This is a genomic window from Vibrio sp. ZF 223, assembly GCF_003050585.1.
GTDB lineage: Bacteria > Pseudomonadota > Gammaproteobacteria > Enterobacterales > Vibrionaceae > Vibrio > Vibrio crassostreae.
Genome location: NZ_PIGB01000009.1, coordinates 1 through 57,671 on the forward strand (window position 1 = coordinate 1; position 57,671 = coordinate 57,671).

At 44.0% G+C, this 57,671-nt stretch carries 52 protein-coding genes and 1 pseudogene (1 of these 53 running past the window's edge); 23 read left to right on the top strand and 30 right to left on the bottom strand.

The genetic code is table 11. The features are described from left to right. Positions 1–645: IS3 family transposase (locus CWO13_RS16600; protein ID WP_108083255.1), on the top strand; the 645-nt coding region annotated here is incomplete at its 5' end. 72 nt (positions 646–717) lie between these two features. Here CWO13_RS16600 and CWO13_RS16605 read toward each other — a convergent pair. Beyond that, entirely contained in the window at positions 718–1,068 is a 351-nt protein-coding gene (locus CWO13_RS16605; RefSeq protein ID WP_061038423.1) for a VOC family protein, read from the bottom strand. Between the two features lie 87 nt (positions 1,069–1,155). Then, complete coding sequence (helD, locus tag CWO13_RS16610) at positions 1,156–3,231, bottom strand: DNA helicase IV (protein ID WP_102431512.1); 2,076 nt, start codon at positions 3,229–3,231, stop codon at positions 1,156–1,158. Between the two features lie 177 nt (positions 3,232–3,408). Between helD and yccS the strand changes: the two genes are divergently transcribed. From yccS to CWO13_RS16630, 5 genes are all read left to right on the top strand, one after another. Continuing rightward, a complete protein-coding gene (gene yccS / locus CWO13_RS16615) occupies positions 3,409–5,592 on the top strand; it encodes a YccS family putative transporter (protein WP_048660380.1) in 2,184 nt (727 codons plus the stop codon). Positions 5,593–5,948: 356 nt separating this feature from the next. After that, positions 5,949–6,110 (top strand): hypothetical protein, encoded by a 162-nt coding sequence (locus CWO13_RS23495; protein ID WP_165690294.1) that lies wholly within the window; start codon positions 5,949–5,951, stop codon positions 6,108–6,110. A gap of 121 nt (positions 6,111–6,231) precedes the next feature. After that, on the top strand, positions 6,232–6,552 hold the full coding sequence (locus CWO13_RS16620; protein WP_048660381.1) for a hypothetical protein: 321 nt from the start codon (positions 6,232–6,234) through the stop codon (positions 6,550–6,552). Positions 6,553–6,713: 161 nt separating this feature from the next. Then, positions 6,714–7,976, top strand: a complete 1,263-nt coding sequence (locus CWO13_RS16625) for a hydroxymethylglutaryl-CoA reductase (protein WP_108020120.1) — start codon at positions 6,714–6,716, stop codon at positions 7,974–7,976. 75 nt (positions 7,977–8,051) lie between these two features. Continuing rightward, on the top strand, positions 8,052–8,963 hold the full coding sequence (locus CWO13_RS16630) for a LysR family transcriptional regulator (protein WP_102431511.1): 912 nt from the start codon (positions 8,052–8,054) through the stop codon (positions 8,961–8,963). A gap of 58 nt (positions 8,964–9,021) precedes the next feature. On the opposite strand, the gene CWO13_RS16635 is transcribed toward CWO13_RS16630, so the two are convergent. The 3 genes from CWO13_RS16635 to CWO13_RS16645 form a co-directional block, all read right to left on the bottom strand. After that, complete coding sequence (locus tag CWO13_RS16635; RefSeq protein ID WP_102431510.1) at positions 9,022–9,936, bottom strand: YjjW family glycine radical enzyme activase; 915 nt, start codon at positions 9,934–9,936, stop codon at positions 9,022–9,024. A 41-nt stretch (positions 9,937–9,977) separates the two neighbouring features. Continuing rightward, positions 9,978–11,543 carry a YjjI family glycine radical enzyme gene (locus tag CWO13_RS16640; protein ID WP_102431509.1) on the bottom strand — a complete coding sequence of 522 codons (1,566 nt, stop codon included), beginning with the start codon at positions 11,541–11,543 and terminating at the stop codon, positions 9,978–9,980. 283 nt (positions 11,544–11,826) lie between these two features. After that, on the bottom strand, positions 11,827–12,426 hold the full coding sequence (locus CWO13_RS16645; protein WP_102431508.1) for a class I SAM-dependent DNA methyltransferase: 600 nt from the start codon (positions 12,424–12,426) through the stop codon (positions 11,827–11,829). A gap of 163 nt (positions 12,427–12,589) precedes the next feature. On the opposite strand from CWO13_RS16645, the gene CWO13_RS16650 reads away from it, so the two are divergent. Then, positions 12,590–13,468 (top strand): LysR family transcriptional regulator, encoded by an 879-nt coding sequence (locus CWO13_RS16650; RefSeq protein ID WP_019825766.1) that lies wholly within the window; start codon positions 12,590–12,592, stop codon positions 13,466–13,468. A gap of 125 nt (positions 13,469–13,593) precedes the next feature. Here the strand turns inward: CWO13_RS16650 and CWO13_RS16655 are convergent, their stop codons facing one another. After that, positions 13,594–13,944: a hypothetical protein gene (locus CWO13_RS16655; protein WP_102431507.1), complete on the bottom strand. Its 351-nt coding sequence runs from the start codon at positions 13,942–13,944 to the stop codon at positions 13,594–13,596. A gap of 288 nt (positions 13,945–14,232) precedes the next feature. On the opposite strand from CWO13_RS16655, the gene CWO13_RS16660 reads away from it, so the two are divergent. Continuing rightward, the gene (locus tag CWO13_RS16660) at positions 14,233–15,129 is read left to right on the top strand and encodes a cation diffusion facilitator family transporter (RefSeq protein ID WP_055319427.1); all 897 of its coding nucleotides are present in this window, start codon (positions 14,233–14,235) and stop codon (positions 15,127–15,129) included. A 47-nt stretch (positions 15,130–15,176) separates the two neighbouring features. Here the strand turns inward: CWO13_RS16660 and yddG are convergent, their stop codons facing one another. Both yddG and yjjG read right to left on the bottom strand, forming a co-directional pair. Beyond that, a complete protein-coding gene (gene yddG / locus CWO13_RS16665; RefSeq protein WP_102431506.1) occupies positions 15,177–16,109 on the bottom strand; it encodes an aromatic amino acid DMT transporter YddG in 933 nt (310 codons plus the stop codon). A 166-nt stretch (positions 16,110–16,275) separates the two neighbouring features. Then, complete coding sequence (gene yjjG, locus CWO13_RS16670; RefSeq protein WP_102431505.1) at positions 16,276–16,950, bottom strand: pyrimidine 5'-nucleotidase; 675 nt, start codon at positions 16,948–16,950, stop codon at positions 16,276–16,278. Between the two features lie 235 nt (positions 16,951–17,185). Between yjjG and CWO13_RS23500 the strand changes: the two genes are divergently transcribed. The 3 genes from CWO13_RS23500 to CWO13_RS16680 all read left to right on the top strand — a co-directional run bounded on the left by CWO13_RS23500 (position 17,186) and on the right by CWO13_RS16680 (position 19,866). Then, positions 17,186–17,362 carry a hypothetical protein gene (locus CWO13_RS23500; protein WP_170960783.1) on the top strand — a complete coding sequence of 59 codons (177 nt, stop codon included), beginning with the start codon at positions 17,186–17,188 and terminating at the stop codon, positions 17,360–17,362. 237 nt (positions 17,363–17,599) lie between these two features. Next, complete coding sequence (yiaY, locus tag CWO13_RS16675; protein ID WP_048660391.1) at positions 17,600–18,748, top strand: L-threonine dehydrogenase; 1,149 nt, start codon at positions 17,600–17,602, stop codon at positions 18,746–18,748. 194 nt (positions 18,749–18,942) lie between these two features. Then, on the top strand, positions 18,943–19,866 hold the full coding sequence (locus tag CWO13_RS16680) for a hypothetical protein (protein WP_108083256.1): 924 nt from the start codon (positions 18,943–18,945) through the stop codon (positions 19,864–19,866). A gap of 119 nt (positions 19,867–19,985) precedes the next feature. Here the strand turns inward: CWO13_RS16680 and CWO13_RS16685 are convergent, their stop codons facing one another. Beyond that, positions 19,986–20,420, bottom strand: coding sequence for a YccF domain-containing protein (locus CWO13_RS16685; protein ID WP_017111843.1), 435 nt, complete (start codon positions 20,418–20,420; stop codon positions 19,986–19,988). A gap of 247 nt (positions 20,421–20,667) precedes the next feature. Here CWO13_RS16685 and CWO13_RS23720 point away from each other — a divergent pair, with 247 nt between their 5' ends. After that, positions 20,668–20,793 (top strand): hypothetical protein, encoded by a 126-nt coding sequence (locus tag CWO13_RS23720; protein WP_017060906.1) that lies wholly within the window; start codon positions 20,668–20,670, stop codon positions 20,791–20,793. 20 nt (positions 20,794–20,813) lie between these two features. Here the strand turns inward: CWO13_RS23720 and CWO13_RS16690 are convergent, their stop codons facing one another. Next, on the bottom strand, positions 20,814–21,890 hold the full coding sequence (locus tag CWO13_RS16690; RefSeq protein ID WP_108083257.1) for a threonine aldolase family protein: 1,077 nt from the start codon (positions 21,888–21,890) through the stop codon (positions 20,814–20,816). A gap of 303 nt (positions 21,891–22,193) precedes the next feature. On the opposite strand from CWO13_RS16690, the gene CWO13_RS16695 reads away from it, so the two are divergent. From CWO13_RS16695 to CWO13_RS16705, 3 genes are all read left to right on the top strand, one after another. Then, positions 22,194–22,814, top strand: a complete 621-nt coding sequence (locus CWO13_RS16695; RefSeq protein WP_102431502.1) for an NAD(P)H-dependent oxidoreductase — start codon at positions 22,194–22,196, stop codon at positions 22,812–22,814. Then, positions 22,811–24,736 carry a monovalent cation:proton antiporter-2 (CPA2) family protein gene (locus tag CWO13_RS16700; protein WP_108083258.1) on the top strand — a complete coding sequence of 642 codons (1,926 nt, stop codon included), beginning with the start codon at positions 22,811–22,813 and terminating at the stop codon, positions 24,734–24,736. Before CWO13_RS16695 ends, CWO13_RS16700 begins: the two co-directional genes overlap by 4 nt. 541 nt (positions 24,737–25,277) lie before the next feature. Then, the gene (locus CWO13_RS16705; protein ID WP_017105084.1) at positions 25,278–26,501 is read left to right on the top strand and encodes a DUF819 family protein; all 1,224 of its coding nucleotides are present in this window, start codon (positions 25,278–25,280) and stop codon (positions 26,499–26,501) included. A gap of 81 nt (positions 26,502–26,582) precedes the next feature. On the opposite strand, the gene CWO13_RS16710 is transcribed toward CWO13_RS16705, so the two are convergent. After that, entirely contained in the window at positions 26,583–27,428 is an 846-nt protein-coding gene (locus CWO13_RS16710) for a hypothetical protein (RefSeq protein WP_108083259.1), read from the bottom strand. Positions 27,429–27,858: 430 nt separating this feature from the next. On the opposite strand from CWO13_RS16710, the gene CWO13_RS16715 reads away from it, so the two are divergent. Continuing rightward, positions 27,859–29,316: a DUF4041 domain-containing protein gene (locus CWO13_RS16715; protein ID WP_258186393.1), complete on the top strand. Its 1,458-nt coding sequence runs from the start codon at positions 27,859–27,861 to the stop codon at positions 29,314–29,316. Between the two features lie 122 nt (positions 29,317–29,438). On the opposite strand, the gene tdh is transcribed toward CWO13_RS16715, so the two are convergent. Both tdh and CWO13_RS16725 read right to left on the bottom strand, forming a co-directional pair. Then, positions 29,439–30,470, bottom strand: coding sequence for an L-threonine 3-dehydrogenase (gene tdh / locus CWO13_RS16720; protein WP_017058545.1), 1,032 nt, complete (start codon positions 30,468–30,470; stop codon positions 29,439–29,441). Positions 30,471–30,580: 110 nt separating this feature from the next. Further along, complete coding sequence (locus tag CWO13_RS16725) at positions 30,581–31,774, bottom strand: glycine C-acetyltransferase (protein ID WP_055319414.1); 1,194 nt, start codon at positions 31,772–31,774, stop codon at positions 30,581–30,583. Positions 31,775–32,126: 352 nt separating this feature from the next. Between CWO13_RS16725 and CWO13_RS23775 the strand changes: the two are divergent. After that, positions 32,127–32,416, top strand: a pseudogene (locus CWO13_RS23775) (EAL domain-containing protein); the annotation flags it as partial. Positions 32,417–32,612: 196 nt separating this feature from the next. On the opposite strand, the gene CWO13_RS16735 reads toward CWO13_RS23775, so the two are convergent. From CWO13_RS16735 to CWO13_RS16760, 6 genes are all read right to left on the bottom strand, one after another. Further along, positions 32,613–33,311, bottom strand: coding sequence for an ABC transporter ATP-binding protein (locus CWO13_RS16735; RefSeq protein ID WP_102431527.1), 699 nt, complete (start codon positions 33,309–33,311; stop codon positions 32,613–32,615). A 25-nt stretch (positions 33,312–33,336) separates the two neighbouring features. Next, complete coding sequence (locus CWO13_RS16740; protein WP_108020064.1) at positions 33,337–34,620, bottom strand: ABC transporter permease; 1,284 nt, start codon at positions 34,618–34,620, stop codon at positions 33,337–33,339. Positions 34,621–34,622: 2 nt separating this feature from the next. After that, complete coding sequence (locus CWO13_RS16745; protein WP_108083261.1) at positions 34,623–35,837, bottom strand: ABC transporter permease; 1,215 nt, start codon at positions 35,835–35,837, stop codon at positions 34,623–34,625. Next, entirely contained in the window at positions 35,830–37,158 is a 1,329-nt protein-coding gene (locus CWO13_RS16750) for a TolC family protein (protein ID WP_108083262.1), read from the bottom strand. The genes CWO13_RS16745 and CWO13_RS16750 overlap by 8 nt, the downstream gene beginning before the upstream one ends. Next, complete coding sequence (locus CWO13_RS16755) at positions 37,151–38,284, bottom strand: efflux RND transporter periplasmic adaptor subunit (RefSeq protein ID WP_055319410.1); 1,134 nt, start codon at positions 38,282–38,284, stop codon at positions 37,151–37,153. Before CWO13_RS16755 ends, CWO13_RS16750 begins: the two co-directional genes overlap by 8 nt. 185 nt (positions 38,285–38,469) lie before the next feature. Continuing rightward, complete coding sequence (locus tag CWO13_RS16760) at positions 38,470–39,063, bottom strand: cysteine dioxygenase (RefSeq protein WP_102431495.1); 594 nt, start codon at positions 39,061–39,063, stop codon at positions 38,470–38,472. A 373-nt stretch (positions 39,064–39,436) separates the two neighbouring features. Here CWO13_RS16760 and CWO13_RS16765 point away from each other — a divergent pair, with 373 nt between their 5' ends. Together CWO13_RS16765 and gloA2 are read left to right on the top strand one after the other, a co-directional pair. Beyond that, on the top strand, positions 39,437–40,369 hold the full coding sequence (locus tag CWO13_RS16765; RefSeq protein WP_102431494.1) for a LysR family transcriptional regulator: 933 nt from the start codon (positions 39,437–39,439) through the stop codon (positions 40,367–40,369). Beyond that, complete coding sequence (gene gloA2 / locus CWO13_RS16770; protein ID WP_048608779.1) at positions 40,369–40,752, top strand: SMU1112c/YaeR family gloxylase I-like metalloprotein; 384 nt, start codon at positions 40,369–40,371, stop codon at positions 40,750–40,752. The genes CWO13_RS16765 and gloA2 overlap by 1 nt, the downstream gene beginning before the upstream one ends. A gap of 74 nt (positions 40,753–40,826) precedes the next feature. Here gloA2 and CWO13_RS16775 read toward each other — a convergent pair whose 3' ends face one another. The 5 genes from CWO13_RS16775 to CWO13_RS16795 form a co-directional block, all read right to left on the bottom strand. Next, positions 40,827–42,362 carry a PepSY-associated TM helix domain-containing protein gene (locus CWO13_RS16775; RefSeq protein ID WP_102478897.1) on the bottom strand — a complete coding sequence of 512 codons (1,536 nt, stop codon included), beginning with the start codon at positions 42,360–42,362 and terminating at the stop codon, positions 40,827–40,829. A gap of 111 nt (positions 42,363–42,473) precedes the next feature. Beyond that, the gene (locus CWO13_RS16780; RefSeq protein WP_048663368.1) at positions 42,474–42,824 is read right to left on the bottom strand and encodes a hypothetical protein; all 351 of its coding nucleotides are present in this window, start codon (positions 42,822–42,824) and stop codon (positions 42,474–42,476) included. A 351-nt stretch (positions 42,825–43,175) separates the two neighbouring features. Continuing rightward, positions 43,176–43,571 carry a cytochrome b562 gene (locus CWO13_RS16785; RefSeq protein WP_017100642.1) on the bottom strand — a complete coding sequence of 132 codons (396 nt, stop codon included), beginning with the start codon at positions 43,569–43,571 and terminating at the stop codon, positions 43,176–43,178. A gap of 144 nt (positions 43,572–43,715) precedes the next feature. Continuing rightward, positions 43,716–44,462, bottom strand: coding sequence for a phosphatase (locus CWO13_RS16790; protein WP_055319406.1), 747 nt, complete (start codon positions 44,460–44,462; stop codon positions 43,716–43,718). A 156-nt stretch (positions 44,463–44,618) separates the two neighbouring features. Continuing rightward, positions 44,619–45,941 carry a GGDEF domain-containing protein gene (locus CWO13_RS16795; protein WP_055319405.1) on the bottom strand — a complete coding sequence of 441 codons (1,323 nt, stop codon included), beginning with the start codon at positions 45,939–45,941 and terminating at the stop codon, positions 44,619–44,621. A gap of 355 nt (positions 45,942–46,296) precedes the next feature. On the opposite strand from CWO13_RS16795, the gene CWO13_RS16800 reads away from it, so the two are divergent. Further along, a complete protein-coding gene (locus CWO13_RS16800) occupies positions 46,297–49,311 on the top strand; it encodes an HD domain-containing phosphohydrolase (protein ID WP_108083263.1) in 3,015 nt (1,004 codons plus the stop codon). Between the two features lie 17 nt (positions 49,312–49,328). Here CWO13_RS16800 and CWO13_RS16805 read toward each other — a convergent pair whose 3' ends face one another. Next, a complete protein-coding gene (locus CWO13_RS16805; protein ID WP_108083264.1) occupies positions 49,329–50,345 on the bottom strand; it encodes a DMT family transporter in 1,017 nt (338 codons plus the stop codon). A 91-nt stretch (positions 50,346–50,436) separates the two neighbouring features. On the opposite strand from CWO13_RS16805, the gene CWO13_RS16810 reads away from it, so the two are divergent. Beyond that, positions 50,437–51,363 (top strand): LysR substrate-binding domain-containing protein, encoded by a 927-nt coding sequence (locus tag CWO13_RS16810; RefSeq protein ID WP_102479184.1) that lies wholly within the window; start codon positions 50,437–50,439, stop codon positions 51,361–51,363. Between the two features lie 71 nt (positions 51,364–51,434). Then, positions 51,435–51,755: a heavy metal-binding domain-containing protein gene (locus CWO13_RS16815; RefSeq protein ID WP_004730185.1), complete on the top strand. Its 321-nt coding sequence runs from the start codon at positions 51,435–51,437 to the stop codon at positions 51,753–51,755. 108 nt (positions 51,756–51,863) lie between these two features. On the opposite strand, the gene CWO13_RS16820 is transcribed toward CWO13_RS16815, so the two are convergent. Next, positions 51,864–53,120, bottom strand: coding sequence for a peptidoglycan DD-metalloendopeptidase family protein (locus CWO13_RS16820; RefSeq protein ID WP_107899098.1), 1,257 nt, complete (start codon positions 53,118–53,120; stop codon positions 51,864–51,866). Between the two features lie 161 nt (positions 53,121–53,281). Beyond that, a complete protein-coding gene (locus CWO13_RS16825) occupies positions 53,282–54,121 on the bottom strand; it encodes a tetratricopeptide repeat protein (RefSeq protein WP_102431489.1) in 840 nt (279 codons plus the stop codon). A gap of 276 nt (positions 54,122–54,397) precedes the next feature. On the opposite strand from CWO13_RS16825, the gene CWO13_RS16830 reads away from it, so the two are divergent. Beyond that, complete coding sequence (locus CWO13_RS16830; RefSeq protein ID WP_080967654.1) at positions 54,398–54,913, top strand: cytochrome b; 516 nt, start codon at positions 54,398–54,400, stop codon at positions 54,911–54,913. 77 nt (positions 54,914–54,990) lie between these two features. Here CWO13_RS16830 and CWO13_RS16835 read toward each other — a convergent pair whose 3' ends face one another. The 3 genes from CWO13_RS16835 to CWO13_RS16845 all read right to left on the bottom strand — a co-directional run. Next, positions 54,991–55,425, bottom strand: a complete 435-nt coding sequence (locus tag CWO13_RS16835; protein ID WP_048659122.1) for a hypothetical protein — start codon at positions 55,423–55,425, stop codon at positions 54,991–54,993. A gap of 47 nt (positions 55,426–55,472) precedes the next feature. Next, entirely contained in the window at positions 55,473–55,739 is a 267-nt protein-coding gene (locus CWO13_RS16840) for a hypothetical protein (protein ID WP_107899097.1), read from the bottom strand. Between the two features lie 233 nt (positions 55,740–55,972). Next, positions 55,973–57,671, bottom strand: the 3' portion of a protein-coding gene (locus CWO13_RS16845; protein ID WP_107899096.1) for an ABC transporter ATP-binding protein. 86 nt of this gene lie beyond the right edge of the window; only the last 1,699 of its 1,785 coding nucleotides appear in the window; the start codon falls outside the window, past its right edge; the stop codon is at positions 55,973–55,975.

Sequence of the window (57,671 nt, forward strand, 5' to 3'; positions counted from 1 at the left end):
AATCAGGGGTTCGTGCTTAATCACAAAACGGTTCAAAGGCTTATGGCTCAGCTCAACCTTAAATCGACGGTCAGGATTAAAAAGTATCGTTCATATCGAGGAGAGTCTGGAACAGCTGCTCCTAACGTGCTTGAAAGAGATTTTAGTGCGACTCAACCCGATGAAAAATGGGTAACTGATGTGACGGAGTTCAAAGTCAAAGAGCAGAAAGTATACTTGTCTCCTGTTGTCGACTTGTTTACTCAGGAAGTGGTTGCCTATAGAGTGGCCAAAAATGCCTGCTTGCCGCTTGTTACGGATATGCTGACGGAAGCTATATCTACGCTTAAACCCAACTCAAAGCCAATTATACATAGCGATCAAGGTTGGCAATATCGCCATCGACAGTATCAGAAAAAGGTAGCGGAAAGTGGGTTAACGCAAAGCATGTCGAGAAAAGGTAACTGCTTGGATAATGCTGTTGCTGAAAACTTTTTTGCTTTACTCAAAACCGAGATGTATCACAACCAAAGCTTTGAAGATGCAGATGCTCTGATAGAGCAAATCAAAGAGTATATCGAGTACTACAATACCAAACGTATAAAAGTGAAACTAAAAGGCCTGACTCCGATAGAATATCGAACTCAGGCCTTGAAAGCCGCTTAACAGAAATGTCCAACTTTACGGGGTCACTTCACAATCGCAGGCTTTTTGTTCGTCTGAATATAGGAATATGGACTACTTGTCACTCCACACTGCCATTTCGTTGCCACTTGGCTCTCTAAAATGGAAGCGCCTACCACCAGGGAAACTGAATATCTCACGGTTTACCTGTCCACCAGCATCCATCACGTCACGTTCAGTTTGCTCAAGATCTTGGCTATAGAAAACCATCAGCGCTGCGCCGTTATCCGTATTCGATGCAAGATTCGCCAAATAGAAGCCGCCCATTAAGCCTTTACCTTCAAAAGCAGAATACTCAGGGCCATAGTCTTCGAAGCGCCAACCAAACACTTGGCTGAAAAACGCCTTAGTTGCTGCGATGTCTTTCGCAGCAAATTCAATGTAGTTAATAGAGCCGTGTTCCATAGCAAACTCCTTATGCTTTATGCGTCTGCCTTGTGATATTAAGGCAGGGCTTGAAGATCTAATATTAGACAATTACGTCAAGTAACATCACTTTTTACGAACAACGGGGTAATCAGAACCATGCAGCTCTTGCACAAAGCCAGAACCGTCACCGCTGTGCGTAATCCATACTTTCTCTTTTGCCCGCGTCATTGCTACATAGAACAAACGACGCTCTTCCGCATAAGGGAACGCGTCTGATGATTCAGTCAATGCGCCATCAATATGCAGCTGTTTCTTCTTGGTCGGGAACTGTCCTTCGTCAACACAAAGAATAATGACAAAGTCCGCCTCTTTACCTTTACTGCCGTGGCAAGTCATGAACTTGATATCAATGGAGGTGAAGATCTTCTTCCAGTCTTCCAACAACTCTGGCTTGTGGTAATGATTACGTCCAAGTAGCAGCACCGATTTATTGGTTTTGCCTTTAGATTGGCGGTTCAATTGGTCGAGGATCTTCTCAACTTCTTTGCTTGGCGCACTGTACACCGCCTTCTGCTTCTGTTGTTTGAAGCTGTTCAATTCTTTCGGCAATTGAATCGGGTTTTCTTGTACAAAGCGATTGGCAACCGCACCTAACTGATTGTTAAAGCGATAAGTGGTATCGAGGTGATGAATCGTCGAGCTCTCAAAGCGGTCTTTAAAGCCGGTCGTGAGATCCACATCGGCGCCTGCAAATTGGTAGATTGACTGCCAGTCATCACCTACAGCAAAAATAGAGGCTTGGTGCTCGGCTTTAGACTGATTGCAAAGCGCCTCAACCAAGGCAAGACGATCTGGCGAGATATCTTGATACTCATCGATCATGATGAACTTCCAAGGCGAGATAAACTTGCCCTTTTCAATATACTGAGTCGCTCGGCTGATCATGGTTGAGAAGTCGATATGATTCTGTTCTTTCAATTCTTTTTGCCACGCTGTCACACATGGCCAACACAGTGAAAGCTCACTGTTAAGACGTGTATAGTCTCGGTGATCAATCAGCTGTTGCTGTACTTCTTTTTTGGTTAAGCCCGACGCATTCAACTGTTCAAGCTGCTTTTCAAGCCAACCAATCAACTTGAGGTTTGAAACGTGGCTACCAAGCTCATCGTCACCGGTTAAATAAGCGATTGGCCATTTAGACAAATGTTTTTGCCAACGTTTAAAGTTGGTCGGTGTCATCCAGTGCTTTTTCAACCAATCAATGCACCATGCTTGGCGTTGATTATCATCGAGCGCGAGTGGAGAAATAACCACGCGTTCGGGTTCAACTTGATTGAGTATCTTTAAACCCAACTGGTGGAAAGTGCTGACTTGCACCTTCTCTGCTGATAAACCAATTTTACTGTCGAGGCGCTGTTTCATCTCTTCCGCCGCTTCACGACCAAAGGCGAGCAATAACAACTCTTCAGCTTGAGCTTGATGGCTTTGCAGTAAATACGCGACGCGAGCCGTTAGAACACTGGTTTTACCTGAGCCTGCACCCGCTAAAATAAGGTTGTGATCATCATTCATCAACACCGCATATTGTTGCGATAAGTTCAGTGGTGACGATTCACATTGAGCGAACAATACTTCCCAGTTTTTTCGCTCGGTCTCTAGCCATTGCTGATTTCTTTCAGCTTGCTTGATTTCCGTTTCAGACAACCATGGCTGCATGCGAGCAATGCGATTTGGCATGCGCTGCGCCGCTTCCTCAAGGGTCATGGTCATGTTTTCTAGACCTGAGTTGACCATATCGACCCAAGTCTTAACTTTAGAATGCGGTAGAAAGGCTGGTAGCTGCTCAAGACGCGTTAATTCGGTTTCCCATTGAGGAACGTGCTCAGCTAGTTGTTCACATTGTGTGTCATGCCACTTCTGATAAGCAGCAACCGATGCGCGTGCAAATTGACGGCATTGATCCCAAGGTAGGCCTTGTACTAACCAACTGCGCTGTGTTCCGTCTTGTTGATTGGCAAAAAATTGTAGCGAGCCCCAAAACAATCCGCGTTTGATCGCGATCTTGCCACTCCAAATAGTAAACGGGATACGCTCTTCACTGCCTACTGAAGATAACAGCAAGCGTGGACCATCAAGTTCAACCTGATGATATTCATTTTGAATAAAAAACTGTGCAGTCTTGTTAGCGCTTAGCTGCATTGGAGTGTGCTCTTAATTGGGAATATTGAATTTATATCATGATGCAATGAGAATTAATAATATCTCATATCTTATCGACGCTTTCATGACCACCTACGGGCAATTATGGATAAGTATCAAATTCTTGTGCTTGATTTCTGTTAGGATTATGGTTTTTAGTGTGTCAAGTGAGCGACTGTGGACTTTTCAGCCAAATTACGCCTCTATTGGGCGAATAAAACCATAAATTACAGCGTATTAATTCTCATCACTCTGCTCGGTGTGGTGGTGCCTGCTTGGTATTATGGACAAAACACACTGATCACGCCTTTGATCTTAGGCGTCATTGCAGCGGCTCTTGCGGAAAGCGATGACAGCTTTACCGGACGCTTAAAAGCACTTACGCTGACCTTTATCTGTTTCGCGGTTGCGGCTTTCTCTATTGAGCTTCTCTTCAATACGCCTTGGCTGTTTGCGATAGGGCTTTTTGTTTCAACTTTCTCCTTTATCATTCTCGGGGCAATTGGCCCTAAATACGCGAGTATCGCGTTTGGTTCTCTCTTAGTTGCCATCTATACCATGCTCGGTGCCCATGAGAGCACCAACCTTTGGTTTCAACCGCTTCTACTGTTAACTGGTGCCGCTTGGTACTACTTCATGTCGATGATTTGGCAGATAGTGTGGCCAATGCAACCTGTGCAGCAAAACTTAGCCACGGTATTCGATCAAATCGGTAATTACATCGATTCAAAAGCGGAACTCTTCTACCCCGTTTCAGACTTGATTCCTCAACCACACCGCATCATTGAAGCCAAGCTCAACGCGAGTACCGTTAATGCACTCAACATGTGTAAAGCGACACTACTTAATCGCTCTAAACGCGGACACATTGATGGACCAAGTGACCGATTTCTTAATACCTACTTCATCGCACAAGATATTCATGAACGCGTAAGTTCAAGCCATTATCGTTATCAAGAACTGGCAAAGCACTTTGAACGTTCTGACGTGTTGTTCCGATTTAAGTATCTACTGGAAGCCCAAGCCACAGCTTGTAAAGAAGTGGCGAGCTCATTGAAAGTGGGCGCTGAATACCAGCATGGTGACAAATCTGTACTGGCACTTGATGAGCTGATGTCTTCACTTAACCATCTACACCAACAGAACAAGCCCGAGTGGAAATCGCTGTTAAACCAATTGGATTACTTATTCAATAACCTGGCAACGGTTGAAAAACAGCTATCGAATATCAGTAACCCAGACGCAGAGAAGATTGAAGAAGGTGTATTAGACGACACCAACCCACACACGTTGACGGCAATGTGGCACAAAATCAAAGCCAATCTGCATACCGACTCTATGCTGTTTCGTCATGCGATTCGTATGGCGATCACGCTGACACTCGGCTACGGAATCATCCAAGGGTTTAATATTGAGCGTGGTTACTGGATCCTGCTAACAACACTGTTTGTTTGCCAGCCAAACTACAGCGCAACCCGCCAGAAGCTGACCGCCCGTGTTATTGGTACTGTGGCAGGCCTATTGGTTGGCGTACCGCTACTGACTTTCTTTCCTTCCCAAGAAAGCCAATTGGTGTTCATTGTGATCAGTGGCGTGATGTTCTTTGCTTTCCGAATCAATAACTACGGCTTCGCGACCGGTTTTATCACACTGCTTGTGCTCTTCTGCTTTAACCAATTAGGAGAAGGCTACGCGGTGGTGTTACCAAGACTAGCGGATACCTTTATTGGTTGTGCCCTCGCCGTACTTGCGGTCATTTACGTATTACCGGATTGGCAATCGAAGCGACTGCACAAAGTGATGGCGGATGCGCTCGATTCCAATAAGAATTATCTCGCTCAGATCATTGGTCAATACCGTGTCGGTAAGAAAGACAGCCTCAATTATCGTATCGCTCGTCGTAGTGCCCATAATAATGATGCAAACCTAACTGCCGCTATCAGTAGCATGCTGGTTGAACCCGGTAAGTACCGTACTTCTGAAGATGAGAGCTTCCGATTCCTAACACTCAACCACGCTCTACTCAGCTATATTTCGGCTCTGGGGGCTCACAGAACACGTATTGATGATGAGGCGACACACAAACTGGTGTTAGATGCGCACAGAGTAATCCACGAGCATCTAGACGCTCTAAATGATCAACTCTATTCTCATCAAGAACAGTGTGAAGTGAAAAACGCTTATGACCCTGAACTGGATAAACGTCTGAGTGAGTGGCGAGAAGAAGATGAGAGTTCTGTCAGAATGGTTCTACAGCAGCTCCATTTGATTTATCGAATGCTTCCAGAACTGCATACCTTAGCGACCAAGTTTGCAGTCAAGGTTAAGATCGATAAACCGTTTGAAACAGAAGCTTCATGAGTAACAAACAAAATACTGTAAAAACAAAAAGATAACGCCAATCGCTCACCTTTTGATCACCAGCCGTATTTATACATTGCTTTACCCATACCCCAAACTGGGTAGAGCAATTACTTGCCTACCCTTATGCCACAAGGGTTACAGGAGTTTTTACATTGTAGGAATTCTCTGACTTTGATTGACCAAGCCTTAACTTTGCCTAACATTTCTCGGACAAAAAACGACCACAGGAATTTATAGTTGTCTTAGTTTCAGGAAATTTCAAACACCATTTAATATTCGATTAATCTTGTTTGATTTCCTGTATCAGTAGGCTATGCTCTATAGAGCATATGGATTTGAACTAAGGTCACATTATGAATACACAGCAATTTGAAGCATTTAAGCAGCAAATACAGCTTCTTAGTCCACAGCAATTAAAAGCACTTCAAGGTGAAATCGACGGCAACCTTGAAACGGAGAAGCCTTGTTTGCTTACTGAAGAAGAGTTAAACGCGCTAAATGACCTGTTCAGTTAATAGACAGACATCACTATTTTAGCTTAAGTTCACATTTTCACCGTAAATTTCATCTGTTCACCATTGCGCTCAAAATATCGTCCGCCTAGACTCATTTCATACGTCAATAAAAGGTTCTGCTATGTCGATATCTGGTATTCAATCTGGTTACGCGATTATTCAGCAGTCAACTAACATGGCTGAAGAAGCTGCAATCGAGCTCAACCAAGCCTCCAAACACTCTTTAGAATCCGACGACACTTTCCAAGTTAGCGATCTCAGCTTTAATCAAATAGAGCCTGAACAATCCATTTCCTTTAAAGATAAAGAACCTGAACCCGCTTCATCCTCAACCGATTCCTTGATTAAACTGACACAAAGTGCAAGTTACAACCGCGTTGGTGCGAGTGTGGTTGATCGTCAAAACGAAGCCATCGGTAGCCTTCTCGACATTCATATCTAAATTACACTCAAATACAGCCTATATTTTGCGAAACTTTGCTGCTTTTTGCTTCAACAACCACACAAACTGTAACTCATTATATCAGGCGCTTGTTTCTGGTTTATTACTCGGTAGAATCAGCGCAAACCAATTTTCTGCACAAACTTTACTTCATACTATTTATGCCAAAACTAAATCTGCATCGCCGTGACTATGTTTCTATTTTAGGAGGCGACATCTCCGCAGACGAATTAGAAAAAAAGCTTCAACCTCATTTTGAAAAGCCAGTAAATAAACTGACACCTAGCCCCTACCTGACAGAAAAGAATCTCACACGCCGTTGGACTGCTCTCGATAACTCAGAATCACAAAAAGAGCTACTCGACTCCCATACCGAAAGTCAGATTCAAGCTTATGAAAAAAACATCGAACACTTCATTGGCACGGTTAAAGTGCCTGTCGGTGTCTCTGGCCCATTAAGAGTCAATGGCTTATTTGCTAAGGGCGATTACCTCGTACCACTCGCAACCACAGAGGCAGCGCTTGTCGCCTCTTACAATCGTGGTTCCAAACTGATTACGGCTTGTGGTGGCGCAAGTGCTATGTTGCTCAATGAAGGTGTAACGCGTACTCCTGGTTTCGCATTCCAAGGATTAGTTGAAGCTGGGCAGTTTGTGGCTTGGGCTGTGACTCAATATGACCAATTCAAGATCTTGGCAGAATCAACAACCTCACACGGCAAGCTTACCGACATCAACATCAACATCGAAGGCAACCATGTCTACTTGGTGTTTGAATTTCTAACTGGAGACGCTTCTGGTCAGAACATGGTAACCATCGCAACTAATGCTGTGTTTGAATACATCATTGAAAATACACCAGTTAAGCCTGACCATGCTTTTCTTGATGGCAACTTATCGGGCGACAAAAAAGCCAATACCCAAACCTTACGCAGCGTTCGTGGCAAAAAGGTAACAGCCGAAGTAAACATTCCTGCTGAGCTTGTTGCTAAGTACCTTCACACCACACCAGAGAAGATGGTTCAGTTTGGCCAGATGACCACTGTTGGCGGCGCTCTGAGCGGTACGATTGGTATCAATGCCCACTACGCGAATGCACTAGCAGCGCTCTACATTGCTTGTGGCCAAGACGCAGCGTGTGTTGCTGAGTCTGCGATTGGTATGACTCGTATGGAACTGAACAAAGAAGGCGGTTTATACGCGAGCGTGACCCTACCTAACCTGATGTTAGGGACTGTCGGCGGCGGTACTGGATTACCAAGCCAAAAAGCATGTCTCGATTTGTTAGGACTACACGGTAATGGTAAATCACAAGCCTTAGCCGAAGTGTGTGCTGCGCTGTGTTTGGCTGGCGAGTTATCGATTGTCGGTGCATTCTGTGCAGGCCACTTTTCACGAGCTCACCATAAGCTGGCTCGCAAATAACCTTAATCCGATTTGGCTTGTTCGTTTTTGTCATTCATGCAAAATCACAAGCCAACCTGAATACGTGAGTCACACATGGATTACTTACACTTATCGAGAGTGAGCCTTAAGCACCTCACTGCGCTGCATATTATGCTGAACACCCACAGTGTTACTCAAACGTCTGAGCAGCTTTGTGTCAGCCCTTCGAGTGTGAGTAAAACTCTGTCTCAGCTACGTGGCATCCTAAATGACGAACTGTTCTACCGAGATGGGACCAAGCTCATCCCGACTCCCTTTGCGCTTCAAGTCGCACCAACGGTTCACGCGATTCTTTCTAGCATGAATGGATTGCTCCATCAGAAGAGTTTTAGCCCTCAAGAGTACCAAGGCAGTTTTTCTCTTTCGATGCGCGAAAGTACCTTCGAAGTCTTTGCCTCAAAGATAAGTCGAATCACCACTGAACTCGCACCAAACGCCAAACTCAACATCTATTCGAAACAACAGCTCGGCTTCGATGCTTTGCTTAGCGGCAAGGTGAACTTGATCCTGTTGCCCCATGATATATCTCAGCCGCCGACCGACAACAAAGAGCTGGTTTGGGAAACAATTCTTCCTGACGAGATGGTTTGTTTAATGGGCGCACACCACCCTCTTGCTCAGCAAGAACTGACGGTGGAAGGCTACCTAGATTACAAGCACATTGGGATTTTAGATAACGAACTGTCTCAACCTTACTTTGAGCAAAGCTTGGTACAACGTCACAAACCTAGAGAAATGGCCATATCGGTCGCGGACTTTGGGGCTGCGGCTGTACTTTGTCATCATACTCCCTTCCTGTTCACTTGTTCGAAGCAGTGGGTTAAGCATGCAAAGCAAGCTCAGGGCTTAGTGAGCAAACCCTTGCCTTTTGATTACGGTAAGGTGGCGTACAGCTTAGTGTGGAACAAGCCAAATATGAATGATCAGGCCATCAAATGGTTGCGCGACTTGTTCTTAGAAGCTTAATCCTTTTAATGATTTAACGTTGTTTTAAGCCTGGCTGAGCGTCTAAACAATTTAAAAGCTAGGTATAGACCTCAGGCGTTTGCATAGGTCTTTGAACTATCGTGTAGAGCTTATCGTGAAAGCTCTGCATCTGCTGTTCGGTGCATTTCGGCCAATCTAACGCTTCGCCAATCACACCATGATGTTGAAACGCATTCAGTCGAATTCGAACATCACTTGGTAGAATCTTCAAGTAGCGTCCCACCTGTTCAATTTCATCTTCAAGGTCGCTTTTATTCGGAATATGCAGCAACCTAACTTCGTGCAGTTTTCCTTTATCTGCTAAGTAGTTAATGGTTTCAAATACCCTATGGTTGCCTCTGCCCACTAACCATTGATGTGTTTCCGATTGCCATGATTTTAGGTCAATCATCGCACCATCAAGATAAGGCAATACTCGCTCCCACCCTTGCAGTGACAGCGAACCATTACTATCAATAAAGCACGTGAGATGCGCTAACTGTGGATCACTTTTAATTGCTTCAAACAGTTCGATGATAAACGGCAGTTGCATGGTCGCTTCACCGCCAGAAACGGTGATGCCACTTAAGAAAAACTGATTATGCCTAACGAGTTCAAGTACTTCCGAGACCGTCATTGTGGTAATTTTCGGGCTCGACTTGTGATCGCAGATATCAATGCACTGATCGCAGTTGGTGCAGGCTGCTGGGTCCCACTTCACTTGGCCATCAACCATGTTTAGAGCATCGCTTGGACACCCGCTGATGCAGTCTCCACAGTGGTTGCAGTGATTAATGGTGTGTGGGTTGTGACAGGTTATACAATCGAAATTACACCCCTGTAGGAACAGTACTAAACGATTTCCCGGGCCATCAACACAAGAAAAGGTCAGCACACGGCTGACCTTCGCTTGTTTTTCTGTCTTATTATTTTTAACCCTAGCCATTCGAGTTGTTAGATCAGAAACTTTCATAATTTGTATTGTTTGGTTATGGGTATAGTTATATTAAGGCGCTATTCGTACGTTGGCGACATCTCTAAGCTCGCGACGCGCGGTTTACGTTCTAAAATGCCCGTATTCTTCGCTGCTTCAGCTCCCAAGAAAGTCGTGTTAGTACGCGAACCTTGCTCGTCGTATTTAGCAATGTCTGACAGTTTAATCATGTAGCCCGTCACACGAACTAAGTCGTTCGATGCAACGTTAGCGGTAAACTCACGGTAACCAGCTTGGATTGCGCCTTTGCACAAGTTAAACATCGCTTCTGGGTTAGATTTCACTGTTTCATCGATGGTCAGAATGTCGCTGATACCTGAGGTATAGAACTTGTGGTGACCCGCAGTAGCACGCACGTAAGAGACAGGATCAGGTTCTGTTCCATAAGGGATACGCACACCAGGAGTCACATCTTCATCTAGGCTAATACCGCCTTGAGCATGTAGTAAAGCCTTGCCTTCTAGCCCATATTTCACTTCTGAGTTCTCAACGACCTCAGCCAGTTTTTCAGAGATGCGATGCCCAAGTTGGTTAGCTTGTTCATCATGACCATAACGCCCTGCTTTACCCTCTTTTTCCATCAAGATGTTGACGGCTTCAGCCATGCCGTAAATACCAAACATTGGCGCAAAGCGATCCTCTTCGATCAAACCTTCTTTGGTTAAGAAGCCTTCGAAGAAGTTAGACTCTTCATGTAAGAAGCGGCTACGAGCGTTCATCAACTCAACCATGATGCTACTGTAGTTCGGCAATACTTGTTGTAAGAAATCGACACTTTCCTCAGACTTTAACGCCACTTGTTTCAGGTTCATACGTACTAGCGTATTTGAACCACCCGCCAAAGGTAGAGAGTTGTAACAGCTCACAATACCAAAGCGCTTATCACCGTATGCCGCAGCGTGTGCTGGGTAGTTGGCGATATGTGGCTTGCTGCATTCACAAATGTTGCTTGCTGCATGACGCAACAGATCATCAGGCGTCACTGCAGGGTCGTACATAAAGGTTAAGTTAGGTGCGATCTGCTTGAGCTCAGCATCGACACGTAAAATCATTCGACAGATGATGTTGTCTGTAGGGCCGATATTCACATGCATGAAGGCATCTGGCAGCGTGCGATCCAACATAATCCAGAACAGCTTAAGCTTTTGATAAACCTGCTCTTCCGTTAAGTCGCCAACGAAAGGCATCAACACATCGTCCAGTTGACCTAAGTAAACCGGAATGGAAGTCACTGACGGAACGTGATGATAAAGGATGGTCAGCATGTTCAATGCTTCGTCGAAATTAGTTGCCGCGCTAAGCTCTAAATACTTTGAGCCTTGATGTAAGTATTTAGAATAATCGGGAAGCACATAGCGCGGCTTAAATGGGGCGTGACCTTCAAACATGTCACATAGCACACCTTGTTGTAAGGCTTGCTCTACTTCATTGCTTACCGGCATATACGGTAGGCTAGCTTCAGCTTCTAAGGCAAGATAACTCGATTTCTGTTTTGGAGACAGATTGGCATCTGAAATGATATTGCTAAAGCGTTGTTGTTGCTCTGAAAGTGGTGAAGAAGTAGATGACGCAGATTGGTGGCTCATGATTAAACCCTTAAAATTGTTATGGGCTTATTCTATATCTCACCGTTACATTTCCACTAATGAAATGTATGCAAGACTGCTTTTCCAAAATGGAAATTAGATACTTGAAGTTAGCCGGCATTAAGACACTAGGAATAGGAATAGTCCGTTTAAAACACGAAGCCGTAAAAATAGAAAAACCCACATAACTGGCTTTAAGGCCGTTAATGTGGGTTTCGTTATTTAGGTTAGCGCTGTCAGAGTTAGCTAAAGGCAATACTCTTAATTACACATGATGCAGTAATTACAGGTGAGGAAGTACTTGTTTACGTCCAACACCCATCAGCACTTTTAACTCACCTTGTGGTGTATCAACCGAGAATGGTGTAGAGACTTCAACCACTGCAAAGCCCGCTGCACTCAAGACATTCTCTGAGCGCTGTTGGCTTACGCCATAGTCTTCACTGCCGTTTTCTAAGTACCAATCCCAGTGTACAAACGTGCCGTCATTTTCAAGCAGCGTGTAAATCAGACTGACTGTGTCTTGTAGGTTAGGGATAAAACCACACACCGAAGAAGCGACCACTAGGTCAAACTGGTTTCTGAATGCTGGATGCTGCGCTGCTAGTCCGCGCGATAAAATATCAACAACCGGTTCAACGTTAGGTAGCTCTTTCTTATCTAACTCTTCAATCATCCCTTCGGAGATGTCGAGTGCGATGATCTCTTTTGCTAAAGGAGATATTTTCTGGCTGAGTAGTCCTGTACCACAACCAAAATCAAGGACACGGGTTCCGTTTAAATCAACGAGCTGTGTCAACTGGTCAAATACGGACTGTGCGAATACTGCGGTCGCGGGATCTTTATCCCAATCAACGGCGTACTCGTCCCATTGTTTCGCCATCATGGCCTCCATCTTTACTTCTTGTAGGTTCGGAACCCCCCCAGAGTAAACCAAATTAGTCAATTCGTCATAGAGTTATCATGCAAAGATGGACTATTTCTAAGATAGTCAGCACAATATTCAGATAATATGCACCAGCCCCCCCGCTTAATATGGAAATGAAATGAACCTTTCTCAAGTCCAAGCCTTTTGTTCCGTTGCTGATTTAGGATCAGTGTCTGAAGCTGCACGCCAGTTAGAATGCAACCGAACCAAACTTAGCATGTCGATTAAAGCCTTGGAAAAAGAGTTAGATGTCGAGTTGTTTGTACGTAGCGGAAACCACGTTGAACTTTCTGAAGCTGGCAAAGCGATTTATAAGGATTGCGAAGGCCTGTTGGTGACAGCGGCACGCATTAAACAAACCTGCTTGCATGTGTCTGGCGAGTTCAACGCCGAGATTTGGATTGCACGAGATGACTCATTACCCGATGAGATGTGGCAGGATTTATCGCACGCTCTCAATAACAAGTACCCTTCGACCTCATTCAACTTCGTTCTCGCGTCGAGCGGCGATTTAGCTAACCTAGTTGAAACTCAACAAGTCGACTTCGCATTTGGCGTCGATTACGAACGTGTCGATGACCCAAGAATTATCTACAACCCACTTGGTAAGATTCGAATGATGTCTGTTTGTAAGAAAGGGCATGATTTGAGCGCGATGCGACGAGTGTCTGATGAAGTACTGAGAAATTCGATGCAAGCGACCATGGTTTACCTTAATGAAAAGGATAACCCTGAACTTGAGCCCTTCTCGCGCCGTTACATCGGCTTCTCTAGCTTCGACTTTATGTTGGATACGATTTTACGTGAAGAGGCCTGGGGCGTAATGCCAGAACCATTGATTCGTCACTTGCTACGTGAACAAGAGTTAGCGGTGATCAAACACACATATGGCCTGACTCAAGAAGACTACTGTATGTTTACTGCGGCTGGCATGGCCGAACATCCAGGAATGAATTGGTTGGCTGATCAGCTGAGTGATTACTTGTTTGATTTCTAGTTTTAACTTCCCAATATCTAATTTTATCTTCCCAATATAAGATCGGCGCGAGCTATTGCCTGCGCCGCCTTTTGCGGTCTAAGACGGATGCAGCCTAATTCTGATATAACCAAAGACTAAACCGTTTAGAAAACCATTACGTGATCCACTAAGTAGCGTCCATCCTCTTCAACCAATACCATTTCGGCGACAAACTCGCCTTTTGCGATGGTGTAAGCTTGCTTCCAGACAAAGGCGATGGAATCAGAGCGTCTGAATATCGCCACTGGCTCACGCTCAGCAAAAAAGCCATTACTGTGCTGATAATGGTGACACACCTTTTCTAAATATTCTGGCGTAACAATGTCTTTCATTCTTTGAGTAAAGTCTCGACAGTGCTGTTCATGATCAACCTTGGTTGAACCATCCATCAGGTTATCCATGATCGGGTTAGCAATCGCCCACAACTCGTTATCATTGATATCGTCAAACTTCATATCGATTCATTCCTTGTCCATCGCAGTCGCAGCCAAATCTAGAGGACTAATAAGACCTTAGCGACTAATGTGTTTTATTAATCATAAACGATCCTATTTCAGTTGCACATCATCCCCAAAAAACACTCAACGTCAGTTTTATTGACACCCGACTTTCAACTTAAACCACTGAATTTAATGGATTTATATGTATTGGTTAAATAAGACATATAAACATCATCAGATAAAGTTTGTAAAGTTAGCTCAATATTAGAACAATGAAGTTATCAAAAACATCTGGAAAATATTATGTGTGACAGGAAAAGCCAAAACGAAAATCGAGTACTATTGTTCTCAGCCCTTTTAGCATCAGGCTTCGCTATTGGCGGATTGGTGTTGGGTCTTATCGTTGGCTCTCTGGTCATAGTATTTGACGGTGTTTATTCTCTTATCAGCTTACTGTTAACTTTATTGTCACTAGCGGCCTCGAAATACATCAATCGCCCTTCGGACACTGAGTTCCCGTTTGGTCGAGCAATTATCGAACCGATTGTTATTGCCATTAAAGCCGTTGTAATTCTGCTTGTGGTTGGTTATTCACTTTACTCTGCGATTGGTGCCTTGATGACAGGCGGTCGTGAGGTGGATGCTTCTATCGCAACTTTGTTTGGTATTTTCAATGTGTTGGGTTGTGGTTACGCTTGGTGGTACATCGCTAACAAGAGCAAACGTATCTCTTCAGGGCTGGTTCAGGCCGAGTCTAAACAATGGCAGATGGATACACTATTGAGTGTAGCGGTAACCGCTGGTTTCTTAGTAGCATGGTCAATGACGTTTTCACCTCTTGCGGCTTACGCAGTGTATGCCGACCCTATGATGATGTTACTAATGTCTTTCTACTTCATCAAAGTACCTTTCGACATGTTACGTGAAGCAATGCGCGAACTACTTATGATGTCGGCGACCAAAGATATTTGTGATGCAGTGGATAAGAACGTTGTCGCGGTAGACAAAGAAGCGGATCAAGATTTGGAGCTGATGGGTGTGACTAAGGTTGGTCCTGAGCTAAGAATCAACGTTGATATTCATACCAACGACCAACAAGCCATTGCAGTCGATGATATTGAACGAACGCGCCGCCAACTTAAGCGACGCTTATCGAAGATGCCTTATGAACTTCAATTGAATCTCAATATCGCGAGTTAAAAGTCGAAAGTTAAGAACCAAGACTTAACCAATCAATTTCTCGCGAACTAAGACTCTGATTGAACCTTTTTAGAAGCCGACGCCGTAACCGTCGGCTTTTTTTCTCTTGTTACCCACCAGCAAGCCAGTGACCCCACAGTGACCATACACACGCCCTGCCAAAACGTCATGCTCAGTGACAAACCTAAAATCATGGAAGACAGTAAGGTCGCAAAAATAGGCGTGAAATAAGACATAGTCGCTAGGAAGACCATATTGCCGCCAAGTATCGCTGTATTCCAAAGCGCGTAACCTGCGCCCATACACACACCGGCCAGCACTAAGTCAATTGCAGCATTGGTTGTCATCACCATGCCGGTTTCGTTACTCAATGCGTATTTGATCCATAAGGTGATTGCAGTCGCGATAAAGAACAACACAATCGCATTCTGCCCTTTCGCCACTTTCTGAGTGTAATTACAGTAAACCGCCCAAATAATCGCGCCGAAAAACGCCATTGAATAGGTTTTAGGGTTAGTTGCAATATTGGCTGCGATTTGATCAACAGAAAGCCCCTGATCGCCGCTGATACTCCAAGCCACACCAAAGAAGGCTAAGAAGATACTTGGGTAAACCAACCAGTTAATCTTTTTATCGCTAAGCAGCACAGCGAACAACACCGTCAATGCAGGCCAAAGGTAGTTGATAACCGCCATTTCCAAGGCTTGATGTCGGTTGTTTGCCATCCCTAAAGCCAGAGCCAAGAAGATCTCATAACAAACGAATAGAGCACCACCAATCAGCAGATACGACTTAGAGAAGCGTGACAGCTTAGGTAAACCCATAACACAGACCAACAAAATTGAGCTCACCGTATAAAGACTGGCAGCGCCACCGATTGGGCCTAGTTGTTCTGATACGCTACGAGAAAGCGCAATTAAGCAGCTCCAAAGTAAAATGGCAGCAATGCCGTAGCAGCTATGGCGATGAGATTTCAGCACGCCTCTTCCTTTTCTTTATTGTAATGGTCTAATTAAAGCGAGCTTAAAGCAAAGATAGGCTTAAGCACCACTATCGATAACTTGCAGTAGGTAAAAATAAGTAGCCGAGCACATAACTGCACTCGGCTATCAATCATTCACTCAAAAATCTAAAAGCAATTAGCAATTATGCCAATAGAAGTGCTTGCAGGTCAGCTAAAGACTTAACTTGATAATGAGGGTTAATACCCGCTGGCGTTGCCTTTTCTTGACTGTTTAACCAACAAGTTTCAATGCCAAAATCTAGTCCGCCTAGAATATCTGAATGTGGGTTATCTCCGACCATCAATACGCGTTGTTTTGCTGGTAAGCCAACAAGCTTGTGTGCATGTTCAAAGATTTCAGCATCTGGTTTAGCAACACCCACTTCTTCAGAGATGATCACGTGGTCAAAATAGTCTGTCATTCCAGTGCGTTCTAAACGGATAGATTGCAGCTCGGTGAAACCATTGGTAATGATGCCCATGTTCACTTTGCCTTTTAAAGACTCCATCAACTCTTTTGCACCAGGAAGCAGCGAACAGATGTCTGCCATTGCGGTCAAAAATGCACTGTTTAGTTCTGCTGTTGTTGTCTCTAGCTTTGTTGCCCAGCTTTCAAAACGCGCGTGCTTCAGTTGAGCTGCCGTAATGCGCCCATCTTGGTAATCTACCCAAAGTGGTAAATTAACCTCTTGGTAAACCGAATAATCCTGTTCACTAAAGTCCACACCAAAACGGGAGAACATCAGCTTCATTCCTTGAAAAGCATCAAAGTGGAACAAGGTTTCATCCGCATCAAAGAATATCCAATCGTACTTCATTTTCTGTCCTGTTATTCGCGCTGTTGAGCAATGCTGTGTCTGTTTTTATCGTAGTTTTGCTTAATTTTTCTTTTCGCCTTGTAGGCTGGCAATCGCTTTACTCGTAAATCTGTGAGCCTGTATATAAATCTAATAATTTATAGAAAACAAGCCACAAGTCATGATGTATCGCAAATTTTGCCACATATTAAACCAATACCATACAAGAAATACACATTAGGTACCGGGAGGTATTATGAAGCACTTTTTACCGTCATCTGTCATGCTCACCCCTTTTCTTGTCAAATACTATGATGAGGAACCAGAAGACACCCCTAACACTGAAGAGTCACAAGCTCCTCAAATTGAATGCAGTGATAACTCAGAGAAAAGCTCAACCCTGGCTGAAATTGAACCGACTTTCAGTGAATAAGCTTATTTTTCATTGTTATAGAGCGCAATTCTGTTTCTGATCGAGTCAATTTATCACTATCCACTACTGACAAAGAACACACCAGAAAACCATAAAAACGATTGCTATATGAGCCCTATCACAACGACTAACCAGAAAGTGTTAGTTCGAAATCAAAGTTGTTCCAGATCAATGGTCGACCACTTGAATGCCGACAACATGTAGGAAATTAAAAATCATAATTAACGGAGTTTTCCAATGTCTACTGCATTTTACATCCCTACAATCAACTTCATGGGCACTGGCTGTTTGAAAGATGCTGCTGATAGCATCCAGTCTCAAGGCTTTAAAAAAGGTCTGATCGTTACAGATAAGATCCTGAATCAAATTGGCGTAGTTAAGCAGGTACAAGACCTTCTTAGCCAGCGCGGCGTAGACGCAGTTGTATTCGACGGCACTCAACCAAACCCAACCATCACTAACGTGAACGATGGTCTAGAATTGCTGACTGACAACGATTGTGATTTTGTTGTTTCTCTAGGTGGTGGTTCTCCACACGACTGTGCAAAAGGTATCGCATTAGTTGCTTCTAACGGCGGTAAGATTGCTGATTACGAAGGCGTAGACCAGTCTGAAAAACCTATGATGCCTCTTATTGCTATCAACACAACAGCAGGTACAGCATCTGAAATGACACGTTTCTGCATCATCACCGATGAAGAGCGTCACATTAAGATGGCGATCGTTGATAAGCACACAACACCGCTTATCTCAGTAAACGACCCCGAGTTGATGCTTGCTAAACCTGCATCACTGACTGCAGCTACGGGTATGGACGCGCTAACACACGCAATCGAAGCTTACGTTTCTATCGCCGCAACGCCAATTACAGACGCGGTAGCAATTAAAGCAATCGAGCTTGTTCAAGCACACCTAAGAACAGCAGTAGCACACGGCGAAGACATTGAAGCGCGTGAGCAAATGGCTTACGCACAATTCATGGCTGGCATGGCTTTCAACAACGCTTCTCTTGGCTATGTTCACGCAATGGCGCACCAACTGGGTGGTTTCTACGACCTTCCACACGGTGTATGTAACGCTATCCTACTGCCACACGTTCAACGCTACAACGCACAAGTGTGCCCAGAACGTCTACGTGATGTTGCAAAAGCAATGGGCGTGAATGTTGAAGGTATGACAGCAGAACAAGGCGCAGAAGCGGCTATCAACGCGATTGTTCAACTAGCAAACGACGTGAACATCCCAACCGGTATCGCGCAACTTGGTGCTAAGCTTGAAGACATTCCTACATTGTCAGACAACGCACTGAAAGACGCATGCGGTTTTACTAACCCTAAACAAGCGACTCACGAAGAAATCTCAGCGATCTTCGAAGCGGCAATGTAATCTAGATACAAGTCACTTCTTATAGCTAAAACAAACGGGCTCACCTTCTGAGCCCGTTTTCAATTGTCCGTCCAATCCCTTTCAAACCTTTACCTTCAACACTAGCTACCAGATATTAGCCATAAAAAGTCGCATTACCTAAATTGCTTGGTTATAGTTAAACCATTGATAAATAGAATAACCAATAGGTTCCATTGAGTCGTAGGATAGTTAGCACCTCATTATTGACGTCATTCCTTGCATACTCCGCTCAAGCAGAGGAAAAAAATGAGTGTCACAGTCAGCCGTTAGAAGACGCCCCTGTCGAAAAGGCTTACCATTTCCTGAACAGTAAATTTTGCCAACCTGCGTTGTGGTTTGACAGCTTCTTTGTGGATGACCGAATAACTGAAGATGCTCGTGCGGGCACCTCTGTGCGTTGGTACAACGACTTCATTTACTCGGAAGGCGGCGATGTCGACTACTCAACAAAACTCAAAGCGCGTTTACACCTTCCCTTTGTGAGCAAGCGGCTGAAATTAATCTACGAGTCTGTCAGCGATGAAGAGTTCTTGGATTTTTTTCCGAATGATTCAGATGAATTAGAAAGTGCGTTAGGTCTGCGTTACGACGCGTACGCCAAAGGCTATAGCAGCTTCAATATTAAGGCGACATTACGACCACGCATCGAAGCTCGTTACCGCTTTACCTACCCTCTTACAACCGATGTGGTATTTAGGTTAACTCAGCGTATTTATCAGGAAAAACAAGAAACTGGCGAGATCACTGATATTGATTTTGACCTATCGCTCAGTGATAAGTTCCTGGCCCGATGGTCAAGTTTTGCTGGGTATAACGACGATCTTAAAGGTTGGACCTATGGTACGGGATTAAGCTTGTATCATTACCTTTCTCAAGACCAAGCACTCCAATATAGCGCCACGATTAATGCAACGGATGAGCCTTATAATCACTACGAATACGCTCAGGTTTCGATTACTTACCGGCAGAACGTATGGAAAGAATGGCTGTTCTACGAACTCATTCCTCGTTATCAATGGGAACGAGAGCCCTATGAGAAACATACCGAAGAAGCCAACATCACCCTTAGACTTGAAGTCTTGTTCAACAATGTCTAGTGGAACAGTATCTAGTGAGTGTTTGTGAGATACGGGCATCGTGAGATAAAAACATGGGCACAAAAAAGCACATCAAGTGATGTGCTTTTTTAGCTTTATATAAGGCTTAAACTGTAGTCTTAACCCTTGTAGTTTCTTACTCGTGCCGCTTCTGCTTCACGCTTGTCGACAACGGTTTTACCGATTGGCGCCAATGAGATAACCGCAAGCTTAAGGTGCTGAATCGCAAACGGAATACCGATGATAGTAATGAAACACGCTACTGCTGACATGATGTGACCAATCGCCAACCAGATTCCCGCAAATAAGAACCAAATGATGTTACCAATCAGACCTAGTGGGCTGGTACCGATGTCAGTTTCATTGGTCAATTCATCACGTGAAATCGCTTCTTGACCAAATGGGAAGAATGAGAAGTTACCCATTACAAAACACGCTCTACCCCATGGAATACCAACGATGGTTAGGAATGCGAGCAGTCCGAAGAACCACCATGCCAATCCCATAAATACGCCACCAAACAGAAACCAAATGATGTTTCCTATTGTTCTCATGTTGTCTTCTCCAAATCTTTGAATGCTGTTTATTTCATATGCCGAATAAGGCAATACTTGTTGTAATAGGTTCATTATTGTTGAACCTTTATGAACCGCTTATGAATCGCCTACACTTTCTGTGATTGATACACACCACGAAACGCCAAATCCGCATAGGGATCATCGATTTTATTTGATACCATGCTCGTAGATTTTTAGTATCACAAAGCTAAACAGCTACAACAACTAATTTAAGGCCGAATTTATGAACAACACTGAGCAACCTAAAAAGAAAATGAAGAACTGGGTGCCAATCGTCTTCTTCGGACTTCTCAGCACAGTGCCTGTATTCATGTTTTTAGTCGACGTGTACATCAACCAATACATGTAATCAATTCAACTCTTCGTTAATCAAATCAGCTCTTCGTTAATAAAATCAAGAATGTCGATCAGATCATGATCAGGCAGATTCAGTAAGTTATCACCAACATACCATTCAATCTTACATTGGTTTGGCAACTCGCTGATTGCTGGGTTTCCTATCCAAATCTTGTATTTCTTCGCTATGTTGTCTCTCACAATAATACCGTCTTCATAGCTCACTGGTAAATAGAGGTGAAGCATGTTTACTTGGGGTTCCTGCGGGTTCACTTTGAACTGCGGGTAATCTTGTAAGATTTGATAGATTTGCTTAGTACGCTCATACAATGCTGGCATCAACTCAATCCGTTGATCAAACTGCATTGCTGCCGAAACCACGTAAGGCGTGCGATGATAAACATTTCCGCCCTGACGCTTCATCCATGCCGACGCTTTTGCTACGAAAGCCTTGTCACCTAATAAGAGTGAACCTCCAAGACCGTTTAACCCTTTGTACAGCGAAACATAAGCCGTATCGAACCCCTTAGCAATCTCGCTGTATGGCTTTTGATAATACGCGCCGCACTCCCACAAACGCGCACCATCCATATGCAGATGAATCGATTGTTCTTTGCAGTACTGCTTTATCGCTTCAAGCTCTTCCCACTCAGGCAGCTGACCACCAATCTCTCGCATCGGTAGTTCATACAATGCCGCGGCAATCTCATCAGGCCAAGCCTTTAAGTCGTCGACATTCCAAGTGCGAAATACGTTGCCGACCGGAAGTACGTTGAATCGATTTTGGAGCTGATACCCTTGGCGTTCATGACGCATGATATGACTCGACTCATGCATCGCTACTACTGGGTTTCTTTTCTCTTGGCACGCAATTTCTAACGCTGTGGGTTGGTTCATAGTGCCGGTAATCACAAACACGGCGGCTTCATAACCAAGCAGTTCTGCGACCTTGTTTTCAAAGCTCTCGATAAACTCGCCATCACCGTAGCTATCATGGCTCACATTATGTGTTTCACACCATTCAGCCATCTGAGCGAATGTTTGTGCAGGTGTCGGTTCTAGATGACCGGAAAGCAACAAATCACATTGTTGACGCAAGTCCATGCTCATACCTTTTCCTTTATTCATTGTCGTACTATGTAGGGTGATTGAATTATTTACGTTAGCCTTCAACAGTGACATAAAGTGCACCTCTTCGCTTTTATTATTAGCGAATAATTAGTTTTACGCAGTCATCGGCTGCGTGGGCCGGAAATATTCAAATTGACGGGTGTTTTATATAATTAAGTCCCTAAAAACACGCGCATCTAACTAGATAAGTATGGGCTAATTCGTTGTTGTTCAACCATTCTTCTATTATTGTATATCTATAATTCCAATAAATATTATTCGTTAATGGACAAAGAGGGCTATATGTCGAAAAATCGAGTTTTGGTGCTATTCGCCCACCCTTCTCAACACCGTTCTGAAGCAAACAAACCCTTATTTGAACAAGCCAAGCGCATTGATGGGGTTACCTGCGTCGATCTCTACGCTGAATACCCAACATTTAAAATCAACATCGACCGAGAACAGAAACGCCTGTTAGACCATGACATCATCATTTTTCAGTTCCCACTATATTGGTACTCAACACCGGCAATTCTTAAAGAGTGGCAAGATCTCGTTCTAGAATACGGCTTCGCTTACGGCACCGATGGCAACGAACTACAAGGCAAGAACTTGTTATGTAGCATTACTGCAGGTGGCAAAAAAGACGCCTACCAAACTGATGGTTACAACCATTTCACGATTCGAGAACTGCTTCACCCAATCGAACAAACCGCTTCTCTGTGTGGGATGAACTACCTCGCGCCCTTTGCGTTATTTGGTTCGCGTACCGCGTTGGAAGAGAACCGCATTCAAGAGCATGTCGATAGCTATAAAGTACTGTTAGAGGCGTTGGTTGCTGGCGAGATCAATATCAAAAAAGCCAGTAAGGCAGAAAAGCTAAACCACTACGTAGAAGAACTAATGGCAGAGGTTAAATCATGACGGGATATTTTCTACAAGCGTTTATCTACTTAGTCGCAGCAGTTATTGCCGTGCCTATTGCCAAAAGACTTGGCCTTGGTTCTGTATTGGGTTACCTCATTGCTGGTGTTGTGATTGGCCCAATTATTGGTCTGGTAGGTGAAGAGACCACAACTATCCAACACTTTGCCGAGTTCGGTGTGGTTATGATGCTGTTCTTAGTCGGTCTTGAGCTTGAACCTAAGATGCTTTGGGCAATGAGGAACCGACTTATGGGGCTGGGTGGCCTGCAAGTTGGTGGCACGACCGCAATTGTAATGGGTATCGCCCTTTTCTTAGGACAGCCTTGGACCATTGCGCTGACTATCGGTTTGATCTTCGCACTGTCATCTACCGCGATTGTTCTCCAAACCTTTAACGAAAAAGGGCTATCCAAAACAGAAGGCGGCAAGAACGCTTTCTCAGTCCTACTGTTCCAAGATATAGCCGTCATCCCTATGTTGGCGTTTATCCCTCTATTGGCGTTGCCAGAATTAATCGAAGCTGCACAAAGCGCGGTCGCTTCGGCTTCTGATCATCATGAAGAGTTAAGTCTCGTTGCTGGCCTACCCGGTTGGGCTTATGGCCTAGTGATCACAGCATCTATTGCGATTGTGGTGGTCGGCGGACACTTCTTAAGTCGTCCACTGTTCCGCTTTGTAGCAAGCTCAGGCCTGCGTGAAATCTTTACTGCAACCGCACTGATGTTGGTGATTGGTATTGCTGCACTGATGAGCCTAGTCGGCCTGTCACCCGCTTTAGGTACCTTCCTTGCGGGTGTGGTATTGGCGAACAGTGAATTCCGCCACGAACTTGAGTCTAATATCGACCCGTTTAAGGGACTGTTACTTGGCTTGTTCTTTATTACCGTCGGTGCGGGCATCAACTTTGATGTTCTATTCAACGACTTTGGTTTGATCATTGGCCTCACCCTTGGCGTTATGCTTCTTAAAGCCTTGGTGCTATTTACGTTGGCATTGATCTTCAAAATCAAAAACAGTGACCGTTGGCTGTTTACATTGAGCTTGGCTCAAGCCGGTGAGTTTGGTTTTGTACTACTAAGCTTCTCAGCTCAAAACCACGTATTACCTGCGGACATCGTCCAAACATTGTCTCTGGTTGTGGCACTTTCAATGTTCCTAACACCAGGGTTATTCATTCTATTTGATAAAGTGATTCTGCCTCGTTACCAACAAAAATCTAACGACCGCGAAGAAGATACTATTGAAGAGAAAGGCACCGTTATCATTGCAGGCATTGGTCGATTCGGTCAAATCGTTAACCGCTTGTTGGTGTCGAACGATGTCAATACGGTGGTTCTGGATCACCAAGCGAACCAAGTAGACTTACTGCGCTCTATCAATATCAAATCTTACTTTGGTGATGCGACTCGTCACGACTTGTTGCATACCGCCGGAATCGAAGAAGCGGCAATGCTAGTAGTAGCAATCGATAACCAAGACTCAAGCGTTGAGTTAGTGAAGTACGTTAAACACACCTACCCTAAAGTGAAAATCTTAGCCCGCGCATTCGACCGTGGTCATAGTTATCGCTTACGAGAAGCAGGTGCAGACTTTGTGGAATCAGAGACCTACCATTCTGCTCTTGAAATGGGCGCACAAGCCTTGCGCTCTTTGGGTCATCATCCATTCTTCGTCGAACAGCAAAAATCGACGTATCAACGCGTAGAGAGCCGTAAGTCTGAAAAGCTTTACCAAGCTTGGTCTGAGGCTGAAGAGAATCCACGCTACGACAACAACTACCGACAAATCTTCATTCACCTTGAAGATGCGATGAAAGAAGACATGAAGAAAGACCGTTCAGACAAACACTCTCGATCTGAACGTGGTTGGACACCACCACCAAAAGGTTATGCAGATGGCTTTGAGGAAGAAGAGTCTTAAGCAGAAGTCTAAGCTACAGCTCTAGATGAACATGCAATGCAACCATCAAAAGCGGCTATTTAAGCCGCTTTTTCTTTCATTTACCCCCTACAAAACGTCAAATGAACATAAGTATCAGGTGCCGAAACTCATAATCCGAGATATTTGTGTGATCTAGCTAAAATTTTTAATTTCTGACCACATAGCAAAAGTGGATTCAATTTTTACATTATTGAAACATTCCAACCCTGCATAAACCACACCATAAACACGGCTATATATGCACTCATTCCTGCCATTCAAACATCCACCCAAATCATAGCGACCACTCTCTAAGGCTTGAGTTACATTGCATATATCTAAATCCGCCGCAAAAGCCCCAACAAACCCATTCACCAATCAAATAAATAACGCACGACATTCACAAATTCAAACCATCAAAATTAACATAAACATTTCAAAGTATGTCTATCGTTACAATTTGTAACGAATGGCAGTTGTCGGTATAGTCCTGCAATTCAAAAAGTGAGACCTTTGCGCTCACCTTAAAGGAGATATAATAATGATTACTAATGATGCTGTAATAATGGGCATGTTAGCTGTTATTCTTGGCGGTGTTTTTATCACGGAAAGTAGCCAAAATAGCGCACTGAAAAAATTCTACTCGTTCGTTCCGGGTCTATTGCTCTGTTACTTTGTTCCTTCTCTATTGAACAGTTTCGGCATCATCGACGCATCAAACTCAAAGCTGTACTTTGTTGCAAGTCGTTACCTATTACCAAGCGCACTCGTTCTACTGATCATCTCAGCTGACCTACGCAAAATCTTCGGCCTTGGCTCAAAAGCCGTCATCATGTTCCTAACGGGTACTGTCGGCATCATCATTGGTGGCCCTTTGGCGATTTTAATTATCGACCAAGTTAACCCTGACCTCGTATCTGGCGATGTATGGCGTGGCCTTACAACTGTTGCTGGTTCTTGGATCGGCGGCGGTGCAAACCAAGCAGCAATGAAAGAAGTATTTGAAGTTGATGACCAACTGTTCTCAGCAATGATTACGGTAGACGTTATCTGTGCAAACATTTGGATGGCTGTGTTGCTTATCATGGCAGGTCGTCAGAAGAAGATTGATGCATGGCTAAAAGCTGACACATCATCTATCGAAGAGCTAAAAGAGACGGTTTCTAAATACCAAGAAGAGAACGCTCGTCCAACAACCACAACCGATCTCATGAAGATCACGGCCATTGCCTTCGGATTAACAGGTCTCGCTCACTTATTCAGTGACATGATTGCACCGTGGATCTCAACCAACGCGCCAGAGCTTGCAAAATACAGCCTAACATCCGGCTTCTTCTGGCTGATCGTAATGGTAACAACGTTCGCGCTGATCGCTTCATGCTTCAAATCTACACGCAGCCTTGAGCACAGCGGCGCGTCTAAAGTTGGTTCAGCGTTCATCTACATCCTAGTTGCAACTATCGGTATGCAAATGGATGTGACAGCTATCTTAGACAACCCAGGTTACTTCTTCATTGGTATTACATGGTTAACTATCCATGCCCTTCTGATGATTGTGATGGCGAAGCTAATTCGTGCACCATTGTTCTTTATGGCTGTAGGTAGCCAAGCTAACGTAGGCGGCGCTGCATCGGCACCTATCGTCGCGGCTGCATTCCACCCAGCATTAGCACCAGTAGGTATCCTAATGGCGGTATTGGGTTACGCACTCGGCACATACGGCGCTTACATCTGTGGTCTCATCATGCAGGTTGCTGCTGGTTAATAGAAGCGCTTCAATGAAGTAACACAAAAGGCTGAACGATCATCGTTCAGCCTTTTTCATTTCTACTCTTCCACTCTTAGATTAATCAAACAAAGACGCCAGCTTATTTTCTACTACAGGACTGATATTAAAACTCAACATAAAATCCGGACGTGTCTTTTCATCTTTCTCAATATAATAGTTCGCTTCAATGCCGAACTTCCAAGGACGTCCATTCAACACCGTTGTTTTAGTGACACTTATATTTAGTGGAACTTCTGCCTGATCCTTATTCCAGTCATATGAGAATGTCGGCGCAGAGCCAATCGTCCAACCTCCTCCTAAGATCTCAACCCAAAAAACTTGTGTCGATGTCTTGTTGATTCGAGTATCAGAATGGTCAGCCCCGTCTCCAGAAACACCATACAAGTGATTTGGGAACACACCGACAACTCGTTCACCACTCGCCTTCCCGACCATAAACTCTGGCCCAACAGCAAATTGATCCGCCGTTAAGTCACTACTGCCCGTTGGCAAAGAAGCAAAGAGACCGAAAGCGACGATAGTCCCACCTTCCATTTTGGGCGCATAAGCTAGATCGAAGGAAATGTCGCTCACTCCTGACTGATCCATATGTTGGGAACTTGTCGGTGTATTCACATTGAAATCATTCTGAACATAAGAGATAGCAGGACGGAAGATGATTTTGTCGCCATTATCCATAGGGAAAGGAAGAGTCGGTTGTAACACTGTAGCGAAGCTGTCTCCTCCTCCGTCATAACCACCGGAGTATTGGAGCTCTAAGTTAAGGCTCGCGTAAGCCGTGTTGGGGTTTGCAAGTTCCTTTGCTGCCTGCTCTGCTGTTTGATTACTTTCTTCATTAGCAATCGCGACAGTAGACGTTAATAATAATCCACTCATTATTACAGCAATTGATTTACAAGCCATTAAGCCCTCTCTTCAATAGTAAAACAATAAGATGTAACTGCTTGTTGAGTATTTTAGAGATTACTGGGCTGTAAAATGGCCATTAAGTGACAGGAAGGAATTCCATCTAAACAGTTTCCCCAATAACGGTCACAATTACACAACCGCCAACTCACAAAAACAAACATATTAACCACATTTATTCTGTTTCACTTTTTATATCGAATATTTTTCCTTTTATTACATGAACTTATAAAAATATATATCGTCAACCCTCCAATACAGGAGTATTCTGAAAAGGACGTTTAATTGGAAGAAATGACTCTCTCAAGCCATTAAAGACGTAACTCAATAACAACTAAACTTAGCTAGGTAAAAATCCATGGACACAAGTGCAATAGTCACTCTCACTATATTTTTCTTACCATTAGTTCTTCTGGTGATTTCGCATGTGAGAGGTAAAAAAAAACGTAAAGCGTTTGAAGAAAAGCTCTCGTTAGCTAGCCAACAAATTAGTAATGTCACAAATGAAAGAGACGCACTACTAAGTAAATATGCCCCGGTAATTGAAATGGAATCACACGTTAACCAATTAATTAATGAAGCGACTCAAGAAGCCGCAACAATAAAACACCAAGCCGAAAGCGTTTTGTCAGATGTCGAATCCCTACGCAACAAAACACGACAAAAGTTAATCGAAGCCAAAGAAAAAGCAGAGATTATAAAGAACGAAGCTCGTGAAGAATCGACAAAAGTAATTAACTTCGCAGAGACTCAGGCTAAAGAAATCGCTGGTGATGCATACGAGGCTAAAGCTAAAGCGGATTCCTACGAGAAAGCTATTCGTGTGATGCGCAATACCATTGATGGCTATAAAGATGACTACATAATTCCTAACCAGTCGGTACTTGATGACCTAGCTGAAGAGTTCAGTTACAGAGAGGCAGGTGAAGAACTCAAAGCCGCTCGCAAACGCATAAAAGATATGGTCAAAGAAGGCCAAGCCGGCGCATGTGACTATGTTGAAGCGCACCGTAGAACTTACGCTATTCACTTTGCTGTTGATGCTTTCAATGGAAAAGTAGATAGCGCTCTATCCAAAACAAAGCACGACAATTTCGGGAAAATCCAACAAGAAATTATTGATGCTTTTGCCTTAGTAAATCACAACGGTGCTCCATTCAGGAACGCTCGTATCAACCAAGAATACCTAGACGCGCGTCTAACCGAGCTCAAATGGGCAGTTGCTGCATTTGAACTAAGAAAGATAGAAAAAGAAGAACAAGCCGAAATTAAGGCTCAGATTCGCGAAGAAGAACGAGCTATCCGTGAAATGGAAAAAGCACGTAAAGAAGCTGAAAAAGAAGAAAAGATGCTGCAAAAAGCGCTAGAAAAAGCGCGAGCTGAATTAGGTCAAGCAAGTGAAGAACAGAGAGCTGAATTTGAAGCACAACTTGCAGAATTAGAAAGCAAGCTACAAGAAGCTGAAGAAAAAGGTCAACGTGCGCTATCAATGGCACAACAAACTCGCCGAGGGCATGTTTACGTAATCAGCAATGTTGGTAGTTTTGGTGAAGAGGTGTTTAAGATTGGTATGACTCGTCGCCTAGAACCAATGGACAGAGTAAAAGAACTTGGCGATGCTTCTGTACCATTCTCATTTGATGTTCATGCAATGATTTATAGTGACGACGCTCCTTCGCTTGAGAAAGAACTCCACAAGAAGTTCAACGAACAGTCAGTAAACAAAATTAACCCTCGAAAGGAGTTCTTCAAGACTACAATAGCAGAGGTTAAACAAGCTGTTGAACAACAAGGATTACACGAAGTTCATTGGACTCTTAAAGCTGAAGCCACTGAATTCCGTGAAAGTTTAGCTCTTGCGAAAGAGCACCAAGCAGTTGCGTAAAGGTAGCATTTATGAACGGGTAAACGATCACCTACTTTTGCTACGTTAAAACACAAAAAAGGCGACAGTAAAAACTGTCGCCTTTCTATTTAGCTTTCGTAAGTTAGTTTACTAACTCAAGTTTATTCCCAATCAAGAATAACTTTACCTGACATACCAGAGCGCATCATGTCGAAGCCTTTCTGGAAGTCGTCCACTTTGTAGTGGTGAGTGATGATTGGTGTTAGATCTAGGCCAGACTGGATTAGTGAAGCCATCTTGTACCACGTTTCGAACATCTCACGACCGTAGATACCTTTGATTACCAAGCCTTTAAAGATGACTTGGTTCCAGTCTACCGCCATATCTGATGGTGGAATACCTAGTAGAGAGATCTTACCGCCGTGGTTCATGTTAGTTAGCATGCTGTTGAATGCAGATGGGTTACCAGACATTTCTAGGCCAACATCGAAGCCTTCAGTCATGCCTAGATCTGCCATTACATCTTCAAGCTTCTCTTCCATCACGTTTACTGCGCGAGTCACACCCATTTTCTTAGCAAGATCTAGGCGGTATTCGTTTACGTCAGTAATTACAACGTGACGAGCACCAACGTGCTTAGCAACAGCAGCAGCCATGATACCGATTGGGCCAGCACCCGTGATTAGCACGTCTTCGCCTACTAGGTCGAAAGAAAGCGCTGTGTGTACTGCGTTACCAAACGGGTCAAAGATTGATGCTAGATCGTCAGAGATTTCTGCAGGGATCTTAAATGCGTTGAACGCAGGGATCACAAGGAACTCAGAGAACGCACCAGTGCGGTTTACACCAACACCTGTTGTGTTACGACAAAGGTGAGTACGGCCGCCACGACAGTTACGACAGTGACCACATGTGATGTGACCTTCGCCAGATACACGGTCGCCGATTTCAAAACCACGAACTTCTTGGCCGATGCCAACAACTTCACCCACGTATTCGTGACCTACTACCATAGGTACTGGAATTGTGTTTTGTGACCATTCATCCCAGTTGTAGATATGTACGTCAGTACCACAAATTGCAGTTTTCTTAATACGGATAAGAAGATCATTATGACCCATTTCAGGTTTTTCAACCTCGGTCATCCAGATGCCTTCTTCAGGCTTAAGCTTAGAAAGTGCTTTAATTTTCATAATGTTATCCAGTTCATCTCGCCTAACTGTAAGGCGAGAATCAAAAATCTATATGTTCTATTGGGTGTTGTTCTATCTAATCAAAGGACGCAAAAGGCATCCCTTTAAAATTAGATGATAGCCATGTCTTTACCAACTTGGATGAACGCATCGATTGCGCGATCCAGTTGCTCACGAGAGTGTGCAGCAGACATTTGCGTACGGATACGAGCTTGGCCTTTTGGTACTACTGGGAAAGAGAAACCTACAACGTAGATGCCTTTCTCTAGTGCGCGCTCTGCGAACTCAGCCGCTACTTTTGCATCACCCAGCATGATTGGGATGATTGCGTGGTCAGCACCACCCATAGTGAAACCAGCTTCTTCCATGCGAGTACGGAAGTGAGCAGAGTTTTCCCATAGTTGAGTACGTAGGTCGCCAGATTCCGCTAGAAGATCTAGAACGCGGATAGACGCAGATACTATTGCAGGTGCAACAGAGTTAGAGAATAGGTATGGACGAGAACGCTGACGTAGCCAGTCGATCACTTCTTTCTTACCAGAAGTGTAACCGCCTGAAGCGCCACCCATTGCTTTACCAAGAGTACCAGTGATGATATCGATACGATCTACAACGTTGTGGAACTCGTGAGTACCTGCGCCGTTTTCGCCCATGAAGCCCACTGCGTGAGAGTCATCAACCATTACTAGTGCATCGTACTTGTCTGCAAGGTCACAGATAGCAGGAAGGTTAGCCACTACGCCGTCCATTGAGAACACACCGTCAGTTACGATTAGTGTGTGACGAGCGCCAGCTTCTTTAGCAGCAATAAGTTGCTGCTCTAGCTCTTCCATGTTGTTGTTCGAGTAACGGAAGCGCATTGCTTTACAAAGACGAACGCCATCGATGATAGATGCGTGGTTTAGTGCGTCAGAGATGATTGCGTCTTCTTTACCTAGAATCGTTTCGAATAAACCAGCGTTAGCATCAAAACAAGATGTGTAAAGGATAGTGTCTTCTTTACCTAGGAACGTAGACAGCTTTTGCTCTAGTTCTTTGTGAGAATCTTGAGTACCACAGATGAAACGTACTGAAGCCATACCAAAACCGTGCTGATCCATGCCATCTTTAGCCGCTTCGATAAGAGCTGGGTGGTTAGCAAGACCTAAGTAGTTGTTTGCACAGAAGTTTAGTACTTCTTCACCAGTCGAGATAGAAACCGCTGCTTTTTGTGCAGAAGTAATAATGCGCTCAGACTTGTAAAGACCTTCTTCTTTAACTTCTTCGATTTGAGTTTGAATCTGTTGGTAAAATGCAGAAGACATTGTCTATTCCTTCCTAATTATTATTCAGCAGCATCGCGCGCCGCATTATGTAGGGGATGTAAACGATTTCAATTCGATCATTTACACTGTAAAACTTATACCCCTATTCTAGTTGAACATCCCCTTCTCGATTATCCCTTTAGTTGGAAAAACATTAATGAATCACAGGCACTAATAATGGTTCATCCCAGTGACACAGGGCACATAAACGTGTCTTACTTGTTCTTTTTAACGACAAATCACCCTCCATTCCGGTCTAATTTCGCTTTCATATCAAATATCAATTTTTCATCTCAGAACGATATAGTGATGAATTTAGGTTTCTCTCAGAATGTTCGACCGTTACGCCGCTATGCAAATGAGAGACAAACACATGAACCTATCAGACCACATAATACAAGAAGCCTTTGAAAACGACTGGCACACCTGCTTTTATCAGCCAAAAGTAGAATCGAGTGTAGAGAAAGTGACTGGGGGGTTGAAGCTCTGTTTCGCCTAGATATCCCAGAGGAAGACATTTTTTCTCCAGGTGTGTTTATCGATCGTGCGTTTGCATTAGGTTATGAAGAAGAGATCTTCTTTAGCGTGCTTGAGCAATCTCTCACTGAAGTGAAGTCACTGTCTATTCACCTCAACTTGGCAGAATAGAGAGTGATTCACGAAGTCGTTTTAACACTATAGGGAAATTTTCTTTATTAATCTGTTACTTACCTAGCTTTTTTATCAGTGTAGTTCACTCAATATCGTCCGTACAAGATCAGTGTTAAACACTTAAGAAAAAAGCCACTTCGTGAGGAAGTGGCTCTAAGCGAAAGCTGCTTTTTTCTAGGTTCTAGGTTCAGCAATGTTGCCCTTGGTGATCAGACAATACTTTACCGTCTTTGATCGTCACTATGCGCTTAGTTCGTTCAGCCAGCGAATTATCGTGCGTCACGATAATCAATGTTCGGCCCTCAGCATGAAGCTGATTAAACAAAGCCTCTATCTCAGCGCCAGACTTGGAATCCAGAGCCCCTGTTGGCTCATCAGCTAATATAATCTGAGGATCATTAACCAAAGCTCTAGCAATAGCGACACGCTGTTTCTGACCACCAGACAGCTGATTCGGTTTATGGTCAAGTCGATCGCCCAACCCTACTTGTTCAAGTAATGCCGCCGCACGCTTACGACGCTCTTTGGCTTTGATCCCTGAGTACACGAGAGGCAGAGCAACATTGTCCAATGCAGATGCATACTCAAGCAAATTAAAACTCTGGAATACAAAACCAATTTTTTGATTCCGAATACCAGCAAGATCATTAGCACTCAACGCAGCAACATTTTTTCCATCTAGCTGATACTCCCCTTCCGTCGGCTTATCAAGGCAACCCAGCATATTCATCAGCGTTGATTTACCGGATCCTGACGGGCCTAAAATAGACAAAAACTCTCCCTTCTCAATCGAGAGATCGACACCGTCTAATGCACGTATTTCAGTATCACCGTTTGAGTAGTGTTTACCGATATTTGAGAGTTCCACTAAGAATTTGTTAGACATGGTTTCTCCGCTGTCTTTGATCTCATCATTCACTTTGTAGTGCCTCCATCGGAGTCACTTTCGCCGCACGATTAGCCGGAAGCCAAGCCGCAGCGACACCAATAACCACCAACGTCAAAACAACAATGGTGACAACCAACCATGAAAGCTCAGGCACAGGTTTACCAAGACGCTCATAAAACATGTTGCCTTCAAGCTCTAACGAGCGAATTACAGCAATCAGTGTATAAGTGATTACTAAGCCCAATAAACCGCCCATCATCATAGTCATCAATGACTGAACCAGATAATGCATGCGAATCATCCCTGGAGTAGCACCGACCGCCATTCTCACGCCAATATCTCGTGTGGATCGTTTCACCGTTGCATACATCACGTTAGCAATACCTATGCCCGCCACTGCCAAAGTGATAAAACCAATCACACCAAGGAACCCCTGCAGACCAACTAAGAATTGTTGCATCGTTTTTTGTTTGAGGAACATATCCTCAACCTGAACGACCTGCTCATCACTGACACTAGCACCATGTTTGCGCGCAATAACCTGACGAATCGTATCTGCAAGTTTGACTCTGTCGACACCATCATGAGGTTGAACGTTGATACCACTGATATCTCCGTTGATATTAAAACGCTGCCATGTAGAGAAAGGAACAAAGCTCGAATAATTGATGCTATCTCCCTGTTCAACCTTGGCACTGTTTTTCTCTAGTACACCAATCACCGTAAACTCTTGGCTGCCAATTTTTACTGTTTTCCCGACGGGATTAACCTCTAATTTGACAGTAGCAAACCAGCTAAAGCTTTCATTAGGGTTAAACAAATCGGCCGCTAAAAGGTAACCCAACACGATGACTTTGCGTTGTTGCTTTTGGTCTAGAGGATTAAACCAACGCCCTCCTGGACGTGTCTTGAGATTCGTCACCGACTGAAATTCAGTCGTTACCGCTAACGCTTTTTTCCAAGACCCTCGCTCCCCAACAGTAAGTGATTCATCCCACACAGCTGTCGGCACCGCAGCTTTAATGTTAGGCAGAGCCTCTACAACTTTCGTATCTTCTACTGTTAGAGTCAGCGGCTTGCCCTGATGAAAAGATCCATAATCAACCGTAGCCATCCCCCCTGATAGATAAATCAAATTACCATTGCCATTTTGTGCCGTTTTAAGCACGCCTTGTCTAATGCCTTCTCCCACCGATAGCATCGCTGAAATACACAAGGTTGCCCACGCAACAGCCAGAACTGTGAGTCCAAGTCGTAGCTTTTCTGCAGACATTTCCTGAAAGATTTGTCTCATCGGTAATAGCATGATTAAGCCCTCGCACTAAGTGCATCAACAGGAGTGAGACGAGACGCCCGTTTTGCAGGAAAGTAAGAGGCTAAGAACGCCAGAATCAGTGTCACCGTTAACGCCATTCCAATCGAGCTTAACGTGATAACAGGTGATCCAATCCATTCTGGTAACGCCATCGAGCCAAGCAAATCAACCGTACCAAAGGACGCCATTAATCCCACGATGGATCCTAAGGTAACTAAGATAAGCCCCTCAATAATAAACTGAGACATGATGGAACCCTGTGTTGCACCAATCGCCAGCCGAACGCCAATTTCTCGAGTTCTTTCCGTAACAGAGAGAAACATGATATTAGCCACACCCAAAGCGCCAACCGCCATAGTCATAGCGCCACTGGTCGTCAGGAATATTTGAATACCACGAAAGATACCGGTAATCACGTCCCCACCCTCGCTAAAGTCGGGCAGATAGACCGCATCTTTATCCGTAGGGTCAAAGTGCATCTGTTTAGCAAAAAAATTAACAATATTACGTCTAAACGATGCGGAATCCATGGCTTCTACAGGCTTTAATACCAGTTGCCATGGCTTATCGTTCCAGAGATCAAGATAAGTAGTTTGAGGCACAAAAACTCGTCGACTCTCACCGAAAGAGATCCCTCCTTCATTATCGACCATCACACCAATTACGTAGAATGGAATGCCGTTGATCTTAATATGGTCGCCAATGTCGACTCCGCCCATTTGAGCAATTCGATCACCCAATACAGCCACCCGTGTGTGGTTTGCCATATCCGTCACCGAAATATTTCGTGAACCAGGCTGCAACTTATTTTGTGAGATAGGAAAATAAGAGGGAGCAACACCACTCACCATACTGCCAATATTATGCCCTTGAGTATTCGTCACGCTGGTATCCCATTTAAGGTAAACAGCAGACGCCTCTTTAACAAAACCAGCCTGCTGGATCAGCTCAATTTTATCTTGTTCAAGGTTTATTTCGCGCCTTGAGGGCAAGCCCTGCCAAGGTTTACTCGTACTAGAGGGAAACACAACCTGAGTGTCATTGACCAAAAATGAGAAAGACTTCGTTTGATAACGATAGAAGCCTTCCCCTAGCGCCATTAAAACAACAACAGACAGTACGCCCCATGAAATTGCAATAATAGCCAAGGCACTTTTCATCCGATGCGCCAACAACGTTTGCCAAGTCTGAAGAAAAAGATTAACCATGGTGTAACGCCTGAGATATCAGCGCCATCGCTTCATCATCTAATTTACCAGTTGTCTGTAGCAGGCCTATTCTCTGACGCCAATAATCATATAAGTTGGTCTGTAGAAGGAACCTTGAATCAAATAAGCTGTTATGTGCATTGATAACATCTGAGGCTTCTAGGAAACCCGCGTCGTATAACTTTTCTTTGCTACTCAACACCTCTGCGCGAGACGCTACAACATCATGCGCCATTAACACTCGTTCCCAGTTGAGCTTCACTTGAGTAAAGTTCTGATCAATTCGCTTCTTGATGTCTATTTCAACCTTTCGTAAATCCTGCTTAGCCGTCAACAAGTTAAGCGAAGTTTGGTCCACTTTGGCGCGTGTTGAACCATTTAAATCAATAGGAACACTAAGAGTTAAACCCGCGTTAAATTCACCGTTGTCCAACCGATCACTGTCGTTATAGCCCACTTGCCCTTTAACTGTTGGGTAATAACCTCCTTGGGCGGATTTTTTGTCTAGCTTGCGCGCTTCAACGCCTTTTATGGCAACCAGTAATTCAGGGCTATTATTTCTCGCTAACTCAAGCCACTGCTGCTGAGAAGCCACCAGCATAGGAGGCTCAACCAAATTCTCAGTACGAATTTGATCCACCGAATCAGGAGCTTGGTTTATCAGCGCTTCCAGCTCTGACTTTTTACTTTCTAACTCTGCCTTTGCTCGCAGAATATTGGCTTTGTCAGACAACTGATTAGCACGCATCTCTTCCACATCAATCGATTTCACTTTGCCTGCTAGATAGCGTTTTTCGAAGATTTTTAGCAGCTTGCTGCCTTCCTCTAACTTACTGTTAGTTAGCTGTAAGTTACCTTGGGCGCTGCCTATATCGAGATAAACCAGAAGTAACTTAGCCGCCAAATCATTATGTGCTTGAGCCAATTCCAGCTGGGATTTCAGATAATCTGATTGTGCTTTATCTAATTCAGACCAAAGACTACTGTCCCAAATAACCTGAGACAGCTCTGCACCATACCGATTTGAACTACTGCGGTCTTCGCTCCAGTCTCCTGAAGCGCTCGCGCTTAAAGCGGGTAATAAAGAGCTGCGACTTAAATCCACCGAACTCTCGCCGAGTTGAACACCAATTCGGGCTTTCTCGTAATCAGGATCCGTCTGTTTGGCTCGCTGCCATGCTTGTTCAATAGAAAGGGCATATGAAGGACAACTAAGTACAGTTGCTAATATCAAGCTGCCTATACTCAACAGGGTCGATTTACGAGGTGACAGAGGTTTGTCTAATCGCTGTGAACAACTAAACAGCGCTGGCTTAACCATGTGCTGCCCCCATCATACTGTTGTCGATGACGGTTTCGTCTAACTCCACACCTTCGATGACTTCAACATTGATACCATCTGATAGGCCCAGTTTTACCGCTTGCTTGTGGAAGCCTTGTTCTGAGCTATCTGGGATTAATACGTTAGGGCTGTCGCCTTCAAATTGCAGTGCGCGCTCTGGTAGAGTGAGTACATTTTCTGATTTAACTAGAATTATCTGAGCAGATGATGAGAACCCTGAACGTAACCGGACGTCTTGAGGTATTTTGAGCTCGCCAACTTCGACTTCAAAACCGTTATCAAAACTTTTGCCCGAACTACTATCAGCTGTCGAGTTAAGACTTTCAGACTGAATCGCAATCTTAGTCAGTACCCCTTCTATTTCGATACTTGGATAAGGTGCAACGGTCAGCGTTACTGGCATCCCCGGGGTAAGTTGTGCGGCATCATGCTCACTAACACTGCCCTTAAAAATCAGGCTGTTCATATCGGCCAATGACATCATTTCTGTTGCCGCTTGACTCGATTCAGTAGAAATAATCGGTTCTCCTACCTCGACTTTTCGATTCAACACCGTACCGTCTATCGGAGCATAAATGGTAGAGGTGAGGCGAGAGTTACCTATTGTCGACTCCCCGCTTTGAATCAATTCGAGGTTCTGACGTTTTTGCATAACGTCAGCCTGTGCTGATTTCACATTGGAACGTGCAGTCACATATTCGTCGTAGTTCTTAGGAATGATTTCTTGTTCAACCAAACTCTGCAGATTAGCGAGTTGTTGTTTTGCTGACTCAATGTTCGCCTCACTTCGCATCAACTCTGTCGAGGCATCGGTCAACGCTTTCGGGGTAGGGTTAGGGCGAACCTTAATAAGCGGCTGACCTTGCGTTACGTACTCACCAACACCAGCATAGATTTCACCAACGATCCCGTCGATTTGAGATTTGATAGACACAGAGTGAGCGGGAACGATATACCCCACCGCAACCGCCTGCTTTTCGATCGTCCCCGTGGAGACCGTTAGGGTTGGAAAGGCTTCTGGAGGCGTTGAAGTTTGAAAATAGAAATACGCACCTCCACCTATCAGCGTGGCACATGCCACAGACACTAACCCACGTTTAGTCATAATTTATCCAGCTCATTATTTTATATTTGTGAGCCCTATGACTACCGTGGATATGCGAAGTTCATAAATAGTATAAAATTTTATAATGCATAGCGTTAAAGCAAAATTAAACGACAAACTTTCTACGCCTCCTTTTAGCCTTATCATGACCATTTAAGTAGAAAGTTGTCTCCGTTTAACGCACTTTAAATCTCGTAGGCCCAGCACTCTTGTTGTATGTCGAGCAGCTCCGGCTTACCGCTCTCTAGCTGATAGAGGTGGAATTGGCTTAAAGGGGGCGAATACACATGTAACGTAATGAGCGGTTCATCTCCAGCCTGTAGATTCGATATCTGATGGATATCATTATCTTTACTGACGGTCACACTGCCCTCTTGGAAATGAGTCGACTGAGAAGCAAAAATATGGCCATTAGCCGCCGTTTCAAACAAGGTTTCCGTTGCTTGCCCGTGTAAAATTTTTACGCCACAAGACGTATTCAAATGATCGTGTATTTTACTTCTTTGCCCATTTAGCCAACTCAAAATTAAAACTTCGCAGTGGTCATTCTTGAAAAGTCTTTGTCGGCAGTATGTTTCTTTATCAAAACTCGCCAACGACTTGATCTCTTCTTTACTCAGCTCGATGTTATCCAATATGAACCGAATGGAAGCCAGAGACATAGGTTTATTCGCCAGCTGTATTTGGTCCATAAACTCTTGGAAATTAAGCTCATAATCGTTATTAATTAACGCGGCTAACGCAGGAGATTGCGTTGGGGTAATATCAGTACGTTGCAAAATACTTACCTCTAACTATGTTTTGCTCTTCCGAACTCGAAGTTAAAAGTTCTCTTCGAACGATGAAATATAGCTGATTCGATTCAGCACAAGTTTGGAGGATATTAACACCGTTTAAATGAAATTTAACAAGCAATCACAAGTATTTACATTGATATAACAAAAGCATCTAACAACCAATTGGAAGCAACGGAATTGCCATATTGACTTGAGATTTGAATAACTGAGTAATTTGAAATAGGAACAACAAAAGAACGGCTTCCATCACGGCTACTATTGCGCGTATCAATTGATGAAATTGATTCACAAGTCAGAAGAGATCAATCACAATCAAGGTTATGCTCACTGTTGAAATTAGTCTAACTGGATACTTATGATTAATCCCAAACTCATCGCCTTACTTCCTGATCTCGCCTCGTTCATCTTAGTGGTAAATGAAGGGAGTTTTACTGCGGCAGCAAAACAGCTAGGGGTGACACCTTCAGCGCTCAGTAAGCTGATTACACGTTTAGAGAAAGCACTGTCAGTCAAGCTATTCGAACGAACCACTCGTACGCTTATTATTACTCAGGCAGGCCAATTGGTTTACGACCAGAGCGTTGTCATGATTAACGCTGCACAGCAAGCGGTTGAATTGTCGACCTCTGATCACACAGAACCAGCAGGCTCCATAACAGTAGCGGCGCCTGAAGCTTTCTTAAACTCAGTGCTACAGCCTTTTGTTGTTCCATTTTTAAATCAGTATCCAGAAATCCAACTCAAGTTGAGAGCGGCCGATGGCGACATCGATATTTTACGTCAGGGCATCGACATCGCTTTCCGCCTAACCGATAAGCCCGACGAAAGCTTGGTTTTGAAAGAGCTTGGAAAGACAAACCTCGTGCTATGTGCGAGCCCCGACTATCTGAAAGCCAAAGGAGTTCCTAGCCACCCAACAGACCTTTCTGAACACGATTGTTTGTATCTTGCAGAGACAGACAAAGACCACATTTGGGACTTCCTTAAAGATGATGAATTTCACACGGTGCCCGTCAGTGGGCGGTACGCAGTTAACCACTCGCAAATGCGACTCAAAGGTGTGAAAGAAGGTCTAGGCGTCGGTATTTTCCATGACTTCGTGATTCAAGACGCGCTGGCTGAAGGTTCTGTTGTACAGGTATTAGAAGATTGGACCATCAAGAGTAATTACCATGGCGCCATCGCTATGCAGTTTGCACAAACCAAGTACATGCCCGCCCGCCTGCGCGTTTTCATTGACTACGCGATGGAACACTTGGGTGACAAGCTGGCAGGAGAAATAAACTGATGCTTAAAGGAATACACCACGCGGCAATAATCTGTTCAGACTACGAATTGTCGAAACGCTTTTATACGGAAGTTTTAAAACTTGAGATAATTGCCGAAAACTATCGTGAGGCTCGTCAGTCGTACAAACTTGACCTAGCGCTACCTAATGGCGCTCAAATTGAGTTGTTTAGCTTCCCTGATGCACCAGAAAGACCTAGTTTTCCAGAAGCTCAAGGGCTGAGACATTTAGCCTTTTGTGTTGATGACGTTCAGCAGTTCAAAAGCTATTTGGAAGGACAAGGAATCGACGTCGAACCGATTCGAGTGGATGAGTTTACGGGGAAATCATTTACGTTTTTCGCAGACCCAGACGGCCTGCCGCTAGAGCTTTATCAAATTTAAAGTCTTATTAATAAACAAACACCTTAATAACAAAACAGACCTTCTCAAGTCGAGAAGGTCTGTTTGTGATTCAATTAGCTCAACGCCGTTTTGAACTTCTCAACACGTGAGAACAGTAACCAGTCCAAGAGCATCGCAGCCACAATCGTTGCTCCCGCCAGTGGAAACAGTACCGAAATAACCACCACCGTCACCAAGCCAGCTTTCCATAAGCCTGCATCACCAAACTTAGGTGGTGTACCGAGCTTGCGTTGGCCTGACGGTCTGCGCATCCACCACATCACACCGCCAGTCACTGACACAACGATGAACGCCAAGCAAAACAAGGCATTTAGAAGCTTATTGATGATACTAATGTCACCTTGGTGCAGAGAAATACCAACAGCTAGCGTCTTGGCAATGAAGTTGTAATCTTGCCATGTCACTTCACCCAGAATACGGCCTGAGTATTGGTCTAGGTGTGTGGTGCGATCTTGAGTTGGATCGATGATATCACCGCCCATAGTATTGGCTGTCACCGTGTAAACACCCGTTTCTGAACGTGGGAAATTCACCTTGTAATGCGTGAAACCAAGAGATCGTGCTTTCTCAATAACATCATCAATCGCGAAACTGCTCGCCGCAATGACATGTTGAGAGTGGTCTTCTCCCATCTTAGAGTGATCATGAGGTTCAGACGCCTCTTCCACATGATGAACGTGTGCTGCTGGCTTATCTTGAGACAAAGGCAGTGGTGTTTGCTCCAAGTTCCACGGTAACTCTTCTTCCGAGCCATGGTTAAGTGATGCGTGCGTCTGATCTGACAATGGAATATCGTCCCACATTTGAGCCGGGAAAGTGCTCCATGCTTGAACAAGCTTACCGCCCCAGAAACCTGTCCACGCTAACCCTGATAGGATAAAGAGCAGCAGAATAAGAGATAACGTGCCACCTAAGTTCGCATGCAAGTCTCGCATCAGTACGCGAGGTCCGGATGACACTCTCAGCTTAAGAAAGCCAGCGCGGCTTGCATTGTCTCTTGGTAACCATAGGTAAATGCCACTAACTAACAATAGAATGGATAAACTTATCGCCACTTCAATCAGATAATCCCCCCAATCACCAATCAATAAAGTTCCGTGGATGTCATTTGCCAGTTGATACAGGCTGTCGCTGCGTGGCACCTCACCGACGACTTCACCAGTATATTGATTCACAGTTGCGAAAACCGATGTGCCGTCTTCCAGAGAGACTGAAAAACGGTTCGCCAAGTCAGGCGCTTTGCTTGGTACAAATTGTGTCACTGAACCTTGCGGATATTGATTCTGCACTGCTGCTAGCTGTTGTGACACTTTAATCGGGTCGCCCGATGCAACAATCTCGATCGCATCGTGATGGAAAGCTAACTCGATTTCATCGTCAAACAACATCATTAAACCAGTAATACTTAACATCAGCATGAAAGGGATAACGAATAGCCCAGCATAGAAGTGCCAGCGCCAGGTGAGAAAGTAGAGAGTTTTATTGCGGTCTTTGTTTTTTATATTGGTTCTCGAACCGGTTGTTGCACTGCTTGTAGACTGCGAAGTCGCTTGTGCTTTCGCAGAGCTTTGAGATTCATTTCTCAACATTATTATTTCCTTTGACACACGCAAACATACCTTCTGAAGAATCAGAAAGTAATCTGAGCATGTTTAACTTTACTTAATACTTTGTTTTTTAATTATTTTAGAAGGTTAGGTTTAAGCAATATCAAAGGGAGGGCCGCGCGGGGCTTGCCTCGTGTAGCGTTCGCTTAGAGCCAAAAAAGCGTAGCTGTCTGAGACAATAGAACTCAGTCGAGTTGTCAGTAGTGTAGTTGGAAGTTCATCTTGGTGAAATGTGGAAAAATGGCTAAACGGACACGGCTTACCTTTGTGAGTATTCGGTTCGCCTTCTTCAATTTGAACCAGTTCAAAGCCGTTGACCGTACACAACGACGCCCATACTCCCGCACTGTTACCATGAGCATTGATAACAGGCATTAATGTCACTAAAGCCCAACTTAACGCTGTGGCAAGTAACATGGAGAGATTGAACGAAGTTCGGCGCATTATTCCAAATCTTTATAAATTCCCCTTATTATGAGGCACTTGCTATATAGGTAAACGTAAAGATTAACATCAGGTTAAAAAATTGAAGCTAACGCACACTCTATTTAGTTAAAAACCGGTTAAAACAGAAGCGCTAAAAAAATATTACGCACCTCAGTGCATCAAACTGATTAGAAAAAAGACAATAAAAAACGCCGCCTACATTTTCCAACAAAGGGAAATATAAGCGGCGTTTTAGAAGTTGAACTTTGTTATCTACTAACTTGTTTTGGTCACTCTAGCGAACAAGGTGGCTATCGGCAGTGATAGCTAAACAAATATAATACTAGACAAACGGAACAAATAAGCGAATTAACCGAAGATCTTACTCCAAATGCTTGGGTTACGCTTCTCATGGTACTCTTCACGAAGGCCGTCAATAGTACGAAGTTCTTGCTGTGCCGATTCTAAGTCACCTTGGTCTAGCTTCTGCTCAATGCTATCCAGTGATGCACTGATTTTTTTGAAGCCTTCCATGAAATTGTCTTCTTTCTCCACAGGGTAAACACCCGTTTTCAGCTCTGCCACTAGCGTATCTAAACGAACGATAGGCTTTTGCATCTCTTCAATGCTCTGAGCTTCTGCCGCTTGTTTGAACGCAAGCTTCATTTCTTGCATGTTTTTCTTAAGGTCAACATTAGCAAATGCGTTGCCAGACAATACTGAAGCAGCGATTAAACCAGATAAAAGGATTGAGCGAGTTTTCATTGTTTCTCCAAGTGAAGCTGTGACTTTGAAGATAGCGCCATCATTACTGTGGCACTTCGACTTTATTATTTTCGGCTAGTGTATACAAAAATCTGTCAGGCACAAAAATTGATTGTATCGAAATGCAAACCCGCCGACATTCTCTTAAATAAGAGCTGAGTATTCTGGGATTTCATTACGACCGCGTAAGGCCAAAAAGGCCAGGAATTGCTTTGGCGAATGGGTAATCACTTTACTCGAATCGACACCCACTTCATCTAACAATGCGGCGACTAAATCCAAGCCACCGACATCTAAACAGAAATGCGCATCGCTCCCTGTTGTAATAAATGCCCCCTTCGCCTTCGCTATTCTTGCAATCTCATAGCAGCGGTCAACACTGCCAACTCGGCTATTGCCTTTGAGTGTGGTGTTGTTGATTTCAATCGCCACGTTGTTCTCAACCGCACATTGAATAACGGCTTCAAAATCGAAATCAAAATTAGGATTGCCCAAGTGGCCAAGCGCATCAATTCGACCGCCCTTAATCACATTCACGAGAGCCTCTGTATGGGTCGCGACATCCGAAGGGCTAAAAACAGGCTCGTGGAAGCTGGCAATCACCCAATCTAGGTTCTTATCAACGCTCGGATGAATGTCGATTTCTCCCTGAGTGTTCATAATGTTTGATTCAACGCCGCGGATAATTGCAACGTCTTCGATAAAGCGAGGAAGCACACGCTGATTACTGAAGAACCAGTAGTGTGGCGCACCTGGCATTGATTCTGAATGATCAGTAGTACAAAACATGTCTAAGCCATTTTGTTTTGCCGACTTGGCATTCTCGATAAGCGTGCTGTAAGCATGACCACTTGCGTATGTGTGGGTGTGAGTATCTACTTTGAGTTCCATGAATCAATGCTCTCTTCGCTTGGTCTAGTCAATCAATTTTGAGTTGGGTTGGTCTAATATAGCTTCTTCAAAAATGCCCAACAGACACCTGCTTAATGTGATGCTGAGCGATTTGAAATCATATACTGTTCATCATTCAGTATTGTTAAAATTAATTCAATCGACAATAACCTGATTTCTCCCGCTATTCTTTGCTTTGTAAAGGCGCTTATCAGCAAGCATAAACAGATCATTTGGCGATGTGCTTTTCGTCGGAACGCATTCCGCTACACCTAGGCTCATCGTTACATGAGAAGCAATGGGTGAGGAACGATGAGGAATCGATTGACTGTGCAAAACCGTTAAGAATGAATTAAGGCGAGCTCTGCTTTGTTCTATAGATGTGCTTGGCAATATAATGGCAAATTCCTCGCCTCCTATGCGAGCAGCAAGGTCTGAGGGACGATTAAAAATTTGCTTCCATAACTTTGCGACTTGTTTAAGGCAAACATCTCCTTGATGGTGGCCATACGCATCATTATATTGCTTGAAAAAATCAATATCACCGATCACTAAGGTTAAAGTTTGCCCTTCGCGTTCACATCTAGACCATTCAGACTCAAACTTTTGATTGAATTTACGTCTATTAGCAAGAGAGGTTAGCTCATCAAAAAGTGCAATCTTTGTGAGATCTTGTTTTTCTCTCTGCAATTGCTCATCACGCAACTCATATTGATACAATGTTGCCAGCAACTCTTTTCTAGGAGCTTTAGTCAAATCCTTTATGGATAGTGGCGAACTAACAAACTTGGCAAAATCTCCCCTAAACAAAAAGTAGAAGATCAGCATTGGGACACTATAGCAGGCCGCAATCAGCAACTTACCCTGTATATTTCCGAATATGATAGAAACGATTTGCGGGCTCAGGCCAAAAGCTAAAACAGGAAACAGTACTCCATCCAAACAAAGGATAAAAACAAAGGCTAGCGTATAGATGAATGCCAACGCTGGTAGGTTGGAAAGGAACTTACTCACTTGTGTAAAAATAAACATCAATAACAATATTTCGAGGAGAATCAAAACCCCTCCAAGAACAAGAACTTTCAACGATACGTCAAAGATGCTGAAAGGGATTGCAAAAGGGTTCAACGCATACTCCGATTCCAGTAACCAAGCCATAAAGTTGAAACCAACAAAGGCAATCAAATCCACAGCTACTACTAACAGAAACATGTGTTTAAAAGTGCTAAAATCCCGCTCAATAATAATGAGCATTATAGTGCTCATCATGAATGCACCATAAGCAATATTTCCGCCTGAAATACTTAAATCTTCGGATAAAGGAAAGGAATAAACTGCACCAGCAAGCCCTCCCACTAAAAGTACAATACTAAGATAGTTATAAAATGCAGCTGTACGCACACGATTTTTTAACGTAGCAAAATACAATGGGAAAATTGAGTATATTCCTACATTGAGAATATAGGCTTCTAACGTCATTACTGTTCCTTCTAGGCTCAACACATACAGCACCTAGATGTTTTATAGATGTGCAAAATAACTGATGATATTAACATAATAACGCTTAATTGATAAAACACTCGGAATGCTTGTTTTTCTTGTCAGGAATATTAATAACACTAGATATGTATTGCCCACATCGAGCCTGTACAGCATCTCGGAGCAACCCTACCAACCACAAGTGACCATTAGCACTTAAAGATAAGGCTTTATTCTCATTTCACTTAGCTATCGGAAGCACGACTTTGTCGCAGCGCCGCCTTAATTGCACCAATTTTTTGCAACCTACCCAAGTTCGTCAATACTTAAACCAGTTCACACGCTGGAGTGTTAGATGAGACGAAGACGTTATCCGCTGAGTATCCACATCACTAGCCTTTTCCTAATTTTGACAACGTTTGTCGGTGCAGTTTTGATATCAATAAGCTATCGGCATTCTCAAGAGCTGCTATTGGGCACAGTTCGTGAGGTCAGTAATGAGCATCGTGATAAACTGGAATCAGTGTTCAAGCAAGCAGTAGCGCCTGTCATCACCACTTTGAACGTGATGGCGGTCAGTCCGTTTGTTAATCAACAAAGCTCCTCTACCGATAAGGAGTCTTGGCTAGCATCAGTCGATATCATCTTCAAACAGAATACTAATTTAGTTGCGCTCTTCTATGGCTCGGAGGATGGCAACTTTAGAATATTCCGGCCCTTGAGCACCAATAAACAAAGGGCCGAAAATAATGCCCCTGCCAAAGCGACCATGATGGTCAGTAGCACTAATTTGGATGGTGAGAACTTTATTACCTACCACGATGGTGCGCATCAGGTCATCAGCACGGTACAAAGCGAGAGTATATTTAACCCAACGACTCGTACTTGGTATCGCAATGCAAAGCCCGATGGTTCAATCCACCTATCCGAGCCCTATCTTTTTTATTTTCTTAAAACCAATGGCATTACACTGTCTAGGCGTTCAGCCGATGGCAAGCATGTGGTAGGCGCCGACTTCACGCTGAGTTCACTCTCTTCTCAGATCAGTGAGCTGGCCTACTCTCCGCAGACCAGACTGGCTCTATTTGACCAGCACTTTAATCTTCTGGGTCAGCATCAACTGGATTTAACGACCTCTAACCTCACCTTCCAAGCTAACCATGACGATACTAATAATGTAAATGGCGCTGGAAAACTCTCTGGTAGTGAGCAGGAGCAGAGCTTTTTCAACATCCCCAAACGAGAGCAAATGGAAGCGTTAAAATCTTCAGTATTGGGGCCGCTAATCTCAGATGAGGAAAAGTTTAACCTCAATCTCAAAAACGTCGAGTACAACCTGAATACATGGGCACTGACCTTAACTCCGGTTGAGCTCACCCAAAACGTGACCCTCTATTTGGCAGAGGCGACACCACACAATGAACTGCTTTCTGACCTCATTTCAATGCGTGACAAACAGGTCGCGGTCGCGATTGGGATGTTGTTTATCTGCTTTGGTATCGTGTGGCTAGTAGCTAATCGGCTGTCCCAGCCGCTTAATACTCTGATGCAGCTTACCGATAACATTGCACGATTCGATTTCCGTCGTACCCATTATCCGAAGAGCATGATCAAAGAGGTAGCTAACCTCGCCCATTCCATCGAATTAATGGAACACACGCTTCATGACCTCATCAACTTACTTCGGGACACGGCAGGGAATCAGGAGTTCTCGATACTTGCCAAGAACATCGCTCACCAAAGCTATCTGATAACCAAGGCCGAAACCATTGTGCTGTTTACTCAATCAGAGAAGAAAGATGTATTTGATACCGCCGCCAACCTAGCGATCATTCCCTTCAAAGCAGACATCAATGACTTCATCAAACACACACCTTGGTTACTGTGCAAACTCAAGTCAGGAGAGACCATCCACCTAAATCGAGAAGACAATGTACTCAACTATTATCAAGACTCTATCTTCAACTCAGACCTGTACTTGTTCCCATTATTGAACCGCGAAAAACTGTTGGTTGGTATTGTGGCGATTGGCTATGAAAGGCCGATTACCAAAGCTCAAGCAGATAAACACGCCTTTTTAAGAGAGTTATTGAGCTTTGCGGAAATAGCCAAAGACAACATTGACCAAATGCAGCAACAGAAAGACATGCTTAATGCTTTTATTGAGCTGATCGCCTCTGCGATTGATACCAAATCCCCATACACTGGAGGTCACTGCCAACGAGTACCCGAGCTGACCAAATGGTTAACCCAAGCGACTATCGATGACGACCGTTATTACCCTCAGTTCTCTCTGGACAACAAACAGTGGGAAGAATTGATGTTAGCTGCGTGGTTGCATGACTGCGGGAAAGTCACCACCCCAGAGTATGTGGTAGACAAAGCAACCAAACTCGAGACCATTTACGACCGAATCCACGAAGTTCGCATGCGATTTGAGTTACTCAAACAGCAAGCTGAAACCGACTATTGGAAAGCGATGGCGAACGGTGAACTTCAGGAAGTGCAGCTACAGATCCTCGAGCAAACTCTATCAACACTCGATGAAGAGTTTGCCTTCGTTGCGCAGTGCAATTTAGGCGGAGAATCAATGACAGAAGCACAACTCGAACGATTGGACCAAATTGCCAAACGTCAATGGAAACGAACGTTAGACGATCAGCTTGGAATATCTTGGGCTGAAAAAGAGAGATACGAGTCGTGGCAGAAATCGTCGCAATCTGCCGACGCTAAACCAGATCACAGTGAACAGACATTACCAGTGATGGAACCACTCCTTGCGGACAAACCAGAGCACAAGATCCCATGGGATAATGGCTTTAACCCAGCAGAATTGTGGCAAGAAGAGTTCGTCCTTAAGCCTGGAGAGGTCAAATACAACCAAGGCGAGCTGCACAATTTGAAAGTCAATCGTGGCACTCTCAACGAAGAAGAACGCTTCATGATCAATGACCATATCATTCAGACCTTCACCATGTTAAACAAGCTCCCTTACCCACCTTACCTGCAAAATATTCCCGAAATTGCCAGTGGGCATCATGAACGTATTGATGGTAAGGGCTACCCTCGTGGGTTGAGTGAAGATCAATTACCTTTGCCGTCCCGAGCCATGGCGATTGCTGACGTGTTTGAAGCCCTGACTTCCAGCGACCGTCCGTATAAAAAAGGAAAGCTGCTCAGTGAATCGCTCAATATCATGACCAACATGGCGACGAGCGGTCATATTGATCCCAAACTCTATTTACTGTTTTTAGAAAATAAAATCTATGACAAATACGCAGAGCGATTCCTTGAGTTAAGCCAACGATGCGATATCGATGAAACGAAACACATCGAAAAAGTAAAAGAGTATATTCGCTCACTTTTTTAAACCGTTACTGACAAGGTTTAGCGCTTAACTATTGGCTGTAAACCCAACACCGAGCTCTCTTTGGAGTTGCTCGTTGGCTTGGATGCTTGCCCGTCTTTACTACGCTTTTTAGCTAACAAGGTATTAGTGATGCTCGCAGCAACAATCAGGTTAATACCAACCAACTGCTGAGTAGAAAATACATCATCAAAGAACACACCTTGCCACAATGCGCTAAACAACATGTTAGTGAAAATTAGTGGCGCCAGTTGAGAGCCACTCTCTGCAAGCTTATACGCTTTGGAACGGAAGATTTGGGTATTGATGGTAAACAGTGCAAGGCCGAAAGCTACGAGAGCAATCCAGCGTAAATCATCAAAAGACAGTAACGCCGACAAGGTTCCTTTCTCTGCACTTTCAAGCACATCAGGCACCGCAGAAACTGAAGTAAACACCACCATTGGAATCACAATGATTGCCGCGACTAAGAAGGTCCACGCATTGAGCTCTGCTGGCGAAAGGCTGGTTTTAGACGCCCGGTACAAGCTCACTTGCGAGCCTGAATTAAACATGCCCGCCATTAAACCAAGCAGCAGTGCTGGTCTAAAGAACTCTGAGCCAAATTCAAACTGCGACCAATCCCCTGCCATCATCACTACACCAACAAAGGTGACAACTAAACACACTATCGTCGTTGTACGAATCTTGGTTCTAAATATTAACTTTTCTAACAATGGAATAAACAGAGGACCAGTGCTGAACAACACTACCCCTTCAACAAGCGTTAAGGTTTGCAGTGAAGTAAGGAAACACCACTGACACGCCACCATAAAGATCGCCCGCATCACCAAAGGTTTCCACATTTCTCGTGTCGGCTTGCTGATTTTGTAAAAGGTCAGAAAAAGAAATAAGAACAGACTGGGTAAAAAAAACCGCACAAAACTGAGTAACGAAGTGGGCATCACTTCAGATAGATATTTGGCCATTAAGCCACTTAAAGACAAACTGAACGTCGACAACAACATGAAAGTCGTTGCCTTGGTAATATCAGACATAATTATCACCTCCTATTACACCCATTTTAGTGGCGTGACGTGATGAAAAATAGCGAGTAATATTAAGCATAACTGTAAGGAAAACTTACCAATGAAAAAACTCGTTCCGCTTAAATCCGTTTACGCTTTCATTGCCGTTGCTGAAACTGGCAGCATGACTGACGCCGCGCGGGTGTTGTATGTCAGTCACTCAGCGGTAAGCCAATCCATAAAGTCGTTAGAACAACTGGTCAACAAGCCTTTGTTTCAACGAGTCGGCCGTCGTGTTGTTCTTAATGCCGCAGGTAAGCGTTATTACCGCAAAGTCGCGCCCGCACTTGAGCAAGTGATAGAGGCGACCGAAGAGCTTGCCAGAACACCTAACGACCACCGCATTACCCTCAACATGGTCAATTCACTCGCGATGCACTGGTGGATTCCCCGCGTCCCCGATTTCCAAGCTTTTTCTCCCTCACTTGATATCCGTATTTCCACCTTAACTGGCCCTTTTGATCTAGAGCAGGAAGGTGTCGATATTGCCCTTGTGCACGGCAAACCGAATGAATGGGATCAGTATTACAGCGAAAAGCTTGGCGATGATGATCTGGTCTTGGTATGCAGTCCAACTCTGCTAAAAAACCAGAGTGAGTTAAGCGTTCAACAACTCGTCAAACAAAACCCGACCATTGGTGTTTTTAACCTAAGGCGACAACACGACTGGCAGGTATGGTGCGACAATTACCAAATCCCACTGCCTACATTCCATAGCAATCTAACATTCGATGTCTCCATTCAAGCCGTGCAAGCTGCAATTCGCTCATTAGGCGTATTAGTAACGCATCGCTTGTTTGTGAAAGATGATATTAGCCACGGCATGCTGGTAGAGCTTGGCGATCCAGTAGCTAACCCGCACCAAGATTTCTACTTTGTTTGCCCGAAAAACAAATTAAAACAAGAAAGTGTGCTAAAACTGAGAACATGGTTGAGACATGAATTCACACGCTCAGAGACAATAATCAGCGGTGATATTCAGGAATAAAACTGCTCTAGCCCAACTACAGCTAGCCGTTATTCAGCTAGTTACAACGCATCTAACTTACAGAGGCCATTATGATTATTACCACTACACAATCTGTCGAAGGCAAACGCATTGTCGATTACAAAGGGGTTATTGCCGGAGAAGCTATCCTAGGGGTGAACGTGTTCAAAGATATGTTTTCGGGTATTCGTGACTTTGTGGGTGGACGTTCTGGTACCTACGAGAAAGAACTGGAAAAAGCACGTAACTACGCATTCAAAGAGTTAGAGCAGAAAGCGATTGAAGCGGGTGCCAACGCAGTGGTAGGCGTAGATATTGATTACGAAGTACTTGGCACAGGCAATGGTATGCTGATGGTTTCAGCAAGCGGCACAGCAGTGGTTGTGGCTTAGTTGAATCACTCGCTAAATCGTGTGATTACCTAGAAAAAACGCCCCTTAGCTAAATCGTTAGCTAAGGGGCGTTATTGTATTCGTTGGACAACTTAGGCTTGAATAGCTCTAACTTGCACGACCTGCTGGCTCAGAGATCATGGCATCAAAAGAGGCCATTCGAGCCAAAAATTCTTTCCTATCTTTAGGCATAATTGAGCTTGCCATCGGTAAGTTAGCCTTCATCGCATCGACTGCTCGACCACGAACCAATACCTCAAAGTGCAAATGAGGACCTGTGATACGGCCAGTTGCACCTGATAACGCGATTTTCTGACCTCGCTTAATTTGCTGACCTTTCTTTACGAGGAAGCGGCTCAAGTGAAGATAACGTGTCGTGTATACGCTGTTATGTTCAATCACCAAGTATTTCCCGGCATAAGGGTGGTCACGAAGCGCCACAACACGGCCATCACCCGTTGAGTATACGGGTGCGCCCACAGGCGTCGCAAAGTCAGTACCATTGTGTGGCGAAATACGCCCTGTCACTGGGTGTCTTCGTTTAGGGTTGAACGATGAGGTAATTCTTCGGAATTTTCTATCTACAGGGTATCTATCGAAAGCTTGCTCTAGGCTATTACCCTCTCTGTCGTAGAAAAGACCATCAGGCGCAAGAAACGCCGCCACTTCTCGGTTTCTTAATTGAATTGAGATACCTTGAACTTCTGTTTTGCCCGTTAAATGATCATTCGTGTACTGCTCTTTGACCAGTACATTAAAGCTGTCACCTGCTCTTAGTTCACGAGTGAAGTTAACTTTATCTTTCAACGTGCGAGTAATATTGGCTATCTGAGCTGTCGTAAGCCCCGCTTTGTATGCAGATGTTGAAAAGCTACCATGAACACTGCCCGCGTAGAGTTTTTCCTTCCATTCACCAGGCATTTCATGAAATTGGTAGTTAAAGCTTCCATCATCATTTTTCGTAAAGACAGCTTGTTCTACGAGACTTTCATGGAAAATGAGCTCTACGAGTTGTTTGGAGTCACTATCCAACAGCAACTCTAGATGGTCACCAGGCTTTATTGTGTCGAGTTTCAAAGATTCAAGATCCGCTTCCATGACCTTGTGAACCGTTTCATAAGGCAGATTCCACGATTCGAATATATTACTGAGGGTATCCCCAACCTTCACAAAGTAGTGAATTTTGATCATTGAGTTCGAATTGGTTTGTGGCGGCGCCTGCTCCTTACCGTCCGTGTGCAGTTCTTGATAAGGCGTGACTTTTATTGAGATTTCTTTTTCTGGTTCAGGATGAAAAGAGAGCAAAGCAGCAAGGGAAAATGCGCTGATAGCAATAACGATCAGGCCAATACGGAGGAACTTCATAAAATACTTAGCGGTTATAACGAGGAACTTAGAAAGTGTTATAACATAACAATTCATTCAAAGAAATAAATGAAATGTAAGAAACCGCAGCGCGATTGGCGTGAAAATATGGTGGGCATGCAAGGCCCACCATCTTAGTTAACACTACTCTTTATCTAGTATTATTCTTCAAGAAGTGCTTCGAAGCGTTCTAAGCCACGCAGCATCTCAAAGTCAGGTTCATCAGCCAATAACTCCCGCATTGAACCACTGGCTTCGATAGAGCGCTCTAAGTCATCGATCGCTTGGCCTTCAGCACCTAACCTTGCGTAAGCACAAGCACGTTGATACAAGGCGTGAGCATTTTGATCGTCCACTTCCAACACGCGATTACATAAGCTCATCGCCCAGTGGTATTCCTGCATGTCCATTGCGGCATCGGCTTTGTAAGTTAGTGCTTCCAAATCACCCGGGCGAACTTTTAAGATCTCATCGTAGATTTCAATTTTCTGCTCGGCGGTTTGAGCATTCTGAGCCCTCAACCATAAATTATGAATTTCATTGATGATTTCGATTTCTCGGTTGTTCTCTGAGATGATTCGAGTCTTACGCTTAAGATCCCTTTCAAGAACGTTAAACTTCTTCTCATAATCTTGGGCTATGTCGTTGAGTCGTCGGTCAGCCATCTCTTTGGTGGTGTGTTTCAACTCTTTGAGTGATTGCCAACCCACCAATGCAATTAGGGAGGCAACACCGGCAATAATGTAGAAGAAGTAGGTTACGGTTACATTGGCGTAATTCAGAGACTTGTCTGCCACAGTCAGTTCCCGGTCAGTCATCTGAATGGTCAAGCGTCTTTCAAGATCTTGCTGTTCCATTCGTAGTTGCTTCAGCTCATCCAAGATATAGCGCTCCATCAGCGGTCTATCCAAATACTCTTGTTCAGAGTACTTAACCTCTTCGCTTGCAAAACTCATCGCGCTGAACACCGAGATAACTGCAATCAATAAGATTCGAAGCATTATACATTCCTTATATATTTATCTTTAGACTAACTGTATCTCGTAATAAGCATACAAGCTAGGAAGTCGACAATTTTGCCATGTCCATATTGGAATTAACACTCTAAAACATCATTGATAATTATAAAACACCTGAAGCAACATCATTAATTTCTAAATTATAAAAATACCGCGTAATACTGTTCTATATAATTAATTCGCGATGCGAATATACCAAAAATTGATTTATTGCATCGAGATGAATCTTATATTAATAACGATCAGAGCGAGGTTAATTTGAATAATCCACGATACGATTTATTAAGCCGTGTACTGCACTGGGTAATGGCTTCTGTAATCATCTACGCAACAATAGCAGGGTATGTGATGCACTATGTCACCAGCCATCCAGAGCTGTTTTCTTTTTTGTCAGTGCTCAACATGTCATTGGCGACCGTTGCGACACCGCTGCTCGTGGTGCGTTATATCTGGAGCCACTTTCGCTCATCGCCAAACATGCCAACCTCTGTGCCTGAAGGGCAAAAATGTGTAGCTAAGCTTGCACATTCTTTGATGTACCTTGTGATGTTTATGGTTTTCAGCACCGGTTACTTAATGCTAAAGGAGCCGTACTCTTTATTTTGGCTAGTGGGCGTAAATAACCTAATTACCAACTCTGCAATCAACGGCTTCTTTTTCTATCTACATCGTGCCAGTTGTATTGTCCTCGCCTGTTTAATTGTGCTGCATATCAGTGCCGCCCTTAAACACCACTTTGTCTCTAAGAACTATGTATTGAAGATGATGCTCTAGAATCAGAGAACTCAGGACGGTTTACACAAACAAAAAAGCCATAGCATGTTCGCTATGGCTTTCTTATTTCAATTCGCTTACTTGGTTTGGGTATCAAGCATCACTTGCCAGTATTCACATTTTGCCAAGAACTCTTTTAAATAAAGTTCTGGGTTAGCAAGCTTCTCGCCGCCTTTAACATCGGCGCCAGTCACTCGCCAAAAGCCTCGAGTTACCAAGTTTCGATGATAAATAAAATCGTTAAGTTCATTTGTCTTCAAAGGAAGCTGCTCACCAAACGTCTGTTCGTATAGGCTCAACGTAGAGGCTTGTTCACTTGAGGTCTCCCTTAAAAAGGTATCCAGATCCAAACCTAATGACTGTTGCTGCTCTTTTGATAATGCTTTAGTTAATTTAGAGATCACAGTAAACAGCGCCAGTTCTACTTTTTGTGATGCTAATAACGACGCACCCAAAAGTGCATGTTCATTGGATACGTGTTGCTCTGTTGATGAAACGGTAGCTGTTGTCACTGTGTTAACCTCAAATAGTCATAATGGATGTTAGGGAGCGATTCCAATTACGCGCTTTTGCTAAACTGGATTTGTTCAGCATCAACAATCATAAAGCCAGTTGCGTCTTCGCTCTTCTCTACTTTTACTAAACCTTTAAAGCCTATTTGCGACAACTTTTTCGCAAGGTGCTCTGGCGCTGTTTCAAAAACCACCGACATGAAAGGTAAATGCTCTGCGGAAACAAAGCCATGCTCGTTAAACAGGTCCATTGCGTGAGATAAATGGTCTGAGTCGGTTAATTCAATAATTTCTACAACTTCTTCCAACAACATTTTCGATTCCATATTCGCCAGAAAGTGACTGACACAAGCACTTACGTTTTGCTCGCATACATCCCGATGCCCGAAGACACCCCTTTAGTAGTAGGGGGATCATAACATATTAATAATCGAAAAATATGTTTAATTTCCCTAACCCATTGGGAATATTAGAAAACAATAGAAACTGGTGAAGCATAGACAAGACCAATTCGTCTTATTGAAAGCAACAGCCTGATTTTGGGCAATTAGGCTAACGTAGCTTGAGAATCGCCCGTTTCTACAATCGATTCTTGTAACAAGCCAGCATAAATACCATTGTGCGCCACCAGTTGTTGATGATTACCTTGCTCAACAATTTCACCCTTTTCCAACACCAAAATGGTGTCTGAGTGACGAACAGTACTCAAACGGTGGGCAATCGCAATCACGGTTTTCTCTTTGAACAGACGCTGCATCGCTTTTTGAATGAGATCCTCGGTAATCGAATCTACCGAGCTGGTTGCCTCATCTAGCATCATCAGTTGTCCACCTTGGGCGACAGCTCTAGCGAACGAAATCAGCTGCGTCTGCCCTACCGATAAGTTTGCCCCGTTCTTATCTAGTTGGAAGCCATAGCCTTGAGGCAGTTGTTCAATAAACTTATCGGCATAAACATAACGCGCCGCCTGCTCAATCTCGGTACTTGATAAATGTTCTTTACCTAGTGCGATATTGAACGCAATCGTCTCTTCGAATAAATGCACATCTTGCATCATCATCGAGAACAAATGTGTCGAGTCTTCACTAGAGATCTGCGACAGCTCAATGCCATTCAGCAGTATGCTGCCTTCATAGTCTTGGTAGGTTTTCGAGATCAAACGCAGAATCGTTGACTTACCTGAGCCTGTAGAGCCCACCAGTGCGATTTGATGCCCTTTCTCCAATACAAACGAGACATTCTTTAGAACGTACGGAGCATCATCTTTGTAGCGGAAGCTTACGTTCTTAAACTCAAGGCTTTCAAACTGCTCTAACGGTTTAGCAACCTTCTCTGATGGCAGCAGGTTGCGCCCCTCTTCTTCGGTCGGTTCAACAAACAGCTCTTCGATATGGTCGAACGCGGCAAATGAGCTCTGAATCGAAGTAATCTGTGAGGTGAAGTCTCGAATCGGTACGAACACTTTTTCTAAGGTGTTGATGAACGCAATCAGCACACCCAAGGTGAGCACCCCTTCTATCACTTGCTCAGAACCGTACCAAATCATTACCGCGATGGTGATGGATGTAATACCAGAAATGAATGAGAACAGAATAGCGTCGTATTTATTGATCTTTTTCTGCGCTCTCAAAAACTCGTCGGTATAGCCTTGGTAACGTTGTTCGACTTGCTCTTCTGCTCGGTACATCTGTACGGTTTTCATACCAAACAGCACTTCTTGCAAGAAGCCAATACCTTGAGCCAGTGACGAACGAGTCACCTTATACAGAGCACGAAGTCGATTTCGAACATGTACAGTCAGATACATGACCGGAGGCATGATGATCAATACGATCAGCGTCAGCTTCCAATCAATTAAGAACATCATGACCAGCAGCGCAATGGTGTTAATGCTGTCTTTTACCAAACCGACAACCGACTGAACAAACGTCTCACCGATGGTTTCTAAATCACTGGTTAGACGCGAGAGCGTGACACCGATTGGTGTATTGTCAAAGTAACTGCGTGGCAATTTCAAAACACGAGCAAACAGAACTGAGCGCATGTCAGTAATCGTGTATTGACCTGTTTTACGTAGGTTATATGCGTAAGTGGTATCCACTACATAACTGACGATTAGTACAGCAACGAGGTAGAAAACGTATTCTAACAGCCCGTCCATATCACCATGACTCAACTGAACGTCGATCACTTGAATAATCAACCATGGGAACAACAAGCTTGTGATGACAGAAAGCGGAAGCATC

Excerpts from the sequence above, each read along its gene's own strand:
- CWO13_RS16605 (WP_061038423.1), bottom strand. The coding sequence starts at position 1,068 with ATGGAACACGGCTCTATTAACTACATTGAATTTGCTGCGAAAGACATC.
- helD (WP_102431512.1), bottom strand. The coding sequence starts at position 3,231 with ATGCAGCTAAGCGCTAACAAGACTGCACAGTTTTTTATTCAAAATGAA.
- CWO13_RS23495 (WP_165690294.1), top strand. The coding sequence starts at position 5,949 with ATGAATACACAGCAATTTGAAGCATTTAAGCAGCAAATACAGCTTCTT.
- CWO13_RS16620 (WP_048660381.1), top strand. The coding sequence starts at position 6,232 with ATGTCGATATCTGGTATTCAATCTGGTTACGCGATTATTCAGCAGTCA.
- CWO13_RS16625 (WP_108020120.1), top strand. The coding sequence starts at position 6,714 with ATGCCAAAACTAAATCTGCATCGCCGTGACTATGTTTCTATTTTAGGA.
- CWO13_RS16630 (WP_102431511.1), top strand. The coding sequence starts at position 8,052 with ATGGATTACTTACACTTATCGAGAGTGAGCCTTAAGCACCTCACTGCG.
- CWO13_RS16635 (WP_102431510.1), bottom strand. The coding sequence starts at position 9,936 with ATGAAAGTTTCTGATCTAACAACTCGAATGGCTAGGGTTAAAAATAAT.
- CWO13_RS16640 (WP_102431509.1), bottom strand. The coding sequence starts at position 11,543 with ATGAGCCACCAATCTGCGTCATCTACTTCTTCACCACTTTCAGAGCAA.
- CWO13_RS16645 (WP_102431508.1), bottom strand. The coding sequence starts at position 12,426 with ATGGCGAAACAATGGGACGAGTACGCCGTTGATTGGGATAAAGATCCC.
- CWO13_RS16650 (WP_019825766.1), top strand. The coding sequence starts at position 12,590 with ATGAACCTTTCTCAAGTCCAAGCCTTTTGTTCCGTTGCTGATTTAGGA.
- CWO13_RS16655 (WP_102431507.1), bottom strand. The coding sequence starts at position 13,944 with ATGAAGTTTGACGATATCAATGATAACGAGTTGTGGGCGATTGCTAAC.
- CWO13_RS16660 (WP_055319427.1), top strand. The coding sequence starts at position 14,233 with ATGTGTGACAGGAAAAGCCAAAACGAAAATCGAGTACTATTGTTCTCA.
- yjjG (WP_102431505.1), bottom strand. The coding sequence starts at position 16,950 with ATGAAGTACGATTGGATATTCTTTGATGCGGATGAAACCTTGTTCCAC.
- CWO13_RS23500 (WP_170960783.1), top strand. The coding sequence starts at position 17,186 with ATGAAGCACTTTTTACCGTCATCTGTCATGCTCACCCCTTTTCTTGTC.
- yiaY (WP_048660391.1), top strand. The coding sequence starts at position 17,600 with ATGTCTACTGCATTTTACATCCCTACAATCAACTTCATGGGCACTGGC.
- CWO13_RS16685 (WP_017111843.1), bottom strand. The coding sequence starts at position 20,420 with ATGAGAACAATAGGAAACATCATTTGGTTTCTGTTTGGTGGCGTATTT.
- CWO13_RS23720 (WP_017060906.1), top strand. The coding sequence starts at position 20,668 with ATGAACAACACTGAGCAACCTAAAAAGAAAATGAAGAACTGGGTGCCA.
- CWO13_RS16690 (WP_108083257.1), bottom strand. The coding sequence starts at position 21,890 with ATGAGCATGGACTTGCGTCAACAATGTGATTTGTTGCTTTCCGGTCAT.
- CWO13_RS16695 (WP_102431502.1), top strand. The coding sequence starts at position 22,194 with ATGTCGAAAAATCGAGTTTTGGTGCTATTCGCCCACCCTTCTCAACAC.
- CWO13_RS16700 (WP_108083258.1), top strand. The coding sequence starts at position 22,811 with ATGACGGGATATTTTCTACAAGCGTTTATCTACTTAGTCGCAGCAGTT.
- CWO13_RS16705 (WP_017105084.1), top strand. The coding sequence starts at position 25,278 with ATGATTACTAATGATGCTGTAATAATGGGCATGTTAGCTGTTATTCTT.
- CWO13_RS16710 (WP_108083259.1), bottom strand. The coding sequence starts at position 27,428 with ATGGCTTGTAAATCAATTGCTGTAATAATGAGTGGATTATTATTAACG.
- tdh (WP_017058545.1), bottom strand. The coding sequence starts at position 30,470 with ATGAAAATTAAAGCACTTTCTAAGCTTAAGCCTGAAGAAGGCATCTGG.
- CWO13_RS16725 (WP_055319414.1), bottom strand. The coding sequence starts at position 31,774 with ATGTCTTCTGCATTTTACCAACAGATTCAAACTCAAATCGAAGAAGTT.
- CWO13_RS16735 (WP_102431527.1), bottom strand. The coding sequence starts at position 33,311 with ATGTCTAACAAATTCTTAGTGGAACTCTCAAATATCGGTAAACACTAC.
- CWO13_RS16740 (WP_108020064.1), bottom strand. The coding sequence starts at position 34,620 with ATGCTATTACCGATGAGACAAATCTTTCAGGAAATGTCTGCAGAAAAG.
- CWO13_RS16745 (WP_108083261.1), bottom strand. The coding sequence starts at position 35,837 with ATGGTTAATCTTTTTCTTCAGACTTGGCAAACGTTGTTGGCGCATCGG.
- CWO13_RS16750 (WP_108083262.1), bottom strand. The coding sequence starts at position 37,158 with ATGGTTAAGCCAGCGCTGTTTAGTTGTTCACAGCGATTAGACAAACCT.
- CWO13_RS16755 (WP_055319410.1), bottom strand. The coding sequence starts at position 38,284 with ATGACTAAACGTGGGTTAGTGTCTGTGGCATGTGCCACGCTGATAGGT.
- CWO13_RS16765 (WP_102431494.1), top strand. The coding sequence starts at position 39,437 with ATGATTAATCCCAAACTCATCGCCTTACTTCCTGATCTCGCCTCGTTC.
- gloA2 (WP_048608779.1), top strand. The coding sequence starts at position 40,369 with ATGCTTAAAGGAATACACCACGCGGCAATAATCTGTTCAGACTACGAA.
- CWO13_RS16775 (WP_102478897.1), bottom strand. The coding sequence starts at position 42,362 with ATGTTGAGAAATGAATCTCAAAGCTCTGCGAAAGCACAAGCGACTTCG.
- CWO13_RS16780 (WP_048663368.1), bottom strand. The coding sequence starts at position 42,824 with ATGCGCCGAACTTCGTTCAATCTCTCCATGTTACTTGCCACAGCGTTA.
- CWO13_RS16785 (WP_017100642.1), bottom strand. The coding sequence starts at position 43,571 with ATGAAAACTCGCTCAATCCTTTTATCTGGTTTAATCGCTGCTTCAGTA.
- CWO13_RS16790 (WP_055319406.1), bottom strand. The coding sequence starts at position 44,462 with ATGGAACTCAAAGTAGATACTCACACCCACACATACGCAAGTGGTCAT.
- CWO13_RS16795 (WP_055319405.1), bottom strand. The coding sequence starts at position 45,941 with ATGACGTTAGAAGCCTATATTCTCAATGTAGGAATATACTCAATTTTC.
- CWO13_RS16800 (WP_108083263.1), top strand. The coding sequence starts at position 46,297 with ATGAGACGAAGACGTTATCCGCTGAGTATCCACATCACTAGCCTTTTC.
- CWO13_RS16805 (WP_108083264.1), bottom strand. The coding sequence starts at position 50,345 with ATGTCTGATATTACCAAGGCAACGACTTTCATGTTGTTGTCGACGTTC.
- CWO13_RS16810 (WP_102479184.1), top strand. The coding sequence starts at position 50,437 with ATGAAAAAACTCGTTCCGCTTAAATCCGTTTACGCTTTCATTGCCGTT.
- CWO13_RS16815 (WP_004730185.1), top strand. The coding sequence starts at position 51,435 with ATGATTATTACCACTACACAATCTGTCGAAGGCAAACGCATTGTCGAT.
- CWO13_RS16820 (WP_107899098.1), bottom strand. The coding sequence starts at position 53,120 with ATGAAGTTCCTCCGTATTGGCCTGATCGTTATTGCTATCAGCGCATTT.
- CWO13_RS16825 (WP_102431489.1), bottom strand. The coding sequence starts at position 54,121 with ATGCTTCGAATCTTATTGATTGCAGTTATCTCGGTGTTCAGCGCGATG.
- CWO13_RS16840 (WP_107899097.1), bottom strand. The coding sequence starts at position 55,739 with ATGTTGTTGGAAGAAGTTGTAGAAATTATTGAATTAACCGACTCAGAC.